Source organism: Streptomyces chlorus, assembly GCF_042655885.1.
Classification (GTDB): Bacteria; Actinomycetota; Actinomycetes; order Streptomycetales; family Streptomycetaceae; genus Streptomyces; species Streptomyces chlorus.
Window position 1 is genome coordinate 1 of record NZ_JBHSOA010000014.1, and the last position, 55,822, is coordinate 55,822.

Here is a 55,822-nt window from a genome sequence, read left to right on the forward strand (position 1 = left end):
ACCCACGACCCGCCGACAGAGCACCAGCGGACGACTCAACACCCGCTAACTGAACGGCATTGCCTCCGGAGCCGTGTGGCGCTCGCCCGGAGTCGATCCCTTCCCCTCGTCGGCGCCAACTCTGAAGAGTTCGTCCAGGGCGGCTGTGCTCGGTTTCGTTGAAAGGGCCTGCTGAGAGGAGGACTTGATGTACACCAGCACTTAGGTCAACAAAGGGGCTGGGGATAGAGATGCGCGGAAGGGAGCTGCCGTACCCGGACGGGTTCGGTCAGGAGGACGCGGCACAGTGGATGCAGGAGTGCTACGCCGATGAGGGAGTCGACCGCTCTGGTGAGCCCGCGGTGCTGGTGCGCGCAAGCGCTCCAGCCAGCCGCGAAGTGTTCCACGGCGACGAGCAGTGCGGGCTCATCGTGGGCGAAGGGCGGCAGCTAAATGACGCCAGCTGGATGCTGCTGGGCGACGCACAGGCGGTGGGGTATCGGCCGTGCGAGCGCTGCGGTTCTCCCGAGAGGTGAGGACACCGCCTGAAGCTCCGAGCTAGCCGCACGAGTCGCAGACACCCGTTGAAGGGAGCTGCACAAAGCATTTGTCACAGACTTGCGGGGGCTTCTCGGTACGTTGGCGGCGACGCTCAATGGCAGCCTGGTACCTGGGCGCAAGGGCAGGCACACCACCTCCAGCTGGCAGGGTCGCCCCGAAGTGGCGGTAGCAGTCCAGTCGGGCGCCGGCAGCGTGCTGTTCACGCTCCAGCACATCTTCTACCGGCGGTTCTCCAGCAACCTCCAAGACCTCCTTGTAGCCGTCGCCCACCATGCCGTCATCACTGCGAACGACCAGAGCGGTCAGCGGAGGATCTCCACGGCGATGCGCTTCCAGAACCACCCTGCCAAGGACGGAGCCGATCCAGTTGTGCAGGAGAGCCTTGGTGCGAATCCCGGTCCTCTGCTGGATCTCCTCCGCAAGCTCCTTGTAGGTGATGACGGCGTGGTAGCTGCGCGCCACGTCCGCGAGGACCATGTACGCCTCTCTTGCCCAGGCTTCACGAGCCTCTTTCGCCGTGGGCAAGGTGTTGTCGGGTCCTACGCTCAAACTCACGGTGTCCCTCATCTCCCCGGCCCGCGATGCGCTCTCCGCGGTGCCCCTAGCCCATCCTTCCCCAACCTGCTGTCGAAGCACCAGAAATCGCCGCCAAACCTCAACAATGTCCAGCAGTTAAATCAGGGCGTGCGTGCCACTTCCGTGCCAGATCGTGCGGGGAACCACGGGGAACAGCGGGGACTGGCCGCGGGTTCGACCAGGGCTCCAACCGCGCCTCGTCGCAGGTCAGCGCAGCGACTGCCGCCAGAAAACCCGAGCTCCCCAAGCTGAGGGCTCAGGCACCGTCGTTACGGGATGGCCGTCGCGGCTTGCTCCGGTCGACGGCAGCAGCAGCGTGGCTGAGGCTGGTGGGGGTGCGCGAGGCACACGCGCGCCTGGTCGGTCAACCGGGTCCGTCGTCGTGGCTGACTGTCGTCGGCTGAGGTTCAGACTGGGCTGCATCGAAGGCCGCCGGTCAGTGATGCCGCCGGCCGAGGTCCACCGAGCCCAAGGCTTCGACGCAATCGCGTGATGCCCGGTTTGTGATCTATTGAGGCAGGGTGAACCGGGCGATCTGGGCCGCGGTGCCCTGCTCGGCAGTCAGGCTAGTGACGGCGTAGATCGTCTTGAGTGTGGCCTTGCGGGCGGTGCAGCGGGACTGATCTAAACGCTAGTCGACGCTCTGCGACGAGTCAGACGGTAGCGTTGATCGACACGGCATCGAGCACGACGAGCAGGGGGCAACATGCCAAGTGGGAAAGATTTCATGCGCGATCTAATAGACAGCGCGGCAAGAGGCGCATATCGACCTATCGATGATGCATATGCCGATGGCTTCAACGAAGCGGCCCATATCTGCGTGAGTGCCCTATCGGAGAGCATCAACGAATTGTTGGCGCAGATCAAGTCCGGCAGTTACCTGTCTAATGAGGAACAGTTTCTTTTGTCACGATTGAGCCAACTGAAAACTGAAATGGAATTTGGTTTGCGGAATTTTTGGGCGTCGGAGTCAGTAGATAGAGACCCCGCCTAGCAGCGCACCGACGGGCAGGGAGGGCGTGTTTAACTGAGTGATAACGCCGAAGAACACTGGCGGACGAGCGCGAATGTCTGCGGCCCATCAGCGCAGGTAGGAAGCGCTCCAGCACAAGGCAGAGGACCCGCCCAAGTTGCTTCGGGACGAAGAGGTGGCCTCTCTCAGGCTGGCAGGGCACGCAAAACTGGGCCGTCACCGGGCCGTCCAAGGTCACCCAACGCCGACCGACAACGACAGAAGCCCACGGCATCTGATTGGCCAGAGCCGTGGGCTTCTTCAGGTCCGCTGGTCAGCGGAGCCGGTGATCAGTAGACCGGCTGTCCAGGCGGTGGCCCCGGCTGGTCGCCACGCGGAGCGTGTCCCTCAGGGCTCCGGTCAGGTTCTTCGCCAAAAGCCACATGTCGTCCGGGGCCGTGTCGGCGGCGAGCATGTCAACCGCCTGGTCCAGTAGTTCGGTTGCCGTGCCGAGTTGTACTGACTCGATGTTGTCGGCCAGGCGGGACATGTAGCCGCCCCTGTCATCGGTGCTGAGAAAGCACGGCTTGCCGTCGGGCCCCGTCCAGGGGAGGAGCCGCAGCTCGTTCGACGTCGTCATGTTTTCGTCGGCCTCTCATCAATCACGTAGTGAGTGGTGAACACCGCGTCGGCCCGGTCTCCCGGCAGCACCAGGAGGGCCGCCTCGACCACGCGTCCAGCGGTGTCGGCCGTCTGGCGTGTGACGGCGAGGACTGCCAGGGCAGAGCTGATCCGGAGGGTGGACGCCTCCTCCGGTGTCGGGAGGCGAACGCTGATCTCCTCCCGTACCTCGGCCGGCGGCGGGCGGAGTTCCGTCAGTCGCGTCACCACCGCCTCGTACGGGAGTGGCTCGCGGAGCACGGCGGCCGGCGCCAGGTCGCAAGGGACGTAGATGCGCGCCAGGCTGTGCGGTCTCTCGTCCTCATGGCCGAGACAGAGGATCTCGGTCAGAGGGCTGCCGGTCGGCGTCTTCAGCAGGGCCGCAAGATGCCCGCGGGCCCGCACCCTGGTGGTGTGGACGGTGACGCTCAGGGGTGCGAGATCCATGCTGTGCGCATTCGGGGTTCGCCTCCCGCCGACGTACGTGATCCTGTGGAGCGGACGGCGGACGAAGTTCCCCTTGCCGTGGGTCTTCTCGACGAGGCCTTCCGTCTGGAGTACGGCGAGGGCGTTCCGCAGTGTCGGTGTGCTGACCGTGTATTGCGCGGCCAGATGCGCTTCAGAAGGCAGGCGTTCGCCGGGCTTGAGCCGACCGGTGGCGATCCGGTTCCGGAGGTCATCGGCGATGGCGTCGCGTCGCGAGGGCACGGGCGGGATCACCGCCTCTCACTCGCACGAGCCGCAGGGCGACGAGCCGGGTCCCCGTGTGGATGGTCAGCAACTCGCCCGAGTCGAAAACGAGCCGTTTGGCTCCGCCGGGCAGTTGGAAGAGGTCGGTCACCCGGCACTGCCGGCCCCCGACCTGGATGACGTCGCCGAGCTGCACGCTGGCCGAGGTGATCTCGACAGGGCAGAGCACCGCGCCGCTGAGTGCCGGCCCCCTCACCGTGCCGCCTCTGTCGGTACGGGGCACTTGACGGTGGTGTGGCACGAGCAGTCGCAGGCCTCATAGATCACCGGCACGTCGACCGGTGCAGTGACCGGGGACGACTCCGCGCAGGCGTGGTGTGTGCCGATGCGGCAGGAGGTCGACCGGTAGGAGTCGGGACCGGGTTGGGTGCCGTGGGGTTGTTGGCGGGAAGGCATCAGCAGTCACCCGCCGAGGCGTACCAAGGACCGGCGAGGGGAGCGCAGCTCACGGCCGCCGAGCGGTGCCGTGCTCGCGCCTCACTGGCCAGTACGTACGGGCGGACGAGCGCCGTTTCCTCGCCCACGAGAACGCCCGTGTGCTCGCGGTGCCGACGCAGGAACAGCACTGCACCGTAAGCGACTTCCGGGGACACGGCCACCGGCCGCGCAGGCGTTTCGGAGCGGCGGTGCCGGCCCTTGGAGAGGTACCGCTCTCTGAAGCACGAGGCGGTACGGCGGATACGATTGAGCACGGTGTTCAGCCCCTATCGCTGATGACCCGGTCCCCCGACATCGCCCGTCGCGGGGACCGTTTGCGTACGACCGCCCAGAGGGTGCGGTCGTTCGAACTGGTGGCGAGGAGGCCGAAGCGGTCGGCATCGGCCACCGCTTCCAGGACCTCCCGCCATGACTCCGCGGAGAGTGGTTCCGGCACCTCCGCCTCGATGGCCGTGCAGTCGTCGTGCTCCTCCACGCGCGTGGCGAGCCCGACGGCCGATAACCGGGCTGCGATGGCCTCCGCGCGCACCTTGGAAGCAGGCACAGGGCAGCCCTCCGGTGAACGGCGATCACTTTGAGTGAAGCTAGTTAACTAGATTAGAGCTAGTGGACTAGATTTTCCACATGTCTGAGCAACCGCCCTATCTCCGCATCGCCGACGAGCTTCGGCGGCGGATCACGGAGCACGAGTGGGAGTCGGGGGACCGACTTCCCTCCCGCGCCCAGATCGGCCAGGAGTACGGCGTCGGCGACAACGTGGTACGCCGGGCACAGGAGTTGCTGATCTCCCAAGGTGTGCTCGAGGGCCGTGCCGGTTCCGGCACCTACGTCGCCGAGCCCCGGAAGCGCGTCCGAGTGGTCCGTTCGTCGGCGCGCGAGCAGCCCGACGGCTCCCCGTTTCGCGCGGACATGAAGGCCGTGGGCAGACAGGGGGACTGGGAGAGCCGGACCGACGCCAAGGTCCCGGCTCCGGTGGAGATCGCGGCACGTCTCGGTCTCGCCGAAGGCGAGCTGTGCGTGCGGACCGCGTACGAGTTCCTTGCCGACGGCCGGCCGGTGCAGTTGTCGACGAGCTGGGAGCCGTACGACCTCACCGGCGGCACGCTCGTCGTCCTCCCCGAAGGCGGGCCGCACGCCGGGACAGGCGTCGTGAACCGCATGGCCGAGATCGGCATCACCGTCAGCCACGCCGTGGAGCAACCCGAGCCACGGCAGGCGACCGCCGAGGAGGCGTCACTCCTGGGCATCCAGAAGGGCGCACTCGTCACGCACATCCGGCGGACGTACTACAGCGACCAGGGGCGGCCCGTGGAAACCGCGGACATCGTGGTCCCCGCCGCGCTCTGCGAGATCGTCTACGAGATCCCGATCAACCGATAGACAGGCCCGCTTAGGGTTCGTCGTATGGCCGACGACGCCCCGTCCTGTCCCGAGTGCAGCCAGCCCCTGAAGTCGGGCGGTCTCGTGCTGTCCAGGCGAAACGACGACGGCCGGAGGATCTGCCGCTCTCTGTGGCGGTGCGCCGATCGGCACACCTGGTGGAGGTGGGCGGACCGGCCGGAGGAACCGTTGGAGGTCTGCCCAGTCCCGGAGCTGTTTCGGTGACATCCAACGCTGACATCAACGAGGCCGGACGGCGGCACACAGCAGCACCCCTGAGCGACCGTCGGACCAGCCGATGACGGCGTCAGAGGCGGGCGGGGATCGAACTCCTAAAGCGGGTGTCGCAGGTTCGAATCCTGCCGGGGGCACAGAGAAAAGGGCCAGCTCAGGAGGGCTTTCCTCCCAGGCTGGCCCTTCGTCGTATCCGGGATCGTGCCACACGCGTGCCACTACGTCCACTCGGCAGCTCGTCGGAGCGGAAGGGATGCCCGCTACTCCGTGGCAAAGGGCGCGTATCCGTCCGGCACCTCACTGACCTGCAAGTCCGAGAAGAGCAGGGTGAGACGGTGCGCGTTGGTCTCGATGCGAACCTCATGGAAGTCGATCCCAACGGCTTGCGCCCAACGGCGGGTCGCTTCCGACTGAGGAGGACCTTCGCACCTGGGGACAAGGAGTGCCACTTCACACCCCAGACGTATCCGTCGAGGTCGACGCGGGCCGCGCCCTGGCTACGTCTATCGACTCGGACATCCTTCGCCGCAGGCCATGGCGCACGCCAGCCACGCTGAGTAGAGTGCCCTTCACCGACTTCAGGGGGCCGACGCTATGCCGAGACCGGTGGCGTCAAGGGCAAGGGGGCGACTGTGAGCCAGTGGTTCGTTGCTTACAACCTGCACGGCGGAGACCCAGTTGATCCGTCAAGCGTGGATGGTAAGAACAAGTACGACCGGGTACTTGATGCCCAGGAACGCACCCCTCGCAAGATGCGAAAGCGAGCACGAGCAGCTCGTGGCAAAAGTGGCGCTGATGCGGACCGTCGGCGTCAGGAGGAGCTCCGCCGAAACGGCCTGTTGTAAACGTGGAGCAAGCAGTGCGGTCGTACCCCTTGAGCCCCTCGGCGACCGGTGGATCTCGCGCGAGTTCTGACATCTACGACTGACATCAACGATGCCGAGCAGCCACTCCTAATGTCGAATGGATGGCCTTCGGACCAACCAATAATGGCGCCGAAGGCAGGTACGGTTCGAACTTTTGAAGGGGTGTCGCAGGTTCGAATCCTGCCGGGGCACCAGCCGAAAGACCCCGGACCGATCATGGTCCGGGGCCTTCGACGGCTCGGTTTCAGGCGGCGTGCGGGGTGAAGGTGACCCGGGAGTCGCCCGCGTCGATGGCCAGGTTCAGGGTGCCGTCCAGGGCCTTGGCCAGGCGTCGCAGCAGCGGAAACGCCGGCACGGTGTCGCCGCCCTCCATCCGGGACACCTGAGACTGCGTCATCCCGGCCCGCTCGGCCAGCTCGGCCTGGGACAGGCCGAGCTCGATCCGACGGTCGTAGACCGCCTGCCCGAGGTCGCCGGCCAGCCGCGCGTCGACGTACTCCTGGTCGTACTCCACCGTCTCACCCGCAAGCTGCCGGGCCCGGCGCGTCCTCCACGTGCTGTGAATCATCAACTCTCCTCGCGCCGATCGTAGGTGTGCTCGGCCCGGCCGTGCTCGGCCCCGCAGACCTTCTGGGCCTGGTGCGCACGCTCGACTTCCGCCGCCTCACGCATCCGCGTCTTACGGAACACCGTCAGCGGAACGACCCGCTGCCCAGGGGCGAGCCGGTACGGGAGGCGCACGGCCTCGGGCACCGGGCTCATTCGCCGCAATGACCGAGAACATCTGCCGCGGACGGCACAACTCGCGGCTCAACGCGCTCCGGTCGCACCGGACCAGCACTGATCAGCCCACGTCGCAGTGGCCCTCCTGCCCTCCGGAGAGCCACTTGCACCGTTTCCTCGTGCTGAGGCCGCAGATTCGGCAACCTTCGATGTCGGGTGCCGTCAGGGATCAACCCGCCGTACGGACCACGACTTCAAATCCGAGGTCGCTCAACAGCTTGGCAGCGTGGTCCTTGCCGCCGGAGAACTCGTCGCGTCCCAGAGGATCCCGTCCGGGCAGATAGCCGTGCGCCGCCCCCACGATGGCCTTTGAGTCGTACTCCTTGCCATCGATCTCGAGCAGGTAGCTACGCGACGGTCCGAATCCGTATCTCTCCAGGAACGCATCCCGACCGAGTCGGTCGTACTCCGCAACAGCCTGCAGGATCGCAGATCGAGTGATTTCGTTCAGCGTCATGACGGGAAGATAGACGAAGCCACCGACATACGGGGCCGCGTCGGCCAGGAAGAGCCCTCCGGCGGTCGTCCGACCATGGGCGCAGACTCCGCCGGTGACGACGCCAAACCGTTGTCAGCTGAGTATCGACGGGCGTTCCTGCCCCGTCGCGGTCGACGGCCAGGGCGTGGGCGAGTACGCGGCCGCTGTGGATGTTCACGCCGTGCCTCACGACCTGTCGCGGGTCGTGCCGCATCTGCGCCCGATCGGGACGTGGTCGGCCAAGCCGGAGTCCTCGCCCGGGTGGAGGGCGGCATCCCGTGCACCCCTGCTCTTCGGAGCCGGCTTCTTCGAGGAGTCAAGCCACGCCACCCAGAACCTGGCATACTTGAAGTATGGCAACTCGGAAGATCACCATCACCGTGCCGGAAGAACTGGTGGAATCGATCAAGGAGCGCGTCGACGCACGCGGAGTGTCCGGCTACATCGCGGCCGCCGCCGCTCATCAGGACGCGATGGACCGACTGCGCGAGTTGGCCGACCGTCTCGAGGAAGAGCACGGCGCCGTGACGGACGACGAGCAGCAGGCAGCGCTGGATCGCATCGCCGCCATCGACGGCTGGCATGACGAACAGCGGTCGGCTTCGGGCGAGGCCGCGTGAGCCGCACCGTCCGAGCGAAGTTGCCCCGGTCACGGCAGCGCGTCTTCGTGTTCGACTCCGAGGCTCTCTCCAAGACGGTCCAGGGCGATCGGGAGATGGCTGCGCTGCTCAAGACGGCCCCTCGGCTCGACATCCCGATCGTCACCTCGGCCCTCACCACCTTGGAGGCATGGGACCCGCGCGAAGCGTCGAGGCAGGCGCTGTGGAACTGGACGCTGTCCCGGATCCGCGTCGTACACACGGACGACCAGGTGATCGCCATGGCGCGCGACATGCTGAAGACAGCCGGCCTGCACGGGCACAAGTACGCCATCGACGCCGTTCTGGCGGCTGTGGCCGGGCGGGAAGCCGCACAGGGGGCCCAGGCAACCGTCTTCACCTCCGACACCGACGACATGAACCAACTCCTCGCGGGCCACTCCGTGCGAGTCGAGAAGGTCTGACGGGACGCCCGCACCTCACTCCGACCGCTCGCCGGGCCCCCAAGCAACCCATGGCCTTCGCCGGACAGCGTCCACCGGCACGTATTCAGCACACATGAGGACGGGAAGCACCGTGAACACGTGAGAACCGCTGAGGAGTCCTTCCCCTGGTCAGACACCCTGCGGCCCACGTCTCCGCAGGTCACAGCCTCACCCAGGGAAAACTCCTAAAGCGGGTGTCGCAGGTTCGAATCCTGCCGGGGGCACAACGCAATACGCCGCTGACCTGGGGTTTCTCCCCAGAGAGGCGCTCTGTTAGGCCTCGGACTTCTTGTCCGGGGCCGTTTGCGTGAGCGGTACGTGAGCGGACGGGGAGTTGATCTCCCGAATATCCCCCAACGGATCAGCATCATCCGGCACGGACTTCTCCGCGTCGCCGGGCTCGGATTCCGCTTCGGGGTGGTGTTCTCGGAGGTGGCGCGGGCGCGCGGAACGAGCCGGGCTGTGGTTTCGGCTATCGCCAGATCCGCTTCGCGCAGCAGGCGTGTGTAGGCGTCCGGGGGCTCGGTCCGGTCCGGTGGGAGGAGTAGCGCTCTGCTCGCGCTTGCGAGCCGTGCCGGGGGCAGCAGGCGGAACGCCTGCTGCCCCAAGGGCGCCCGCCGCCTGAATCCGGCGCCGTGCGGCGCTTGAATCAGACTGCCGAGCTCTCGGTGGTGTCGCTGGCGCCGTCAGCCGTACGGGTTCGGCGTACGGCGAAGATCGCGCCTGTGCCGGCGGCCAGTAGCAGGCCGGCGCCGACGAGAAGCCACGGGGTGACGTCTGCCCCCGTCTGGGGGAGCACGCCCTTCTGCTCGGTCGCGGTGGCACCTGACGCCGTCTCATCGGTTTCCGATGTACCGGAAGCGGCTCTGTCGGTCGTGCCCATCGTCCCGGAACCGGAAGTGGACGGGCCAGTCGTCGTGTCGGCCCCAGTGATCCGGAACGACGCCAGGATGTTCTTCTGGCCCGCGTCCATCGCGCATCGTGCGTCGATCTTGCCCGGGAACGTCACGTCGCCGCTCGCGTCCTTCGGGGTCAGGTGCGCCACGAGGTCTCCAACGGTGATCTTCGCGCTCCCCGGTTGTCTGAAGGTGAGCGCCGGCGCCGAGCCGGTCGCCTTGACGTGGAACGAGCCGGACGTCGGGACGTCGGCCTTCACCATGCCCGGGAAGTCCACGTCGACGTCTCCCTCCGGAGCGGCCACGCTCGCCTTCGCGTCCACCGTGCCCTCGACGGCCTTCACACCGATCTTGCCCAGCATCTTTGTGGCGTCCGCATTCACCGGCACCGCCGCGTTGACGACGAATTCCGGGGTGGGTCTGCCGACCGCGACCGACCTCGGGAAATCGGATTCGATTCGCACCGTGACAGGCAGATTCTCGATCAGCCGAGTTGAGCACGTGTACCGGAGTGTGAGCGACACCGGGTCCGCAGCAGCGGGTCCGGATCCTGGAATTCCCACGATTCCACCCGCAACCGCCAGAGCCGTCGCCATTTGGAAGGAGTTGCGCGCCGATTGACCGCCCAGGACGGTACGGGCCAATCCGCGCCGCTCAGGCAGGTTCTGGAATTTCTTGCCAGTTCTCATTCTTGCCCCTGTCAGGGTTTTTTGGTCTCTCGGAGGATGTATGCATCCGCACAGTATTGTTGTTTTCAAAAGACCCCTGCTGATCGCCTCATGTGACGGGTTCAGAATCGGCAGGGCGCTGGTCACGGCCCGCAAGGAAGACCTGGGTCAGGTGATCCTGGAGTTGAGCGTGACGGAATTGGTAGACCGCGCCCGTCTGGCGCAGCACATCCCGCTCGCACGCGTCATCCAGGAAAGCGATCAGCCGCCAGGGCAATTTCCCCGTGAGCGGCAGCCATATACGCGCGAGGGCCACCCACTGGCCCCAAGCGGTAAAACTGAGCCCGTACGCAAGCCCGCCTCCGAACGCGGCCTCGATCCCGAACGCGAGCCCGATCAGGAGCCCCCAAACAGGACCGGCCACCGGCCCTGTCCCAGTGAGCCCGTTGGCGAAACCGGCCCCCACCCCGAACACGACCGCCCACACCAGCAGATATAAGGCCACGTTCCTGCGGTCCTGACTCAGCACCTCGGAGGAACTGACGCCGGATCTGATGTCGAGGGGAACTTCCAGCCAGGCCATGAGTCCGAGTACCAGACCGACCCCGAGCCCGATCCCGGGCACGAACACGAGGGCCCCCGCGAGTCCGCCGTCGAGCCCGTCCGCGAGCCCCATCGACGCGACCACGACCCTGTCCAGGAACAGGATCACGAGCGCGGCCAGGACGCCGTACGTGAACCCGAGCCTGAATCTGGGGAGGAACCTCGACCGCATCCCCCTGGTTCTGCCGAAGAGCTGTACGCGTACGCGCGCCGGTTCTGCCGCACCCCGGGAGGCGGACCCGTACACGAACCCGAATAACAGTCCGTTCACGAGCCCGTGCAGGAGCCCGACCACGAGCCCTCGCACAAGTGCGAACTCGAGCCCGTGCGATGTCGCGACCAGGTCCGCGGGCACGTTTCCCACCGCGGTCGTCACCCCGAGGGCCAGTGCGGCCAGGAACCCGATCACGAGCATGCGCGAGGATCGGCGCATCATAGTGCCCAGTTGCCACCAGGCGAGGTCACGTGCCGGAACACCCGCTTGGGATCTGCCGAGTTGGTCCAGGTGTGCAGCAAGGTAGCCGAGCCAGTGCTGGGCGCGGCCGGGGTCCCAGCGTCGCCGGCGGCGACGGCCGGTGCCGCTGTCGGCCGGCGCGGGCTCGTAGGCGACGGGGGTGAACGCGGCCAGGAGATGCTTCTGCAGGGCTTCGGGGGTGGCGAACCTGGAGGTGTTCAGGAGCTCCTCTGGGTCGCGCCCGGAGGCGTCGCTGTAGATGGTGCGGGCCATGGCGACCATCAGCGGGGTGGTGAGCGCCGTGGCGACGTTCTCCGCGCCGGGGCCGCGCCGCTGTCTGTGCAGCTCGTCCAGGACGGGTTCCCACACGGTGCCGTGCAGGCCGCCGTCCGCGCCCGGACTGCTGGTGAGGGGCAGATAGACGGCGATGTCCTTCAAGGTGAGGTCGTCAAGCTCGACGATGGCGGCCTTGGGGAGCGGGCGCTGCTTCTGCACGGCCTCGGCGTACTCCTCGGGGCGGCTGGTGAGGAGCAGCGGGGTGGTGGTGCGGTCGAGCTCTTTGAGCGCTGCGCCCCGCAGGCCGCTCGCGATCTCGTCGAATCCGTCCAGAACAGGCAGGATCCAGCCCGTGTCGACCAGGGCAGCGGCGAGATTCCCTCCGTGCGCGGCCGGGGCGGCGAGGCCGTAGTCGCGCACCAGCTGGTGGCACATCCAGTCGCGCAGCGAGACGGCGGTCGGGTCCCACGATCCCAGGCTGAAGATCACCGGTACGGGGTCGGCGGGCGTACGGTCGCCCAGCCAGTCGAGGACGAAGCGCAGGGTCAGGATCGTCTTGCCCGACCCGGCCGCGCCGAGCACCACCAGCCGACGGGACGGGATGGACCGGTACACCGTCACGATCTGGTCGAGACTGCCGTCCAGGGCGAGCGGCCCCGGATCCGCCCCGGGTGAGGCATCGCGGATCTTGGCCCAGTGATCCACCAGGCGCGTGCCGGTGTTCCGGAAGCGCACGGGGAGCGGGAACGGGTCGTGCACATTCCGCCGCCGCTCCTCCTTCCGCCACTGTGCGGCCACGCGGGAGGCGAGTCGCCCGGCCGACTCCCGCAACTCAGGGGCGCCGTCGGAGAGCAGCGATGAGCGAGGAACCCGCTCGAGCTGGTCTCGATGCGTCGGCAGGCCGATCAGCGAGCTCAGTTCGTTGATCTCGTCCGGGGCCAGGTGTTCGTACCAGCCGTCCACCGGGCTTGCCGCGAGCGTGCCGAGCCCGTCGGAGCGATGATGCCGGGTGATGACCCCGATCACGTACCCGTCGCTCCACAGCGGCGCCCCCGACATGCCCTCCCAGGGAGAACGGCCCCGCTCCGGGTCGTACTCCGGTGAGGACTTCAGGGTGATCTCCAGAGTGCCCTCGCGATGGTTCGACAACGGGGTGGTGTCACCGCGCGCGTGGTGAGAATCCCGGTAGGTCGCATTCGCGCCGCGGTCCGGCGACGCGGCATCCACACGCAGCCTGAACCGTGGGAATCCCAGCGCTTCGCAGTCCATCGGCTGCTCGATACGGGCGAACCGCACCCGCGGGACCTCGGCGGCGGCCGGTCCGCCGGCGATCGAGTCGTCCGCGAGGCGGATCAAAGCGATGTCCGAGGCCGGGTTCGTCCAGACCGGCTTGCCGTACACCTCCCGTGTCCCGCGGCCGGCGGTGAGAAAGCGCACCTGAACCGTCGTCGCGGTGCACACCACATGCGCGGCCGTGAGCACCAGATTCCAGGTCACCTGGTAACCCGACCCGCGCCATCCCTCGTCCGCGCCACGCACCGCGATGACCTGGACCACCCGCCGCCGGTCAAGCCCGTACGGTTCACTCGCCGCGTCCACAGGTGCGTTCACCGCTCGTTCGCGTCAGCGCGGCCGGAGACGAACGGCGGCCTGTTCGCCCCCGCCAGGGTCGGCTGCAGAACCAGTGAGACGCGCTGGGTCGAGGTGGCGCTCAACGCCGCGTCCACACCCGACTCCACCACCCAGAACCGGACTTTCGCCCCTGCCTGCCCGGATCGGTCCAGGGCTACCGAGAGCTCCAACTCGATCGACCCCAGCTCGAAGCGCAGCGCCTCGCCCTCCGCCGCGATGATCGCCCGCTCCAGCTCGTCCCGCAGATCCCTGATCACGCTGGCCAACTCGATCACGCCACGCCGCCTTCGCCGATCGCGCTGGTCGACCAAGAACTCACGACGCCCAGGTCTCTGCGGGAGATTGGCAGGACAACCGCTCCGGACTGCCCGCCTCTACGTGCCCTCTCGGAAGAGGATCTCGCCGCGGTGAGTCCCGATCCGCTGTGCGCGTTGGTCAAGGCGTTCACCGACGCGCTCACGTCCACGGAGGCAGAAGCCCTGTGAGGGGCCGCGTACGGGTCGACGAGCCCGGCCGCCGTCCCCAGGGCGCACTCTGCGGCCGCCAACTCCACCTTTGTCATGTCGTACTCCCTGTCAATTGGGCAACGGCGGCGACGAAGACAGTCGCTTCGTAGCAGCCGCGAACTCCCCTTACCTTCTTGCGGCCACGACCTGACGCCCCTTGAGAAGGCCGGTGCCTGTCTCGGGACTTCTCAGTGGTTCTCGGTCGCATCTCTGCAACCATGACGGGACGCGCTGCAACTCCGATGAAATTTCGATGATGTGCGGAAGTGAGGGCTTCGAGATGGACAGCGAACCCCCCCAGCGGCTTCGGGTCGCGGTGCTCGGGCCGTTGCGCGCCTGGCGGGGCGGAGAGCCACTGGATCTGGGGCCTGTCAAGCGGCAGGCGGTGCTAGCCGCGTTGCTGCTCCGTCAGGGGGCTGTGGTGAGCCATGAGCAACTGCTCGACGGGGTGTGGGGATCGGAGCCGCCCGCATCCGGAAACAAAGTGCTGGCCAGTCACGTCAACCCGCTGCGCAGGACGCTCGACTCCGAAGGCACCCGGCATACGGAGTCGCTGATCCGTAGCGGCAAGGGCTGGTACCGCTTCGTCGTCGACGGTGTCCGGCTCGATCTGTCGGACCTGGCCGAACAGGGCGATGAGGCACTGCGCACGAGGGCGTCCGGCGATCTGGCCGCCGCGACGGAGCAGTTGTCCGTAGCGCTCGCCCTGTTCCAGGGCGAGCCCTTGGCCAACCTGCCGGGATCGTTCGCCCAGGCCGAGCGCGAGCGGCTGCTGGAACGTCGGCGAACGCTCCGGCTGGCCCGGCTCGAATGCCTGGTTCTGCTCGGCCGGTTCGGCGATGCCCTGGACGACCTGACCGCGCTGTCCGCGTCCGATCCGTATGACGAGTCGCTGCTGGCCTTGCGTATGCGGGCTCTGTACGGCTGCGAACGTCAGACCGAAGCACTGAACGCCTACCAGGACATGCGCTTACGCCTGCGTGACGAACTCGGAGTCGATCCCGGTGAGGAGCTCCGCCGGGTTCACAAGGCGGTGCTGCGCCAGGACGACGCCTGGCTCCTCGGTCCGGCTGCTCCTCCCGCGTCGACGCGACCAGGGTCACCGACGCGGGAGGAGCAGCCGGACCGTGCCGGCGCGCCGTCGGTGCCGGCCGAACTTCCCCACGACGCCGCGGGGTTCGCCGGCCGCACCGGTGAACTCGCCAGACTGCACGCGCTGCTTCCTCCCGAGGGGGGGCAGGGACCGACAAAGACCGTGGTCATCTCGGCCATCGGCGGCGCCGCGGGCATCGGCAAAACCGCTCTGGCGGTGCACTGGGCGCACCAGGTGCGTGACCGCTTCCCGGACGGTCAGTTGTATGTGAACCTGCACGGATTCGACCATGACCGGCCGCATCTCAAGCCCAACGAAGCACTTGAGCTGCTGCTGCGGAGCCTGGGGTTGCCGGCGTCGGAGATTCCCTCGCACGAGGAGGCCCAGGGCCGCGTGTACCGGACCCTGCTGGCAGACCGGCGCCTCCTCGTCCTGCTGGACAACGCGGCTTCCGCGGAGCAGGTCCGTCCGCTGCTCCCGGGCAGCCCGTCCTGCTGTGTCGTCGTCACCAGTCGCAACCGCCTCGCTGATCTCGTGGTACGCGACGGGGCACATGCCCTGCCGCTGAGCCTCCTCCTACCGACCGAGGCCCGCGCGCTGCTGAGCCGGACACTCGGCGAGGAGCGGCTCTCCGTCGACCCGCTCGCGGTCGACGGACTGATCCGGCTGTGCGGCGGCCTTCCGCTGGCGCTGCGCGTGGCCGCCGCCAGGCTGGCGGGCGACCCGGGTCTGCACCCGGCCGACCTGGTAACCGAGATGTCCGAGGGCAACCGGCTGCAGGCGCTGGAGCCGGACGGCGATGAGAACTCCCCCTTGCGGGCGGCCTTTTCCGTGTCGTACGGGGTGCTGGTGCCTGCGGCGCGCCGGCTGTTCCGGTTGCTCGGCCTGTTCCCCGGACCGGAGTTCACCGCCAAGGTCGCGGCGGCCCTCCTGGGCGCGCCGCCGTCGCAGGCCCGGCGTCTGCTCGGTGCGTTGGCCGCCGCCCACCTGATCGAGCCGGTGACGGTGGGCCGTTATCGGTTCCACGATCTCCTTCGCGAGTACGCGCGGGAGTGTGCGCAGGTGGAGGAGAGCGCGGAGGACCGTGACGCCGCGTTGGAACGTGTCCTGCTCTGGTACACACACGCCACTCGCGCCGCCGCGGGGACCTGGTTCTTCCCGGAGCTGCCCAGCGGCCTCGTCCCCGGTGACCAACCGGGCATGCCGTCCGCTGCCGAAGCCAAACAATGGCTGGAGGCGGAGCAAGCGAACCTGCTCGCCGCCGTCAGCCACGCGGGCCGCCACGGTCCCCGCCCCGTCGCCTGGCATCTGACCTCCGCGCTGTTCGGCTACTTCTGGCTTCATCTGCCGCGGGCGACGTGGTGGACTACCGCGCAGACGTCGCTGGACGCGGCCGTGGCCGAAGGCGACCTGTTCGGCCAGGCAGCCATGCACACCAGCCTCGCCGTGACCCAGTGGGATTGGGGCCATGCCAGGGAGGCGACGGATCACAACACACGCGTACTGGACATAAGCCGGGAGCTCGACTGGCCGACAGGGGAGGCCGCGGCTCTCGGTGTCGGGGGCATCATGGAATGGAGCATGGCGCGCCTCGACAGTGCATACGAGCGCCTCACCGCCGGCCTGCGGCTCACCCGTGAAACCAGGAACCGTTCCTTTGAGGCGTTCGGGCTGCTCGGACTCGGTATGGTCTCCCGGGATCTGGGCCGACTGCGGGAGGCCGCGGACCACCTCGAACTGGTCATCAGGCGCAATGTGGAGATCGGCTGGTGGGACGACAGCCTGGCGCTGCAGTTTCTGGGCTGGGTCTACTGGGAACTCGGCCGTCTCGCCGACGGCCTTGACCTCCTAGGTCCCAAGGTGGCCGCTGACGGGACGGGCGGATACCGCAACGGCCGCGCGATGATGTTCGACGCCGTCGCGAAGATCAATATCGAGCTCGGCCGCCACGACGAGGCGCTGGCGCAAGCCGAGCGTGCCTTCGCCATGGTCAAGGCCCCGGGACGTCCCTGGATTCAGTCCGGCATCCTCAACACGGTCGCAGCTGCCCACCGAAGCCTGGCCCACTTCGACCGATCCCTTGAGGCCGACACACAAGCCCTCGCCCTGGCCCGAAAAGCGAGATTGAAACGGGCCGAGGCGGACAGCATCCTGGGGCTTTCCCTCACGCACCGCCGGCTGGGCCGGCACCACGAGGCCCGCCACAGTGCCGAGGAGGCGCTCCGCCTGGCCCGTGCGTACGGCTTCCGAGTGGTGGTAGGGCAGGCCCTGACCGTCCTGTGCGGCACCGCGGAGTCCGAATCGGAGTACGCCACAGCCGTCACCCTCGGCCATGAGGCACTGACCACACACCGTGAGACCGGCCACCGACTCGGCGAAGCCCGCACCCTCGTGGCACTCGCCCGCGCCCTCCGGAAGACCGACGGCGCTGCCGCTGAACTCATGAGGCAGCAGGCGTTGAACATCTTCTCGGAGGTGGGTATGCCGGAGGAGGGGTACAAAGACCTCGACTGGTGATGTTTGCAGACCGGAAAAACGCTGCCGGGGCCGTGGGGGGAGCCGCCCACACACGCCGCGCGGGCACTGGCCCCGCACATGGAGCAAAGTTAATCGCGTCAGGGCGCTCGGAGGCCACGGAACGGATTCAGCACACATGAGGCCGGGAAACCCCGTGAACACGCGAGAACCACGGAGGAGTGTTTTCCCAAGCCAGACACCCTATGACTGACGTTTCCGCAGGTCACAGCCTAGCTCAGGGAAAACTCCTAAAGCGGGTGTCGCAGGTTCGAATCCTGCCGGGGGCACCAGCGAAGCGCCCCGGGCCGATCATGGTCCGGGGCGCTTGGCATCGTCCTTGACCAGCGCGGGCGACAGTTGTCGTCGGCTGGTGTCCGTGAGCCGGTACCGCCGTCCTGATACCCAAGGGCAGAACGAACCCGGGAGGAGCCATCAAGGACGGCCACCCCGCAAAAGAGCGCCCGATGGCCTGCGCCAACCCCCAGCACGACGCCGGAGTGGTTCCCGACCCGCACTCAGCTGCCCCGGATGACGTGACGCTGTGCACCTTGCGAGGCGCAGATGTTTCATCGTATGCGGTGAGTGCTGCATTTTCCCCTGGCTGGACTCATGGCGTCACACCTTGAACATGTCCGAAATGACAGTTGCGAGGGCTTTCGTTACGTTCATCGCAAGTCGGTCGCCCGGCCGACGTCCGTGAGACAGAGAGAAGTGACATGCCCACGCGCACCTTTGCTGTGGCCGCTGTCGGCGTAGGCGCGGCGGCCCTTGCAGCCACCGGTATCACCTACGCCGCGACCTCCGCATCCGCCCCGGCGTCCCCGTCCGTCCACCAGCCGGCCGCAGCTGCCCAACGGGCGGCCCAGCCTGAACAACGAGTCGCCCCTGCCGCGGCTCCCGCTAGCGGCGGCAGCGCAAACGGAGAGAAGGACGAGGGCCGCGACCGCGAGGGCGGCGGACGCAACTACGGCCATGAGAAAAAAGAGGGGAGGATCTACTTCAACGAACGTGTGTACTCCGCCTCCACTGAGGGCTGCGTCACTGCGGCCAGCGGACTGGGCTCCAGCAGCTTCAATGTTTTCAATGACAGCCGGAAGACCATCGCGGTCTTCCGCGGCTTTACCTGTGACAACGGCGCTCCGGTCGCCACCGTGGGTCCCCACGGCGCCACCAATGGCGTTGTGACCCGTACCGTCCACGAGGGCGTGTTCGGTGACGATGGCGTCGTGGGCAGCTTCCTGGTGATCGGCGGCCACGACGAGTGGTGACAGCGCCGCCCGGAGTGCAGGAAAGGTCCCGGCCCGCCGTAATCGGGCCGACGTTCCCGGCGTCGTGGATGTACGCGGGCTGCGGCGGGCACCTGCTGACGGGCGCTCAGGCCGTTTTCTGTCCCGCCGAGTGTCTGACTGCGTGACAACGCCGACGCACAACCGTGGGCAAGCACGCACACCTGCGGATCATCACACCAGGTGAGGGGTACTCGGGCCCGAGGTCGAGCGCCCAGCCGAGTTGCTTCGGGACGAAGAGGTCGTGGGTTCAAACCCCGCCACCCCGACGCGATTTTCAGCTGGCGATGACCTGCCCGACGACGGAGAGGCGCTGCTCGCACTCCGGGCAGGTCGCCTCACCGAAGGCATAAGTCAGGGCGCGCGCGACTTCCTCATGACCGTCGGCCAGGGCAAGATCGTAGAGGCGGCGGCCGAGACCTTCCAGGGCGCGGGGGTCGGCTGGATGGAGAGGGAAGGTTTCGATGTCGTCGGAGAGGGCGTAGTCTTCCGCCGCGCTGAAGAAGCCCCGCTCTCCGATGATCCCCCACAGCGACGCGCACCCATCGGGATCGGGGCACTCGAGTTCGTATTCCTCGCTGACGACGCCCCAGACCAAGCCCTCAGCCCAGTGGATGTCGCCCTCCAGGTTCAGGACGGCCTCAAGCAGGTGGCAGTAGTCGTTCCGGTCGGCGGTGACCTGCCGCCACCGGTTTGCGGCGCCCAATAGACGTGCGACTTCCGACGCGTACTGGTGCCGCAGGTTCCGGGTCTCGTACCGCTGGTCGGCCTGGACGAGAAGGGCGCCGGCCAGGTGGAGGGCCGAAGCTGCCATGTCGGCTTTGTTGACCTCCGCCAGGTCGGCCAGCGTGTGCAGCACCAGCGGATCGGCGACATCCAGAGAGCCGTTGTGGTAGAGCTCCGTCCAGAGGTCGCTCCAGGCCTGACTGTCCGGGCCCGTGGCAGCCCGTTCCAGCAGGGCCCTCAGGCGGTCGGAATCGGCGTCGTCTGCGCGAGGAACAGGAGAACTCGTCGTCATCTCCGGCATCCAAGCAGACTGCCGCAAGCGCGCTTTCGCCGACCTGTCGATTGCTGTGGATGCATGCCGGTCGGCATGTCCGGTGGCGCTGGGCCGACCGGCCGGGCGAGCTGTTGCAAGTCTGCCCGGTGCCGGAGCTGTTCCGCTGACATCCAACATTGACATCAACGACCACGGACAGCGGTGGCGACCGGCAACCATATGCGGTGCCCGTGCGCATAGGGGGCCGCAATCACATCGGGCCCTGATCGAACTCCTAAAGCGGGTGTCGCAGGTTCGAATCCTGCCGGGGGCACAGAAGAAAGGACCAACTCAGGACGGAGTACAGCGACCACCGCAACCGTAGTCGACTGTCAGAAGCCGTCGATGGCTGACTGACCAGCCCACCAGTCCTGAATGACTGCTCAGCCGAGAGTTCGGGACGAAGAGGTCGTGAGTTCACATCCCGCCACCTCGACGCTGGACAGGGTGCCGATCGCATGATCGCGGCTGGCACCCTGCCGTGCTCGGGGACCAAAAGCGAACGAAGTTGATCAGGCCCGCGTCACCCTCTTCTCGGTCTTCGGCGCCCTTCCCCTGCTCTTCGGTGTGGAAGCTGAGGAGCGTGGTGGGCAGGGAGCGGGGCGGGTACCGGCGGACGAGTCGGCCCCGTGACTGGACCGGCACCACATTGACGCGGTCTCACGCCGTGGTGCGCGGCGAAGTCCCACGGCCGGCACACACGAGCTGATCCACCGGCTGCGCCTGACGGTCGAGGCTTGCGGACGGGCATCCGCAGACCAGAACGCGAGAGGACCAGTGAGCGACGAGGCGTGGCCGGTCAGCCGCGTGCGAATTCGAGGAGGTCGGCGTTGAACCGTTCCGCGAACTCGGGAACCATCGACAGGCCGTGCGGAGCACCCGGGTAGACCTTGAAGGTCACGTCCTTGACGAGCTTCGACGATTTATTCGCGGATGCCACGATGGGAACGATCTGGTCGTCGTCGCCGTGAATGATCAGCGTGGGGATGTCGAACTTTCTGAGGTCCTCAGTGAGGTCGGTCTCGGAGAACGCCTTGATGCAGTCGTGGGCACCCTTGATGCCCACCGTCATGCTCCAGAGCCAGAACTCGTCGCGGATCCCCTGCGAGACGGTCGATCCTTCGCGGTTGGCGCCGTAGAAGGGAGTACTGAGGTCCTTGTAGAACTGGGAACGGTCCGTCAGCACGCCTTTTCGGAGCTCGTCGAAGACGTCGATCGGCAGCCCCTCCGGGTTCGCTTCCGTCTTGAGCATCAACGGGGGGATCGCGCCGAGTAGAACCGCCTTGGTGACGCGACTCGAGCCGTGTCGGCCGATGTAGCGTGTGACCTCTCCCCCACCGGTCGAGTGACCGACCAGGATGACGTTACGAAGGTCGAGGGCCTCGATGACCGAGGCCAGATCTTCAGCGTACGTGTCGAGGTCGTTCCCCTCCCAGGGCTGGCCCGAGCGTCCACCCCCGCGCCGGTCGTGGGCCACAACCCGGAAGCCGTTGTCCGCCATCAGCTTCAGCTGCGGATCCCACGCGTCCGCGATCAGTGGCCAGCCGTGGGAAAAGACCACCGGTGGGCCCGACCCCCAGTCCTTGAAGTGGATCTGTGTGCCGTCCTTGGCAGTGGCAAAGGCCATGATTGCCTCTCTAGCACTTGTCCGGAACTCCGCACTTCATGGGAATTCAGTGCCCGAGCCGCACTTGGAATGTCACACCACAACCAGCAGCGGACGCACATGGGGGCGACGGAGAGGCCGGCAGCGGAAGGCGGCTGATGAGCACGTAGTGCTTCCGACCCTACTCGGGAAGCTCCACTTCAGCGCATCGGGCAGGCCACAGCGATCACCCCGCCCGTAGTTCGCATCGAGAGGGCCCCGTGCAGGATCTCGGGGCGTGCCATTCGTGCGCCAGAACGGGCGAAGACTCACGGGGAGCCTTGGTACGCACGGGTACGGCCAACGGATACAGCCAAAAGCAGGAAACCCGCAGGTCGTGCCAACGGCTCCCCAACCTCGCTCCCAAAGCAGGTGTCGCAGGTTCGAATCCTGCCGAGGGCACAGAGAAAAAGCAGGTCGGAGGTCCTGCCGCCCGAGTAGGCGGCAGGACCTCCGGTCTCGCACCACACGTATGTGAGGGGCCCCTCAACTACAGTTGCTGCTCCCACGGATTGACGACCAGAGCCCCGGTTCGGGCCATGTGTTTGATGTTGCTTGTGGCGACCGTCCACCCGTTGGCCAGGGCGGTGGCGGCGATCAGTGCGTCCGGTGGGTCGATGCCGGCCGCTTCTGAGTCGACGGCCGGTTGCCGGAGGGCTTCGAGGAAGGCCCGGGTGGTCTCGCGCGCGTCGGCGACGGCGGTCGCGGAGCGGATGGTCGTGGCGTCGACGCACGTCGTGTCCATCAGGTCCACCCTGGCCTCTGGCTCGTCAATGTCCGGTCCTGCCTAACCATCCCTCCTGCCCCGCCCAGCACCCCCTTAACCCGGCAGGGCCCGATTACCTCACCGGCGAACACGCAAAAACCTATGTCGGCCAGAGTAGACATTGGGTGGTGGTGTGGTTATGGTTTCTCTCGTAGCCGAGATCAGCAAGGCCCGGCAGAGACGAACTGCCGGGCAGCAGTACCCGCAGTTGCAGTGCGCAGGACGGTGCGGTGGTGGAGTTCCGAAGCCAGAGCGGTTGCAGGACGGCGACGGGACTGACGACCGGACCGGGTGGCCCGCAGTGATCAGGGGCCGCCGTGAGCAGTACCCAGCAGTGAAGTCAGTGAGCAGCACCTCGGTGAAGGCGTCGGCTGCGGACGCGCGCACCGGGAAGTTCGGCAGTGGGGTTCCAAGCCAGAGCAGACGCAGGACGGGCGACGGGGCTGGCTGCCGAAGAGTGGCGCTGTCACAGGCCACGGAGCAGTTCGCATCACCAGCAGTACGCAGGAAAGCAGCACCAGCAGTACCAGCAGTAGGAAAGTGATTGATCCCAGAGGGAAGAAACGGAGGAGCCAGGCGCCATCAGGATCGCCCGGGTCGAAATCTTGAGCCCGGGTACCGCAGGACATCGATAGTGAGGTGGTCTCCGGTCAAGCAACCGCGATCCCCGCACCCCCGACAGCGAAGTTCCCGTCGGGTCTGCGGACACAGAAGGCCGGCGCAGCACTAGGGCCGGCAGATGGTATAGCAGTTCCTTCGGGGCCCTGGTGCCATTGGCACCAGGGCCCCTCCACGCGCTCCACAGAGAGGTGCAAGTGACAGCAGACGACTCGTTCGGCCGTCTCGACGACGACGACTACCCCGCCTACACCATGGGCCGGGCCGCCGAGATACTCGGCACCACCCAGGGCTTCCTGCGCGCCATCGGCGAAGCCCGCCTGATCACCCCGCTCCGCTCCAAGGGCGGCCACCGCCGCTACTCCCGTTACCAGTTGCGCATCGCGGCCCGCGCCCGGGAACTCGTCGACCACGGCACCCCCATCGAGGCCGCCTGCCGCATCGTCATCCTCGAAGACCAACTCGAAGAAGCCCAGCGCACCAACTCCGCATACCGCCGCGCCGCCGAAGCGTCCGACCCGTCTGCGGCCCGAAGCAGCGCGTGGTCATTGCCTCTGGTGACAGGGCGTGTGGGCATGTAGCGTCTGCGTCAGCTGTCATGGTTCGGAAGTTCCCCTTCGCCCACGTCTTCGGCGTGGGCATTCTGCTGTGCTGTGCTGCAGGAACCCGAGCGATCACCTCTGCCTTCCGCACTTTGCGGTAGGCGTACATCGGCTGGGAAGGCATGAGACATGGCTACGGGAACTGTGAAGTGGTTCAACGCGGAGAAGGGCTTCGGCTTCATCGCCCAGGACGGGGGCGGCCCGGATGTCTTCGCCCACTACTCCGCGATCAACTCCTCAGGCTTCCGTGAGCTCCAGGAGGGCCAGATGGTGACGTTCGACGTCACCCAAGGCCAGAAGGGCCCGCAGGCCGAGAACATCAACCTGGCCTGACCTGGCAGCCCTGCCCGAGGGATCGCGCACACCACGTCCGGTAGCTGCCGTCGTCCGTGCGGGCGGTGCTGTCAGCCGGGCAGTGGGATCCCCCTCTCGCGGGCGGCGAAAGATCCTGTCATGCACAGGATCGGGGTGCATCTGGGGACGGCGCGACATCGGCCGAGAGTTCCTGAACTCGGTCGCTTCAAGCGTTGTCCCGGGCTCGTTCGCCTCACCGTACGCGTAGCCGTTGAGCCGGGGGCCACGACACTACGGTCCTGGTCGCCGGCGACCAGGGTGTTACTCGGAAGCGACAGGAGCACCGGGCCCGATGAGTACGGATACGAGGCCGGGGCTGCGCGCCGCGTGGCGGCTGGGGCGCCGCACACCCTGTGCGGTTGTCGTGCCGTTGGAGGAGTAGACGTTCAGACGCTCGTCCAGGCTTCGAGGAAGGCTTTCCGTCCAGCGGGATCGTCCGACCTGCGGTCGGCGTGCAGGACGCGCCAGGCGGTGAGTTCGAGATCTCGGAGCCATAGTTCTCCGATGACCTGTGTCTTGAGGTCGGGCAAATGGTCGGACTCGGCGAGGGCTTGGCCGATCACCTCCCCGGCTGCGACGCGTTGGGGCGGGGTCATCTCATCGACGGCCGAGAGGATCTGTCGGGCCAGGGCGGTTCCTTCGCCTGCCAGGGATTGCAGCACGTGAGCCTTGATGTTGACGGGTAGCAGGTAGGCGGTGCCCGAGGACCTCCACAGGTTGGACCAGAAGCGTTCGCCTGCCTCGGTGGGGGCAGGGAGCGCGGCCAGCAGTCCGAGGAGATGGCCGATGGCCGCGTAGCCACTGGAGTGGGCGGCTGCGACAACTGCGATGCCGGCGACGCGCTCCACATCGAGATGGCTGGCTTCGAGGTCTGAAGCCAGGGCCAATTGGTGTTCCAACTGGTCTGTGAGGGGGGCGGACACGTGGGGGCGGACCTGAGGAAGCATCGGCGATCCTTGCGGGTAGGCGAGCGGAGATGCCCGTTCGGAGGCCCTGATCGTTCCCACAACCGGCCGCTCTACTCGGCTTCGGGCGGCCCGATTGGCGGCGAGACCAAAGGCCGGAGTCCACACGGTGGCGAGAGAGCCCACGCCCGGCTGACGTGCGCTTGGTTTTCGGACCAACCTCTCGAAAGGCTGGCCTGTGAGGTCTCCTAGCATGAGCGCATGATTCCCAGTGACGCCCAGGAGCCCGAGGGAGGACGGGAAGCCATGTCCCGTGACGCCGCTGAGGTCGAATGTGTCCACGTCGCCTCAGAGTGTGGAGAACACCGCGAAGTCGGGCTGCCCCGCGGACCACAAGGTGACGGTGCAGGAGAAAGCGCCCGCTCGGTTGCCGCTCTGGTGGAGCAGGCGGCCGACCTGGCCGAATCGATCAAGCCGAGGTTGCGTGGCTGGCTCCATGCCGGAATGGTCCCCGCCGCACTGATCGCAGGCATCGTACTCATCTGCCTGGCTCACACCCCACAGGCAGCCCGGGCCTGCGCCGTGTACTCGGTCACCGCCTGGCTGCTGTTCGCAACAAGCGCCATTTACCACCGCGGTACCTGGGGGCCGCTCGGCGAGGCTCTCCTACGACGTCTCGACCACGCCAACATCTTCCTGATCATCGCCGGCACCTGTACCCCCCTGGCCGTGCTCCTCCTGCCGCCGGACCAGAGGTCCGTGCTGTTGTGGATCGTGTGGTTGGGCGCGTTGGCCGGCATCTCGTTCCGGGTCCTGTGGGTCGGAGCCCCGCGCTGGCTGTACACCCCGTGCTACCTGGCCCTGGGGTGGGCACCGGTGCGCTACCTGCCCGACTTCCTGCACACCGGCGGAGCGGCCGTACTCGCCCTGATCGTGGCGGGCGGTCTCCTCTACAGCGCGGGCGCGGTCGTCTACGCCCTCCAGCGCCCCAACCCCTCACCCCGCTGGTTCGGCTTCCACGAGGTGTTCCACGCCCTGACCGTGGCAGCCTTCACCGCGCACTATGTCGCCATCTCCCTGGCCACCTACTGACCCCGCGACAGTGTTCCGGCCCGCGCCGCTCATCACCCACGTTGCACGCTGACGGGTGCGTACACGACGCCGCCAATCGTCGGAGTCGGCGGGGCATGCGCCGGATGACGTTCTCGTGGACCTGCCGGTCGGCAGTCGTAATTCCGATGAGGCCGAGTCAGCCGACGGGCCCGTCCGCGATCGACGCAAGGCCGACCACTTCCTCGCCTTCACGAGCATCGCCTGCACCCTCATCTGCTACCGCAGACTCACCAAATGAGATGACCTCTCAAGCGGGTATCGCAGGTTCGAATCCTGCCGGGGGAACAGAGAAACACCTGGTCAGAGGCCCTTTCGTCCAGCGGACGGGAGGGCTCCTGCGCTTGCAGCACACATATGGCAGTGGGTGAGCTCAAGGACGCGTCCGGCGTGCCCTGCCGTGGCCGGCGAAGAGTTCGGGCAGGCGGGCGTCGAATGCCGTCGACGCTGTCAGTAGGCCTCTGCCAGTGATGCGGCGGCGTCGGGGAAGCCTGCCCCGGTCAGGCCGTGAAGGGCGAGCGCGGTGTCGTACGGCCGTGACGGTTCGGCGGCGGTGCAGGGCGAGGGCCGGGTCCACCGCCACCTCGTCGAGGCCCCGCAGGAGCGACCGGAATTCCGCCCGGTTCGCTCCCCTCAACCCGCCGTCGACCGGAGCGAGGGTGATGCCTTCGGATGCGACGGTCAGCTGGGCCGACGCCCTGCGGTCACCGTGGTAGAAACCGGCGGCACCCCCGTCGAGCTGCCCGTCCGCACGGGAGATCGCCAGACTCGGCGCGCACAGGGTGAGGACCGCGTCGTGCAGGAACGGCAGCAGGCCCTCGCTCGCAGAGGCGGCCGCCGGGGCGTTGGCGGTGGGGTGGTCCACAACAGCAGTACCTCTCGGGAACTCGGGAAGCGGCTCAGCCCTTGACGGCTGAGCTGGCGACACCCTGGACGAACCAACGCTGGAAGAAGGCGAAGACGATCAGGACGGGCAGGACGAGCAGGACGCCGAAGGCGAGGATCTGGCCCCAGTCCGGGGGCAGCTGGGCCTGGAAGACGCTCATCTCCAGCGGCAGCGGGCGTACCGAGGGGTCGGAGACCATCAGGACCGGCCAGAGGAAGGAGCCCCACTGAATGAGGAAGGTCAGGATCGCCACGGACGCGAAGGCCGGCTTCGACATCGGGACGATGATCGCGAAGAAGGTGCGCCAGGGGCCCGCGCCGTCGAGACGGGCGGCTTCCTCGATGCTCGGCGGGATCGAGCGGAAGAACGTGTGGAACTGGTAGACCGAGAAGGCGTTGGCGATGAACGGGATCGCCTGGATGAACAACGTGTTGCGCTGGTCGTTGAACATGTAGAAGAGCGGGACGGCCACCGACTCGAACGGGACCAGCATCAGCAGCAGGACGAGGGTGAAGACGGCGTTCCGGCCACGCCACTTCAGCCGTGACAGGCCGTACGCCGCCATCGAGTTGACGAACAGGCCGCCCGTCACCACGACGAACGACAGCAGCAGCGAGATGCCCATGAAGCGCCAGAAGTAGCCGGTGCTGTCGGAGTTGAGGTTGTCGAGGACGGCCGTGTAGTTGTCGAAGGACAGGTGGGTCGGGAGGAAGCCGGACAGGCCGTTCAGGACTTCGTCGGACGGCTTGAGGCTGCCCATGAACAGGTAGATCACCGGCAGCGCGAAGATGAAGGCCAGCACGCTCAGGACGGCGTAGTCGAGGAAGCGGCGCAGGGGTGTGCGGGTGAGGCCCGTGTGGATGCTCATGGTCAGTCCTCAGTCCTCGTTGTCGGGCCGGACGACGCGGCGCTGGATGAGGGTCAGGACGACGACGATCAAGAAGAAGACGACGGTGATCGCAGACGCCTGGCCGACGTTGCTCTGGTCGAAGGCGGTGGTGACGGCCTGGTACATCACTGTGCGGGCGGCGTCCTCGTTGAGGCCGCCGCCCTTGACGAGGACGTACACCTGGTCGAAGACCCGGAAGGAGAGCACCGAGGTGAGCATGGCGACGAAGACGAGGGTTCCGCGGATGCCGGGCAGGGTGACGTGGCGGAACTGCTGCCAGCGGCTCGCGCGGTCGAGTTCGGCGGCTTCGTAGAGCTCGCCCGGGATCTGCTGGAGGCCGGCGAGCAGGATGACCATCTGGAAGCCGACTCCCTGCCAGACGGACAGCACGATGATCGAGGCCATCGCGGTGGCGGAGTCGCCGAGCCAGTCGAAGGCGCCCCAGTTGCCGAAACTCACCGCGTGCAGCGCGGAGTTGAGCATGCCCTGGTCGCTGCGGGCGAGGATGAGCCGCCAGATCACGGCGACCAGCGCCATCGGGAAGACGACCGGCATGAAGAAGAGGGACCGGAACAGGCCGATCGCCTTGAGCTTGCGGTTGAGCAGGATCGCCAGCCCGAGTGCCAGCGCCGTCTGCACGGGGACGACGACCACGGCGAAGGTCAGGTTGTTCAGCAGGGCCCGCAGGAACGGGCCGGACAGGTCCGGGTCGGTGAACAGTCGGCGGTACTGCTCCAGGCCGAAGAAGGCCGGCGCGAGCGGGGAGCCGAGGCGGACGTTGTAGAAGGAGAGGACGACGGCGTAGCCGAACGGGACGCCGACGAAGGCGACGAGTCCGGCGACGGCAGGCGTGGACATGAGCAGTCCGTGCAGCCAGTCGCGGTTCTTGCGCACGGAGCGCGCCGGGCGCGCCGGACGCGCGGGCTTGTCGGCGGTCACGGGTGGGGCCTTCTCCCGGGCGTGGGGCGCGGCGTGTGCCGGTTCGGCGGATGTCACGGATGGGTCCTGTTCCCGGCGGGGGCGGGCACGGCGTGCGCGGGCCCGCCCCCGGCCGATGGTCCTACGGGATCTCGTAGCCGGCGTTGTCGGAGAAGTCCTGGTCGATGGCGCGGGCGGCCTTGGACAGGGCGCTCTTCGGGTCGGCGCCTCCGTAGACCGAGTTGAGGGCCTCGCTGAACTTGGCGGTGATGGTGGGGTATCCGGCGGTCACCGGGCGCGTGACGGCGACGCAGGACTCGGTGATGTCGCTGTCGCCGCAAGGCTTGGCGAGCTGGTCGGCGAAGAGCTGGAGCGGGCCGCTCTGCTTGTACAGGGGGGACGCGGCGAGCGCTGTCTTGGTGGCGGGCGGGGCGCCGTTGGCTGTCGTCATCGCGGTGACGTTGGTGTCGTTGAGGAGGTAGTCCATGAAGGCGCCGGCGGCCTTGGCGTTCTTGGTGTCGGCGCCGATGCCCCAGGCCCAGGATCCCTGGCCGGTCTTGGGGCCGTTGCCGAAGTCGGGCAGCGGTAGGACGACGAGGTCGTCACCGAGGGCCTTGCTGTAGGTGGGGTACATCCAGTGGCCGACCCAGCTCAGGGCGACGCGGCCCTTGGCGAAGGCGTTGCCGTCGGTGTTGGGGTCAACGTACGTCTTCCAGGACTGGACGGTCTTCAGCGCCGAGACCGCCGCCGGAGTGTCGAGGGCGCCCTCCGCCTTGCCGTCCTTGAGCAGCGAGCCTCCGGCCGACCAGACGACGGGGGCGAAGCCGTAGGCGCCCCACTCGGTGGCGAGACCGTTGTTCTCCTGGATGTCGAGGGTCTTGCCGTCGGAGTCCTTGGCCTTCAGCGTCTTGAGCGCGTCCGTGAACTGCTCCGCGGTCCAGCCGTCGGACAGGCTGGTCGGGTACTTCACGCCGGCCGCGTCCAGCAGCTTCTTGTTGCCGTAGATCCCGAGGCCGGAGTCGTACATGCCCAGGCCGTAGTGCTTGCCGCCGATCTCGCCCTGGGACTTGCTCGCGTCGGTGGCGTTGGCCATCGTCTTGGCGGAGACATAGTCGTCGATGGGGGCGAGCTTCTTGTTGTAGACGAAGTTCGCCATGGTCGGGCCGTCGAACTCCATCACGTCCGGCAGTTCGGAGGCGCTGGTGGCGGTGATCGTCTTGGTGTAGTCGTTGCCGGGTATCAGCTTCAGCTCGACCTTGATGTCGCTCTGCGAGGAGTTGAAGGACTTCACCGCGGCCTGCACGGCGGCGTCCTCGCTCTTCTGGCTCTGGTGGGCCCAGACACTGATGGTGCCCTTGCCGCTGCCGCCCTCCGCGGACGCGTCGGTGCCGCCGCCCCCGCCGCAGGCGGCCAGTGCCGCCAGGGGCAGGGTGAGAGCCAGGCCCGTACAGGCTGTGCGGCGGTACCTTCTGCTGGTCGAACTCATGGTGTGTGCCTCCGTGCTGTGGCGAGGGTTCGAGGTGCGGGAGTGCTTTCGAGGCGTGGGGGTGTGGGGCTCGAGGGTGTCAGTGAGGTCCGCGCGGACGGGGCGGGGCAGTGGTCTCGCGCAGGACGAGGCGGATGGGCATCCGGACGTGCCCTGCGGGTTCGGTGTCGGGTTCGTCGAGCTGGCGCAGCAGTAGCCGCGCGGCCTCGGCGCCCTGCTCGGCGACCGGCTGGGCAACGGTGGTCAGGCCGACCACGTCGGCGAGTTCGTGGTCGTCGAAGCCGACGACGGACACGTCGTCCGGGACCTTCAGCCGGTGGCGGCGCAGGGCGCGCAGCGCGCCCATCGCCATCTCGTCGGACTGCGCGAACACAGCGGTCGGCGGGCGGGAGGCGGCCAGCAGTTCGGTCATGGCCCGCTCGCCGCCATCGACGGTGTAGTCACCGTCCGCCTCCAGGGCCGCATCGTGCTCGATCCCGGCGTCGGCCAGGACGTCCAGGTAGGCGTTGCGGCGCTCGATGGGGGTGGTCCAGTGCAGCGGCCCGCTGGACCCGCTGATCATGCCGATGCGGCGGTGGCCGAGGTTCACCAGATGCCGTACGGCGCTCTCGGTGCCGGCCCGGTCGTCTATCCCGACGACGGTGAAACCGGGCCGGGTTCCGCCGACCGTGGTGGCCAACGGCACCCCCAGTGAGCGCAGCGCGGCCGACTCCTCATCGTCAGGAATGAGGAGGGACAGCACCGCGTCCACTCGCTTGCGGACCGGCAGCCTCGTGAAGAAACGCTTGCGCGTTTCCGGCGAGCCCAGGTTGTACAGCAGCACGTCGTACCCGGCGGCGCTGAACACCTTCTCGGCCGCGTCCAGCACGGTGCCGAAGAACCAGCGGCCCACGTAGGGGACCAGCACCCCGATGGTGTAGGTGCGGCCGCTGGCCAGGCTGGAAGCGGAACGGGACGCGGTGTAGCCGAGCTGAGCGGCGACGGCCGCGATCCGGTCCCGCACCTCGTCGGACACGCCCTGCCGGCCGCGCAGGGCGCGGGACACGGTGGACGCGGAGACGCCGACCGCCTGAGCGACGTCGTTGATGCTGGCCGTCACGGCGCAGTTCCTCCCGTTGGTTTCACGTCGGTGTGAGCTGTGGGGTGACGTGACCGTAAACCCGCCCATCTTGTTGCGCAAGCGTTTGCGTTCATATTTACTTGGGATGATTCTAAAGAGAGTCCGTTTTGATCGATGGTCAGCGCACGCGTTTGAGCGCTGTGAGCCGACAGGAACCGCGCATGCGATACGCCCCGCCCGGCCTCTGCGTGAACGACTTCGCCCTGCTGCGGGACGAGGACGGCACGTACACGGTGCTGCACCTGCAGGGGCCCTGGACAGCCGAGTTCGACCACCTACGGATGGAGACCTCCTACGGCCGGGCCACCTCCACCGACCTGGTCGACTGGCAGCCGCAGGGCACCGCCTTCGGGGTCGGCCTGCCCGGCCGCTTCGACCAGCAGGCGGTGTGGACCATGCACCCCGTCCGGCACGGCGACGGAATGGCGATGTTCTACACGGGCGTGAGCGGACTGACGGCAGGCGGCTGGCCGTTGCAGTCGGTCGGGCTGGCGTACTCCGACCGCACCGACGGCACCGGCTGGCAACGCCACGGCACCGCACCGGTCGTCGAGGCGGACTCGCGCTGGTACCGCACCGGCGAACAAATGGCCTGGCGCGACCCCTTCGTTGTACGCGACGACGAGTCGGACGGCTGGGTGATGGTCGTCTGCGCCAGCGACGCCTCCCTCCCGGTCGAGGCCGGCGGATGCGTCGCCTGGGCCACCTCCGAGGACCTGGAGCACTGGACCGTCCACCCGCCGCTCATCTCACCCGGCGACGTCGACGAACTGGAGTGCCCGGTCCTGGAACGCCTCGACGACGGCAGCTGGCTCCTGCTCGGCTCCATCGGCGCGACCCGCGGCTTCGAGTCGTGGACCGCTCCCAGCCTGCGGGGCCCCTGGACCCGGCGCGGCCCACTCGGTCCGACCGGTTCCTACGCCCCCCGGATCATCTCCGCCCCCGACGGCTCCCGCGTCGTGCTGCACACCACGCCCCGTCAGGTCGGCCTCACCGACACCGGTGACCGCTGTCGCGGCATGCTGGCCCAGCCGAAGCGCCTGGTCGTTCCCGCGGACGGAGCACCGCGCCTGGAGTGGTGGCCCGGTCTGGACGCGTGGCTCGGCAAGGAGACCGACGTGCCCGTCCTGCACGCGGTCGGCGGCCTCGGTATATCCGGGCCCGTCGAGATCACCCTGCGCACCCACACCGACGAAGGCGGACAGCCAGCCCTCACCGTCGGCTGTGACGGCAAGAACCTGTGGATGACCGGCCCGGGCGGCGCTCGGCTCGGCGAGACTGTCCTGACCGAGCCCGCCGCGAGCCTGCGGATCCTCGCCATCGGGGAGTACGTCGAGGTCTACGCCGACGGCGTTTTCGCCCTGACCACCCTGTGCTATTCAGGCTGCCCCGCCACGTGGACAGCCGTCGCTGAAGGACGTACCCGCACGATCCCCGTCCGCCCGATCCGCCTTCCCGCCCCCGACCGCGACGACGCCTCGGCCGTCTGGCCCGGTCCGTCGCCCCGCTGAGCGGCGGCAACTGCCCCTGCGTCACGGCGTGGTCACCAGGCCCTTCGGCGGAACGGATTCAGCACACATGAGGTCGGGAAACCCCGTGAACACGTGAGAACCACGGAGGAATTGTTTCCCGGCCGGCCACCCTGCGGCCAACATCTCCGCAGGTTGCAGCCTCGCCCGGGGAAAACTCCTGAAGCGGGTGTCGCAGGTTCGAATCCTGCCGGGGCACCACGCGTTACCGTTCCGACCTGGGGTTTCGCCCTCCCCCAAGAAGGCGCTTCAACCGGCCTCGGACTCCTCGTCCGGGGCCATTTGCGTGAGCGGGCAGGGAGCTGATCTCCCGAATATCTCCCAAAGGATCAGCATCATCCGGCACGGACTCCAAGCCGGGCTTCTCCGTGCTGTGGGGCTCGGGCTCCGCTTTGGGAGCGGTGCTCCAGCTCGAACGCCGCTCCACTGGCTGCGCGATAGGCTCACCGTCCGTATAGGCAGGCCTCAGAGTGCGGTAAGTGATGTTTCCTGCCGTTTCACACCGATGTGATGACATGCCATAACGGGGTGATTCCGGCGGTCGAATGATCAACATCGCCGCCCTGGCCGAGCGCACGGCTCCGGCTCCCCGGTTTGGCTCGACAGCCGAGGTCAGGGGCCTGCTACCCACTGGGACGAAGTGGTGCGAAATTAGCTAGACCATCACTTACCGCACTCTCAGAGCAGCAAGGGGGCGGAGCCGTGCAGCTCAGCGTGCACTGGTGGGACCTATGGGTGCCTGTTTCGATGATCGTCCTAAGCGTCATCCTCAGCCGGGCGACTCGTCGGCTGCACAAGCGGCAAACAGCAGTGAGGTGGGGCTCACGGACTCACTGGGAATGGCTGCCGTTCATGTTCGGGCTGACCGTAGCGATCGGAGAGCTCTCGCTCCTTCTTGGCGTACCCGATTCTTGGACCACGATCTCTGACGTGACTACCCGCGCGCTCGCCCTCACAACCGTGTTCATGGCCATCCGGGCAGTGTTCATCCTCTTCGTTCGCGGCACCCGACACTTGTTCCGACGCCGAGGAGCAGACACCAGTAGCTGACAGCAACCGCAGCAGATGCCGGAGGATCGGGCCACTCGGGCCCGTCAAGTGACATCAGCGGCTGATACCGACAGCGGTGGACGAACGCGTATAGAGGCGGCCTCCAGTGACCACCCCAGACACCGCTCGCTTGCCAACTTCCAGCGCCGGCGATCCGCGATGATCGACCTGGCAAAGATGAGGCTCGAACCTGTCCCAAGCGGGACACCGCCCTCAACCAATGGGCGGCGCAAGTTGGTTGCTCGTGCGCCAGACGCTGTCCCAGGGCGCAAGTGTCGCCTGTGAAGTCGCGGCCGACCCGTGAACCCGCAAGTTTCTCAGCATGATCGTGATTCGCATGACCTGCTGGAACGTGGACCCCGCATGGGGCTTCCGGAGCGGTGCGGGCAGATTGATCCCGCCGGAGCGCTTCCAGTGTGACTGCCCTCGGCAGCGCGCTCGGTCGGCTCAGGTGTTGGGACGCTTGCCGTGGTTGGCCTTCTTCTTCTTACGACCGCGTCGTTTGTTGGCTCGCTTGGCCATGGCGCACCTCTCCCTGATCGGGACTCTTCCTGCCTTCGCCAGTCTAGATTCGGCCCGGAGTGTCCGCATCAGTGGTGCTGCGGCCCTTGGGCTTGATCCGCTTTGGCAAGCATCCGAGATCAGATGTTGAGTTCCCGGAAGGATGCCCACCATGGAGAGCACGGGAAGAAGAAACCGCGTCCTCGCCGCTCGTTCACGCCGGAGTAGCTGTGTCCGACGAGGAGACATCGCGCAGCTCGAGTCGTTCCACCTCGTGGACGATGTCCTGGACATGGGTCTGCTGCCCGGCCGGTAGGGCGCGCTTCCCCGCGAGGCCGGACAGCGTCAAGGGATGGACCTCGTGCCCGGCCGCGCGCAGTTCGGCCGCCGCCTTGTCCCACGCCCAGAGCCAGGCACCGGCGACCAGTACGAGACGGGTCATGCCCCGCGCGGTAACGCGCGCCACTGACAACGCCGTTCACTCACCGTCGGCGGTGGGCTCGTCCTCCTCCCGTTCGCCGTCCGGTCCCTGGGCCCGCACCCGCTGGACGTGCTCCAGGGACTCACGCAGTTCGGTGAGCCAGTCGTCGGTGTGCTGCTGGACCAGGCGCACGCACCAGGCCAGCGCCTCGCTGCGGCTGCGGGCAACCCCGCCGGCGATCAGCGTGTCGAGGACCAGGCGCTCCGACTGGCGCAGTCGGGTCATGACGGGCGCGGCAACATGGGTGAACAGGGCGCGCCCCCCGTCGCACTCCACCCCCCAGGAGACCTTCCGGCCGAAGCGGTGCTCCGCGTCCCGGGCGACCGCGATCCGGGCGTCCCGGGTGCGTTCCCGGAACTCCTGGATCCGGCCCTCGATCGCCGCTTCCCTCTCGGCCGGAGAGGCGTCCTCGACCGGCCGGGGTCCGGGAATGCGTCCGATCACCGTGATCTCCTCGCGGTCGACCGTGACCTCGGCCAGTTCCTCGAAGAGATCGTCGGGGATCCGGCCGATGAACCAACCTCTCAGTTGCTCTTGCTTCTGTGCCGTAATCATGTAATGACGATTACTCGGCATCTTCATGAACGCAAGGGGTCGCGAAATGGTCTGCCGTCAGCAGAATCGGAACGCCTCAGGTCTATTACCGACCTTGAATGCGTGATGTCGTCAGAGAGCTTGCGCCGGCCCCGGGGGGACGCCGGCAGGGTGGCTCGTGCTCTGCAGTACCGCTTACAGCTTCTCCTCCCATGGATTGACGACCAGGGCCCCGGTTCGGGCCATGTGTTTGATGTTGCGTGTGGCGACCGTCCACCCGTTGGCCAGGGCCGTGGCGGCGATCAGGGCGTCCGGTGGGTCGATGCCGGCGCCTACGGCCTTGAGCGCCTTGTGAACGGTCAGGTAGGCAGCCGCTTCCGATTCGCCGATCAGCGCGATGCGGTCGCGGTATTCATGCCGTACCGCAGCGAGAGCTCGGGCGTAGCGTGCCTGTCGTACGGGATCCGGGCGGCGACCACGCCGGCCTCGATCTCGGCCACAGTGATCACACTCAGGAAGCGTTGGGCCGGGCTGTGGACCGGAACCAGGCCAGGACGCGCGGGTCAGGCGTGGCCCGAGTCGTGAGTTCGGCGACAACATTGGTGTCGAACAGGTAGATCACTCGGCGTCCGTCTGCTCGTCGTAGGAGCGCGCGCCGAACTCCAGCCCCTCGAACGGCCGGGAGAGCAGGAACTCCTCAAAACCGTCGTTGCTCAATGCCACCCAACGGTGAAGCATCCTGGGCAGCGCCTCGATCTCCGTGTCGGCGAGCTCCGCATCGAAATGCCTACGCTGGTCCTCCGGCAGGGACTCCCGGATGTCACGGATGGTGCGCAGCGGATGCGACGACGAGGCCGGCGGGTGAGGCACACCGCCAGGAGCTGTGGTCATCGGCATCCCCTCCACTTGATCAGAACCGTGTGCTGCCAGTGGTCCCAGGCTACGGGTTCCCGCCCACCCGCTCACAGCTTTGTCACCGAAGCCGGCATCCGCCCGGATCCAGAACCTCACCCTCAGCTCGTGGACCGACCAGAACAGATTCAGCACACATGGGGCCGGGAAACCCTGCGAACACGTGAGAACTACGAAGGAGTGTTTCCCCTGCTCAGACACATCGCGGCCCGCATCTTCGCAGCTCACAGCCCCGCCCAGGGAAAACTCCTCAAGCGGGTGCCGCAGGTTCGCATCCTGCCGGGGGCACTGCGGGCAGGGCCGGTTCGATGGGATTGTTCCCCCGAACCGGCCCTGCTGCGTGATCGCGTCCGTGTCGCGCTCGCACCACGAAGTCCGTTGCGCTCTCACCGACCCGATGCCCTGGCGTCAGCCCTCGTGGGGCACCTTCGGGCGGGTGACCGGTACGACGGTGAGCAGGTCGTCCAACCCTTTGAAGTCGTCGGGGTTGGTGGTGAAGAGGGGAAGGTCCTCGGCCACGGCGATGGCGGCGATCATCAGGTCGGCCACCCGGCGGCGCGGCTTGCGGCCCGCGCTGATCACCGCGGCACAGATGCGGCCGTAGATGCGGGCCGCGTCGGCGTCGAAGGGGATGGGGTCGAACTCGTGCTCGGCGCGTTGCAGGACGTCGAGCCTGCGGGCGCGTTCGGCGTGTTCGTCGTAGCCGCTCTGTTCGTCGTTGCGACGGACCTCGTGCGGGCCGGCGGACAGCTCGGCCAGGGTGATGGCGGTGACCGCCATTTCGTCCGGCAGTTCCTCGGGGGCCACCCACCGGCGCAGAATCATGATGTTGGTGTCGAGGAGTCCCTGCTGATACGTCGAGCGGTCAGCGGGCATAGGGATCGTCCGGGTAGGTGTCGGCCGTGGCGTCCTGGTCGGCGCGGAACGTGTCGAGGTCGATGTCGGGGGCGGTCCTGGACATCGCGGCGAACTCCTGACGGGAGACGAACCGACGGCGTCGCCGCAGAGGGACGAGCTGACCGATCGGGTGTCCGTCACGGGTGACGGTGAACGACTGGCCGCCCTGTATGGCGTCCATGATCTCTCGGGACCGGCTGCGCAGATCCCGCTGGGTGATTTCGGGCTGCACGCTCATACCCACCACGGTAGCACCCAGTGCTACCGGGTAGCACTTCACGGCCGAAGGCTCGCGCCGACAAGTCTTCGACCGTGAACGCAGCGAGCGACCAGGGCAGGCCGGCAGTCATCACGGGCGGCCCCCGCTGGAACAGATTCGGCACACATGAGGCCGGGAAACCCCGCGAACACACGAGAACCACGGAGGGGTACTTTCCCTGGCCAGACACCCTGCAGCCTGCATCTCCGCAGGTCACAGCCCCGCCCAGGGAAAACTCCTCAAGCGGGTGTCGCAGGTTCGCATCCTGCCGGGGGCACCACTCAATATGCCGTTGACCTGGGGTTCCTCCCCCAGGGAGGTGCTCTGTTCGGCCTCGGACTCCTCGTCTGGGGCCGTCTGCGTGAGCGGTGCGTGAGCAGACGGGGAGCTGCTCTCCCGAATATCGCCCAATGGATCAGCATCATCCGGCACGGGCTCCGAACCGGGCTTCTTCGCGCCGTCGGGCTCCGCTTCGGGAGCGATGTTCCCGGAGGTGGCACAGGCCCGCGGTACAAGCCAGGCTGCGGCCTCAGCAATCGCCAGATCCGCCTCGGGCAGCAGGCTCGTGTACGTGTCGGCCGTGATGGTGATCGAGGAGTGGCCGGGCATCTCCTGGATGTCCTTCAGGTCGGCCCCGGCCGCCGGTGAGCTGGTCGGCGGTGTGCCGGACAAGGGTGACGGCTTCGGTGGCGTGCTTTTCGCGAACCAGGACGTGGGCCTGGACACGGACGCTGGAGGCGGGGACCACCGGGTCGAGCGGATCTGCGCGACGGAGGTCGTCGGGAATAGCCTGAAGAAGAGCGGCACCGGAAGGGGCGGACCCTCCTGGTGTATTCCCTTCGCCGGAGGGGACGCGAAACAGGGAGGAAGAGTCATGCCCTGGAACCTGAACGGCACGTACCTGGAGAGCTGCAACTGCGACGTGGTGTGTCCCTGCACCACCTCGGGTTTCGCCGCACCGGCCGACCACGAGCGTTGCCAGGTGACCTTCGCGTTCCACATGGACAGTGGGAACGTGGACGGCGTGGACGTCTCCGACCGCAGCGTCGCCGTCTTCATCGACGGGCCCCGGGTGATGGCCGAGGGCGGCTGGCAGGTGGCGTTGTACGTCGACGCTTCGGCCGACGACGGTCAGGCGGAGGCGCTGGGGAAGGTCTTCTCCGGCCAGGCAGGCGGGCCGATGGCGGCGCTCACTCCGCTCATCGGCGAGGTCCTCGGCGTGGAGCGCGTCCCCATCGACTACCGCGACGAGGGCCGCCGCCACGCCGCGCGGGTGGGCGATGCCATCGACATCGAGATCGAGGACCAGGTCGCCCCGCAGTTCGGCGAGGACGGTCCGGTAATGGGCCTGACCGGCATGTTCCACCCGGCGAACAGCACGCTGACGATCGCCCGGTCCACCCGGGCGACGGGCGACGGCGTGTACGGCCGGTCCTGGGACTTCACCGGCGGCAACGGACACTCGGCGCCCTTCACGTGGTCCGCGTGACCGGTGGGCCGGTCACCGGCCGCCGCAGGGCGGGCCCCGCCGGGCTGCTGCTGGTCGCGGCGGCCGCCGCCTGGGTCTGGGAGGTGACGCGCTGGGGCGGCATGCAGGCGATGCCCGGCACCATGGGCCTGGGCCTGTCCGCTTTCCTGGCCGTGTGGACGCTGATGATGGCCGCGATGATGCTGCCCGCCACGGCGCCCGTCGCCGCGCTGTACGCACGCACCATGACCATGCATCGGGCGCCGCGCATGGTCGTTTTCACGGTCGCCTACTTACTCGTCTGGGCCGCGGCCGGGCTGCCGGCGTACGCGCTGGCCGTCGGCCTGGGCCGGGCGGCGAGCCTCCCCGCCGCTACGGGGACCGCAGTGGCCGCGGCCGTGTTCGCGGTCAACGGCGTCTACCAGCTCACGCCCCTCAAAGACCGCTGCCTGGCGAGATGCCGCTCGCCGATCGGGCTGATGCTGCGCTACGCCTCGTACCCGGGGCTCTCTCGCGATCTGCGTGCCGGAGCCCACCACGGGGCCTTCTGTCTGGGCTGCTGCTGGTCGCTCATGGTGCTGCTGGCGGCGTTCGGTCTGATGAACCTGTGGGCCATGGTGGTCCTGGCCGCCGTGATCACCGCCGAGAAGCTCGCTCCGGCCGGCCGCCTGGTGGCCCGTACCGTGGGTATCGCCTCGATCGCCCTGGCCGTCGCCGTCTTCTGGGTCCCGACGCTGGCTCCGGGCCTCACCGGTGGCGGTATGGCCGGGATGTGAGGACGGGCCGTCCCTCGGCTCCATCCCGCAGTAGACGTGGTGGTCCTGCTTTGCAGGTGGCGGCGGACCACCATGTCACAAGCGCCCGTCCGGCCGCGTGCGTGGTGACGCCCGGCGGGCCGACAAATCGCAAACAGGACAGTCGAGACGTCAGTCAGTCGGAGGGTCAGACCCACCAGCGGCGTCACCACGAACATCATCACTGTCAGTCGGACACGTACGCAGAACGGATTCGGCACACATGCGGCCGGGAAGCCGCGCGAACACGTGAGAACCACGGAGGGTTGATTTCCCGGGTCAGACGCCCTGCGACCTATGTCTCCGCAGGTCACAGCCCGCCCAGGGAAAACCCCTCAAGCGGGTGTCGCAGGTTCGCATCCTGCCGGGGGCACAGACAGAAGGGCCGGCTCAGGAGGGGTTTCCTCCCGGGCCGGCCCTTCGCCATGTTCTGAGCCGTGCCACACGTGTGCCACTGGAGTCCGCGCGAAGTCCGCGTCCCCTAGGCGGGGGCGTCTCCTCCACCGTCGCGGATCACGGCCCGCCGGCTGCCCGCCCTGGCGGAACGGGGCGTCAGGTCAGCGGTAGTACTCGAGGCTCTCCCCGCTGCTTTCGCAGGTTCCCGGGTCGGTCGTCGTCGGCGGCCGTTCCTCGAGGATCTGCCGGGCGCGAACCTCTCCCCAACTGATCTCGTACCAGGACGCCGTTGCCGGACCGAGCCCCTGCGCCAGGGGACCGAGGACGCAGGACCGCATGGGCTCTCTCAGCCTGTCCAGAGCCGGGACCGCGTCCGCCGAGAGACCACGCACGTACTCCAGGTCGAACTTGTGGGTCTTCTCGTACCGCCGCACGTTGTTCTCGGCGATCAGCCCGTCGGGAGAGGCCAGGCCGAAAGCGAGGGCCCCGACAGCGGCCGACGCGGCGACGGCGCGGGGCAGCCGGCGTGCGCCCCAGACCCCGGCGGCCATGATCAGCAGGATGACCAGGCCGAGCCACAACTCCACGGTCACGACGGAGATCCGCAGCCGCGTCAACCCGTACGCCTCGACGTACATGTCCATGCGCCGTACCGCCGAAGCGACCACGACCAGGGTGAGTGCGCAGAGGGTGCCTAGAACCCCCCGCACCAGGTTCCGGTCACCTGGCCCGCCGCGCGGGGCCCAGCACAGCGCGAGGACGATGACCAGGAGGGTGAGGAGCGTGGCGAGCAGGAGTTGCCAGAAGCCCTGCCGCGCGTACTCGGAGTAGGTCTGACCGGTCTTGTCCAGGACGGCCTTGTATCCGCCGAAGAGGACGGCGAGCTGGATGGCGTTGAAGACGGCGAACAGCACGCACAGCACGAGCAGGGGAAGCGCCCACTCACCCCGGCCGCGGGCGCGGCCCGGGCTTGTCTCGAAGCTGTCCCACCGCAGAGGGGCGGCGGCGGTGTGTGCCGCCGCGAGGGCGCCGAAAAGCCCGAGGGTGAACAGCACCAGGCGCCAGGGGCCGTCGCCGACGGACATGTCCGGGACCAGCCTGCTCAGCAGGTCGGCGAAAGCCGCGTCGGCCCCGGCGAACAGTGCGCCGAAGACGAGGAGGAGCACGGCCGTCACGGCAAGGGCGCGCAGCGCGGAGCCCACGTTGCCAGAGGCGTTGCCGGCTCGGGTGCGCACTCCTCGCCAGCCCCAGAGTGCGCCCTTGGGCAGCGAATCGACCAGCCCGAAGGGGCTGAGGACGACGCCGGGCCACGTCCGCGAGCCGTGGAGGGCGAGCGATGCGAGACCGATGGCGGTGGCCACGGCGAGGAGGGAAGGCCACTGAGCGGCGCGGACCGCCGGAACCAGCAGGAGGGCGAGTCCTCCGATGCCCCAGGCGAGCGTCCAGGGACGGGCCTGTACCCGGCCTGCCTGGCGCGCGGCGAAGTACGCGGTGACCGCGGCCGGCAGGGCGACGAGTAACAGATTGACGCCCACACCGTTGCTGAGCAGCACCATGCTGAGCACGCCGGTGGCGAGCGCCGCCCAGAGGACGGCGGTGTTCACGGTGGAGGGCGGCTCGCGGCGCAGGGCGGGGAACGAGGGTTTGTAGGGGTAGGCGCCCGCGTACAGAGGGCTGGGAGGAGTGAACGGAAGGTGCGGCGGGCGCCCGGCACTGACGGCTTCGCCGGGCCGCGTGTCCGTCGTCGCGCGCGACCTGCCCTCCGGTGGTGTTCCCGCCCGCTGTGCTCCTCCCGTGTCCGCGGCCTCTCCCTCAGGTATTCGCCCCGACTGCCGGGACCGCTCAGGCGGTTCGACGGGCACAGGTGGTTTCTCTGTCATGGGGACCCCCTCCCAACCGGCCCCGGAACGCACATACTCGGGTACGTCGATCGGGTACCGGTGTCGCTTGCGAAGCCGGCCACCATGATCGGCGGGGCGGCGTGCCCGCAAGGGTAGCGGGGACGGCGCGGACGTCTGCGCTCGCACAGCCACCGAACGCACGGCGGATCCGGCGGTCCGCCGTTCACCTTCGGGGCCGTCGCATGTCAGGCGCCGGGAGAGGGCCATGCCGGGATCACCCACAAGCGCACACGGCCCTACCGGCCGCAAACCAACGGCAAGGTCGAACGCCTCAATCGCACCCTGCTGGACGAGTGGCCCCCCGCCCCTACCGGTCAGAAGCCGAACGACGTGAGGCATTCTCCAACTGGCCGCACACCTACAATCACCACCGCGGACACACCGCGCTCGCGGACACACCACCCGCCGGCCGCGTCCCCAACCTCTCGGGGCAGGACACCTGGCCGCCCTTCGCGACTCCGCGCGGTTCCGCTCACCGGCGCCAGCGCGCGGCCCCACGCCCGGAACGGTGACGGCTCCCCGCCGAGGACGGCGGGGAGCCTGGAACGCCGTGCGGCCGTCCGCGGCGGCTACCGGGGCGCGACCGCGTCCTCGGTGTTTTTCGGGCGCATCCGCTCCCGGACCAACGAGACCGCGATCACCAGCACGGCCACGAGCACGGAGAGCAGCACCTGGCTCCGTCCGCCGCCCTCCCTGTCGTCGGTGAGCATGTAGACGAGCACGAACGAGATCATCGCGATCGTCGCCCACGTCAGATAGGGGAACAGCCACATCCGGACGACGAGCTTCTCCGGGTTCTCGCGCAGAATGATTCCCCGCATCCGCAGTTGCGAGAAGCAGATGACCAGCCACACGAAGAGCGCGACCGCGCCCGAGGAGTTCAGCAGGAACCGGAACACCGTGTCCGGCCACAGGTAGTTGAAGGCGACCGCCACGAAGCCGAAGGCCACGGAGGCCAGGATCGCGGCCTGCGGGACACCCTGCGCGTTCGTCCGTACGAAGGACTGCGGGGCGTCGCCGCGTTGGCCCAGGGAGAAGGCCATCCGGGAGGCGGTGTAGAGGCCGGAGTTGAGACAGGACAGCACGGCGGTCAGCACGATGAAGTTCATGATCTCGCCGGCGTGCGGGATGCCGATCGAGTCCAGGGCCGCGACGTACGATCCCTTCTCCTCGATCGCGGGGTCGTTCCACGGCAGCAGGGAGACCACGACGAGGATCGAGCCGACGTAGAAGAGGCCGACCCGCCAGATCACGCTCCTGGTGGCCTTCGCGACCGCCCGCTGCGCGTCCGGGGACTCGGCGGCGGCGAGGGTGACGATCTCGCTGCCCATGAAGGAGAAGACGACCAGCAGGATGCCGGTGAGGATCGCTCCGGGCCCGTTCGGCAGGAAGCCGCCGTGTTCGGTGAGGTTGCCGAAGCCCGTCACGGCGTTGTCGGAGCCGGGCAGCACACCGAAGATCGCCAGGCCACCGAGGACGATGAAGCCCGCGATGGCGACGACCTTGATGCCCGCGAACCAGAACTCGAACTCGCCGAAGGAACCGACCGAGACCAGGTTCGTGGCGGTGAGGACCACCATCACGATCAGTGCCCAGGCCCACTGCGGTACGGCCGGCACCCACCCTTCCAGGATCACGGCAGCCGCGGTCGCCTCCACGGCGAGCACGACGACCCAGAAGAACCAGTACAGCCAGCCGATCGAGAACCCGGCCCAGCGGCCCAGCGCCCGGTCCGCGTAGGCGGAGAAGGAGCCGGAGGTCGGATAGGCCGCGGCCATCTCGCCGAGCATCCGCATCACCAGGACGACCAGGGCTCCGACCAGCGCATACGACAGCAGGATGCCGGGCCCGGCGGCGGTGATGCCGGAGGCCGAGCCCACGAAGAGGCCGGCGCCGATCACACCACCGATGGCGATCATGGACAGATGGCGGTTCTTGAGACCGGCCTTCAGACCTGGCTGCTCCGGGGGCTGACCGTCGGCGGGTGGAGCGGTGGCAGTGGCCAGGGAGTCAGGGGCGCGTGCAGTCATGTCGACATCCGTCCAAAGTGGGGTTGGGGAGTCATGCGGGGGGAGTGGCTGTCGTGTTCACCGGGTCGCTGGTTCACCGATCACCGGATCTCCGGATCGCCTCGGCGGCGGGGACGAGCAGGCCGGTCCGGCAGGGGGTCGGCCATGGCCCTGAAGATTCTCGAAAGCGTTCACGATGCGGGGCGCGGTATTCGGATGCCGTGCAGGTGATGGGGTCGTCACCGCACGTCGGTGTTGCGCTCCGTCTCCTCGTGAGAGGCGGCCCGCATCACTTGCGGAGATGGATTTGCGCAAGCGTATGAGGATCATGAAGCGATGTGTTTGTGCAGCACGACAAATCCGCCTCCGATGGCTGTACGACAGGCCAATGCGGAAGGAAGCGGGATCAGGTGGTGGGCGGCGGCAGCCGCAGCTGGAGCATGGCGAGCAGACGCTGGTCGGGACGGCTCAGTTCGAGACCGGTCAGCTCCTCGGCCCGGCGAATGCGGTAGCGCAGCGTGTTGGGGTGCACATACAGCTGGGCGGCGGCGGCCCGTACGTCACCGAAGGAATTCAGGTAGGTCAGGAGGGTCTCCGCCAGGCGGCCCTGGTGCCGGCTGTCGTGCGCGACGAGGGCGGTCAGCCGTGGATCCCGCATCTCGGGACGGGCGGAAAGCAGCGTCAGCACTTCACTGACCAGTACTTCCGCCTGGATGTCCGGCAGCGCGGCGACCGCGGTGGGTACGTCGGCCCCCAGCATGGCGTCGAGGATGCGGTCGGTCTCCCGGCGTGACTCCGGGACGTCCCCGAGCCCGGACACCACGCACCCGACCGAGCCACGCAGCGGCAGGCCCAGGTGGCGGCGTGCGGCGTCGGTGATCTCCTGACCCCAGCCGCGCAGCGTGTCTATGTCGATGCTGCGTGGCAGCTGTGGCAGGAGCACGTAAATGCGGGGATCGACCTGCGTGACCAGCGCGCTGCGATGCCGGGCGGCTATGTGCACGGAGACCAGGTTGGTGACTTCGGCATGGGTCAGCTCCGGTGCGGCCACGGCATCCGCGGTTCCGTACGAGAAGCCCAGGACAGCGGCCGGACGGGTCGCGTCGAATCCCAGGTGGGTGGCCAGCGGCTGTGGCCCGGTGTTCCCCTCCAGAAGTCCGGCCAGCAGGGTCCGGGTGAACGTCAGTCCCTCCGAGAGCTCCCGGCGACGGCGCACCAGGTGGAGCGCGGCGACCCGGGCGGCACCCAGCAGTGCCCGGTCCGAGCGTTCGGACAGCGGAGTCGAGCCCTCCTGCACCCAGATGGTGCCCAGTTGCCGGTCCCCGGACCGGATGGCCACCGCGAGCCGGCGGCGGATCCCCAGCTCGGGATGGCCGTCGATACCGATCACCTCGTCGCTGGAGCGCAGGTGCTGGAACACGCCCCACTCGCGTAGCTTCGCCAGATACGCCTCCGGTCCCTGCCAGCCGAGGATGGAGCGCCGCCGCAGGTCGTCGATCTCGTCGGAGTCGGTGGAGCGGGAGTACGCCAGCACCCGGTTGGCGGCGTCCTCGATGCTGACGGTGCCGCTGGTGAGGATGGCGGTGGTCTGGGCGAGCGAGAACAGGTCGCCCTCCGCGGCCCCTTCGCCCGGGCGGCCCGGCGGCGCGTCGTCGAGGGCTGCGCGGGCCAGCGCGTTCACCTGTTCCCAGCGCGCTTCGCTGCGCAACGAGAACAGGGCGACCCCGGCCTCGGCGGCAATCCCGCTGAGGTCCGCGGCCTGGCCGGGACCATCCAGTTTGACCACGACGCCGGCGGCTCCGTCCCGCCCGGCGGCCCGCAGTGCGGGATAAGCGGCTCGGCCACGGGCACCGATGACGAGAACCAGCTCGCCCGGCCGAGTGGTCGACGGGTCCTCGGGGTCGAGCAGGGCAACGCCGCGGATCTCGACGTCCAATCCGGCGGGAGCGGCCTGCACCTCCACCAGCGAATCACCCAGTGCCATCAGCAACTCGCGCAGGCTGATGCTCGCTGTGAGCGGAGGTACCGCGGCCGAATCCATGATCGTCGCCTCTACTGGGAGCCACGCCGGAGCCGTGATGCTATCCATCCGGCGACAGGGACCGCGCTCGGGCATTTGTGGACCGCGGCACGGGCGACGGCACGATACCTTTCGAACTGGGGTATGAACACGGGGCTCGTAGGGCTTGGCCGGGCCGCTCACCACATCCGCCCGAGCGTGAGCAATGCGTGCGCGGATGGCCCAGCGGCAGCCGTCACGAGCCGGATCAAGAATCATGCCGGGCGCCTCTGACCTGTAAGGACAGCAACACCCGACATGAACGAACACCACCCGGCAAGGATTCGATCCCACTCCTCAAGCGGGTGTCGCAGGTTCGAATCCTGCCGGGGCACCAGGCAAAAGGCCCCGGACCGATCATGGTCCGGGGCCTTTGACATCCACTTCTGGCATCAGCGGGGGCGGTCACGCCCGACCGGGGCGCCTCTTCCTGAGCAGCCGGTCCATGTGGCTCATGGCTTCCCGTTGCGTGTCCTGGACGACATGGGTGCAGACGTCCATGGTGATGCTGATCGGAGAGTGCCCAAGGATCTCCATCACGACGCGGGGCGCGACTCCGGCCGCCGCGAGGAGGGTGGTCGTGCCGTGCCGGGCGTCGTGCATCCGGATCACACGAAGGCCGGCGGACTGGGCGACGCGGGGGAAGGAACGGTAGACGTTCCGCGGCTCGACCTGGCGACCGGTGCGGGTGGTGAAGACGTAGCCGGACTCCTGCCACTGCGCCCCCGCGCCTTGGCCCGAGCCGCAGCCTGCCGCATCCGGTGCCGGCGCAGGAGCGCGATACAGAGGGCGGGCAGCGGGACGGCCCGGCGACGGCGGCTCTTGGGATCGTCGTCGTAGAGGACGCCCCGGCGGCGCTGGGTCTGCTGCCGGACGTAGAGAACGCGGCTGACTCGACGAAACCTCAGAAGCCGGCGTAGCCCGCGAGGTCCTGGAGGAGACAGGCATCCACGTCGAGGTGGACGAACTCACCGGCGTCTACAAGAACACGACCCGCGGCATCGTCGCCCTGGTCTTCCGCTGCAAGCCCTCCGGCGGCACCGAGCGCACCTCTGACGAGTCGACAGCCGTCCCCTGGCTCACACCCGACGAGGTCAGCGAGCGCATGTCAGCGGTCTACGCGATCAGACTCCTGGACACCCTGGACGGCAACGGCCCCCACGTACGAAGCCACGACGGCAAGCAACTGACCCCAGCGGGATAAGACTTTCCCTACTTCATCAAGACACCCGGCTGCGCTGCCGCTCCGCCGGGCGCGCTTCCCAACTCCGCTCCGCGCGACGCTCCTTCCTTCGGCCCGCTCCGCCCGCGCTGCGCCGACGCGCGCCCACGTGTGGACAGGGTTCCGAGGCCACGAGTCGAACACCACAGAATGCGGCCCCGGTCAGAACGTGCCTCCGGCGAGGGCGCTCAGGCTCCGAGATGGAGGGGCGCCGTTCGCGAGTGCCGACCGGTGAGTGGTGGGAGTCGGAGCGGATAGCTCCTGGCGCGTTCGAAGGAAATGGCAGGTCAGGGCAGTAGATGCACCTCACGCATTGCGGATTTTGTTTACAGCGCGCGATGAGAACTTTTTTCCGTCGCCCCGCGCGTCAGGTTCAACTCCTTAAGGAGAGTTGGCCCTTTGTTGCGTTACGACCCCTCCCTCCAAGAGGAGTTCAGGCCTCCCGATCCGTGGGGGCGGACGCAGGTCATCGCCGTTTTCCAAAGGCAGTTGAGGCGTCAATCGCGCACGTCAGTCCTCAAGTGGACACGTTGCACGCCACTCGCTATCGTCGAATTAGAGGCGCCACAAGTGCAGAAATAGTCCGCACGCAGGGAATTTGGCGTCGTAAGCCGGAATCCACCGGCCCTCATGGTGCCCAGCGCATCGCAGTGTAGATACCACTCCCTGGACCGCAACCGCACACGGGATGTGTCCTGGCCAGGTCGAGGCACCATGTGCGCGTACCGTCCCGCCGTCTCGAAGAAAGAGGTTAGCTATGCGCACGAAGCGATTCATCGCGGTCGTGGCGGGCCCCCTCGCCGCAGCAGCACTGACGTTCTCGCCGGCGCTGATGACGCAGGCGGTAGCCGACACCACCCAAGCCACGACAGTGACAGACCCGCGGGCAGCGGGCGGTACGGAGGGGCGACACGACGGGAAAACGGACGGCAAGGATTGCCGCTACGAGCGCCCGAGCTTCGATAACAGCCAGACCAAGTTCACAAAGTTGAAGGACATCGGCAATTACGAGTCCGCCTACGAGGGCTCGTACAACAAAGCCTTCGACACGTACTGCGACGAGGGCGACTAGCGGTCATTGATCGCAAGGGTAGGGCCTCATCGGGCGACCGGTGCGGCCCTACCCTTGCGGAGACCGCCAAGGCGGGCGCCACGCTCAACCCCCTCTCTGTCAGCCTTGAGTGAGACGGTGCCGCGCCAACGCTGGGAAGCGCTGGCGCGGCATTGCTTCAACCTGTGCAGCCGGGTACCGTGCCCGCGCAATTCGTTGGCACGTTACCGCGGACGCGACTGCTGACCAGGGTGACCGTTCCGCCGGTCCTGAGAATGCCGCCAGCGCCTACTCCGTCTGTAGCCACGTTGCTATTGACGTTGGTGCGGCTCAGATTGGCGGTGCCGCCGAGATTGACGATCCCGCCGCCATCGCCCGCCAGGTTAGCGTTGATGTTGCTGTTTCGGACCGTCAACTGGCCTTGGTTGGCGATTCCACCACCCTGATTTCCGGCTCTGTTTCCGATGATTCGGCTGTTGGTGATGGTCCCGATGCCGTCAGCGATGAAACCACCGCCCCTCTGTGTCACCTGATTGCCCGTAATAGTGGTGCGATCGACGGTGATCGTCGTGTTTGAAAGACCGCCGATCCCGCCCGAGAAGTCAGCCCTGTTATGGATGATGTTGCTCCGTTCCACGACAAGAGAGCCCGAGTTGATCACGGCGATGCCCCCGCCGAAGTTCGCACTCTCACCGGCGGCGTTCCCGTTGGAGATGGTCGCGTTTTTCAGCGTGAGCTGACCGGATACCGTGAAAATGCGGAACGCAGGTGCCGCGCTGTCACGGGTGATGAGGTCGCCATTCGCATTGATCGTGATGTTCCCGGTCACATCCGGTAGCCGCATGGTGAGGTCGTACACGCAGCCCGGTGCGAGTGAGAGCGTGGCAGACGATGCGGCGTTGGCGTTTGTGATGGCCGTTGACAAGGCGCCCTCGTTGCAAGCAACGAACGTTTTCGCCTGTGCGACCGCTGGGAAGGCAGACGCACCGATGGCCATGGCGCCGCACATGCCGGCGACCTGAACAGCGCGTGTGATCGACGTGCGAGCAGACATGATGTCCCTTCAGCTCATAGGGGTTGGTCCCTGTGCCTATGGGCGCGAAGGTACGACACCGGCGGAAGGGTCAGGCCCGTATACACAAGCGGCCTGACTGTATTTCACTTAATTGGCTTAGCATGAGTACTGTGAAGCCGGACGATTACATGACCGCTTTATGCATCGCGCGCTTCAGGTGGCAAGTGCCCGAATGCTGAGATCGACGGTGGCGCCGTGATCACGGGCGCGACAACCCGGCACCCCATCCGTGCGACGTAGCCGACCCCTACGACACCGCTTCCTGGGCCGGTGAGTGTCTACAGTGACGGCTCGGCCCGATTGCCGGCCGGGTAATTGATCGGCTGTCGGTTGCCCGCCAGCTGTATCCAGGGCCCGATCTTGGAGGTGGTCGTGGGGTGTCGTCGGGGAACGTTCGTCCGGCCGATGAGCATGGGGGAGGGCAGGCGGCCGCAACGGATCAGCCGGGCCTCGAAGAACCCGGTCCCGGCTGCGGCGGGCGATCATGGTGACGATGTCCGCACAAGGCCGGCCCCAGCACTCCGATAGCGGAACATCTGCCAGGGCGTGGATTCCCGTGCAGCGTGAGAAGGCAGCACCAACGGGTGACGCTGGGCGGCCCACACAGACGGCCGAGGGCCCCGGCCCCTGACGGGGGCGGAGCCTTTGTCGCCCCCAAGGGGTCCGCGGTGCTCACCGCTTCGGCGACTGCAGTTGGTCTCGGCCGACTCCCCCACCCTCGTTTCCACGGGCTCATGGGGACCCTCATGGGAACGTCATGGGAGCGGAAGGCCGTGTAAAGGCGGGGAACGATCAGACAGGGACGGAAGACTGCACCTCGCTGAGCAGCAGGAACGGTGAACCTAGGGGAAGATCATCGCAGCCAGGGACGGCCATAGCGTCTCCCCTGAAGCGGGTGTCGCAGGTTCGAATCCTGCCGGGGGCACAGAGAAACATTTGGTTACAGGCCCTTCCGTCCAACGGACGGGAAGGTCTTCGTACCAGGGCCAGAAGGTCACCGACCGGGCGAACCGGTCGGCCGTCGACGAGATGCGGGGCCCGCCAGGACCGTCGGCGGGCCCCGCATCCGGTCCGGAAGCCAGAGCGGTCCTGCCGTGGAACAGTGGAAGAGGGGAGGCAGGGCGGTGTGTCGCCCGTGGAGGTGCAGGCCGGGCGAAGGAGGACACGATGAGTCACCCTGTGCTGGCGGGCGTCGACGGGTCCGAACGCAGTGCGACGGCAGCCGACTGGGCGGCGCGGGAGGCCGCGCTGCGCGACGTTCCCCTGCGCCTGTTCCATGCCCTTCCATCGTTTCCGGATGCCGTCGTGCCCCGCCCGGCCCTGGATAGGCTGCGTCACACGGGTGCGCGCATGCTTGAGCGAATGGTCGCCGACCTGGTCGGCCGTTACCCGGATGTCGAGGTGCGGGGCGAGCAGGCCGATGGCGCCCCGGCCCCGGCTCTCCTCGCCGCGGCCCGCGCTGCCGGGCTCCTCGTCGTCGGCACACGGGGGACGGGCGGTTTCGACGGTCTCGCGGTCGGCTCGGTGGCCCTGCGGATGGCGGCAGCAGCCCCATGCCCTGTCGTGTTGGTTACCCAGCGGCCCAGCGCCTTCGGGGAGGGGATGGGCACGGAAGGCGGCGCTGCCCAGGTGGTGGTGGGGTTCGACGCGCATCGCCCGGTCAGGGAGGCGGCGGACTTCGCGTTCTCTGCCGCTGAGGCACGTGGGGCACGTCTGCGGGTGGTCCAGGCATGGGCGTTTCCTGCCGAGGCGGTCTCTCCGCAGACGCTGGTGGTGACCGAGGAGGACCGCGCCACGTGGGAGGACCAGGAGGTTCTGCGGCTCTCGGACGCGCTGCGCGTCTGGCAGGAGAATTACCCCCGTGTGACGGTCCGCACCGATGTCATGTTGCTCCAGCCCGCGGAAGCGCTCTTGAACGCGTCCCGGGAAGCGGCCCTGCTCATCGTGGGCCGCCGCACCGGTCCCCAGGCGGCCGAAGGCCGACTGGGCCCGGTCACGCACGCCGTACTGCACCACTCCCGCTGCCCGGTGGCGGTCGTACCGCACGCCGGATGACGGCCGTCCAGAGGTCTGTCGGCGGACCGGCGGACCGGGAACGATCCGGTGGGCGGCGGACCGGTCAGCCGAAGAACACCTCGAACTCGTCGTACAGCGACGGATCGACGAGCTTGGTCTTCGCCGTGGCATCGGCGAGGGGGACGCGGACGATCCGGGTGCCCTTCAGGGCGACCATGACGCCGAAGTCACCGTCCTTGACCGCGTCGATGGCGTGCAACCCGAAGCGCGTGGCCAGCCACCGGTCGAAGGCGCTCGGGGTGCCGCCACGCTGGACGTGCCCCAGCACCGTGGTGCGGGCATCCTTGCCCGTGCGCTCCGAGATCTCCCGAGCCAGCCACTCGCCGACGCCGGACAGCCGCACATGGCCGAACTCGTCCAGCGACTCATCCTTGAGGACCACCTGCCCCTCTTTCGGGACGGCCCCCTCGGCCACCACGACGATCGGCGCGTAGTTGATCTTGAATCTGCTCTTCACCTGCTCACAGACCTGATCGATGTCAAAGGGCCGCTCCGGGATGAGGATCACGTTGCCGCCGCCCGCGACGCCGGCGTGCAGCGCGATCCACCCGGAGTGCCGCCCCATGACCTCCACCACCAGGGCGCGCATGTGCGACTCGGCGGTGGTGTGGAGGCGGTCGATGGCCTCGGTCGCGATGCCGACCGCGGTGTCGAAGCCGAAGGTGTAGTCGGTGCCGGAGACGTCGTTGTCGATGGTCTTCGGCACGCCGACCAGAGGGATTCCCTGACGGCTCAGTTCGGTGGCCACGCCGAGCGTGTCCTCGCCGCCGATCACGACGAGCGCATCCACGTCGTGCGTGGCAAGGGTGTCCTGTACCCGTCGCAGCCCGTCCTCGTGTGTGAACGGGTTGGTGCGAGAGGAGCCGAGAATGGTTCCGCCGCGGGGGAGGATCCCCCGCACGCTCGCGATGTCCAGTGGCCTGACATCGTCCTGGAGCAAGCCCAGCCAGCCGTCCCGCAAGCCGACGAAGTCGAAGGCGTATTCGTCGACACCTTTGCGGACGACACTGCGGATGACGGCGTTGAGGCCGGGGCAGTCACCGCCGCCGGTCAGTACTCCGACCTTCATGGGTTTTCTCCCATCCGCTGGACGGCCCGCGCAGTCGCGGCCGGCGATCAAGACCGCTGCCGGGAACATGGTTCGTCTGCTTCCAGCCTCCCCCCGTTCGGTCCGCAGTGGCCACTCGACGGACGCCGGGTCCGAACGGCTCGCTCGTGAGGAGTGCTGTCCGGCTTTTCGGGCGGTCCGGAGCCCGCTGAACAAGTGCGGGCCGCGTCGATCGGTTTGCCCGGTCGACTCTGCGCGGTGCTCAGAGGCGGGAGTGATCCGTCTCGCTGCGTCCGGTCCTGCCGATGGCGGCGAAGGCGTTGATCCTGGAAGGGGACGCCCACCTGCGGTCCACGCTTCCTGGCACGCCGGGAACGGCCTCGCCCGAGGTTCGTCCTTCATCAAAGTCGGCCGACGGTACGGCGGGCGACGGGCGGCGGGCGGCAGGCGGCGGGCGGCAGGCGGCGGTGAGACGGAGCGGTGGCCGGAGGGGACGGCTGTCTTTCGGGTGACGGCTCGAGCAAGGGAGAGCGCTATGAGGGCGACGTTCGTTCTGGGACGGATCGCAGGAGTCCGGGTCGGCGTGCACTGGAGCGTGCTGCTCATCTTCGGCATCATCGCGTTCGGCCTGTCGCAGGGCCGCCTCCCGGAGACGTATCCGGGGCGTGCCTGGGCGGTGTACTGGGCGGCCGGCCTCTGTACCGCCGTGGTCTTCTTCGCCTCCCTGCTCGCCCATGAGCTGGCGCACGCCGTCGTGGCCCGGCGCAACGGCGTCGAAGTGGACGACATCGTGCTGTGGCTGCTGGGCGGAGCGGCCCGGCTCAGGACCGAGGCGTCCAGCCCCGGCGCGGAGCTGAGGATCGCCGGCGTCGGCCCCCTCGTCAGCCTCCTGCTGGGCGGGCTCTTCGCACTCGGTGCCTGGCTGCTCGACCTGGTGTCCGCGTCCGGGATCGTGGTGGAGATGGTGGCGTGGCTGGCAGGCATCAACGTGCTGCTCGCGATCTTCAACTCGCTGCCCGCCGCCCCGCTCGACGGCGGCAGGCTGCTGCGCGCGTTCCTGTGGTGGCGCACGGGGGACCGGCTGCGGGCGACAGCCGGCGCGACCGCGGCGGGGAGGGTCCTCGGGTGGCTGCTGGTGGTCCTCGGGCTGATCGCGTTCATGCGGACCGGCGCGTTCGGCGGTCTGTGGCTGACGCTGATCGGCTGGTTCCTCATCGCGGCCGCCACCGCCGAGGGACGGCAGGCCCAGCTGCGCGGGGTGCTCGCCGGTGTCCCCGTCCGGGACGCCATGACGCCCGAACCTCTCACGGTTCCCGCGGACACCACGGTCGCGGGCTTCCTCACCAGCGCGCGCTACCGCTACCGGCACTCGGCGTTCCCGGTGATCGACGACGGGGTCCCGGTCGGGCTGGTGACTCTCGACAGCGCCAGAAAGGTGCCGCAGGCCGAGGACCGCGCCGTGACGGTGAGGGAGGTGATGATGCCACTGTCGCAGACCACCGTGGTCGGGCCGGACAGCCCGCTGGCGGATCTGCTGCCACGCATGGAGCCGGGCGCCGAGCACCGGGTCCTGGTCGTGGATGACGGCGGGCTCGCCGGAATCGTCTCGCTCTCGGACGTCAGCCGAACGGTGACCTGGCTGATGCGTACCGCCCCTGGGCGGCGCGATGGTCCGTGACCGCGGGCCGGCACCTGGGCGGGCCGTGTCACAAGGCGCCGTATCGCTCGCTCATGCGGCGCACTGCGACGATTCGCGACTGCTCGTCGGTCGGGGCGTGGCAAGTCGGAAGCCGCCGGTCCCGAACGGGGCCGGCAGGACAACCGCGTCCGCGGGCTACGCGGATCTACGAGACGGGCTGCGTCGTGCACCGGCACGCAGCGAGGAGGCGTTCGCGCGAGGTCGGCTTCGCTCCCCGGGCCAGTTCACCAGCCGTCCTCCTCGGGGCGCCGTCGGTGGCCGGACCGGGGCGGGTCGCGTGGCGATGCGCATCTGTTCGCTGCGCGGGCGAGGATGGAGGTATGGGGCGGGTGTCGCCCGCCGTGTTCCTCCGGGACGAGGAGGTCGGGTCGTGTTCTTCAGGGATCGTCGTGATGCCGGTCGGCAACTGGCCGCCCGGCTGGGGCATCTGAAGGGGACCGAGGCGGTGGTGCTGGGGCTGCCCCGTGGAGGGGTGCCGGTTGCCGCGGAGGTCGCGGGGGCGCTCGGCGCGCCGCTCGATGTCTGCCTGGTGCGCAAGCTGGGCGTGCCGTTCCAGCCGGAGCTGGGGATGGGCGCGATCGGTGAGGGCGGCGTGCGTGTGATCAACGATGCCGTGGTGCGCACCGCGCGTATCACCCCGGATGATCTGGCCCAGGTCGAGGCCCGTGAGCGGGAAGTGCTGGAGAGCCGCGCCCGGCGCTACCGAGCGGGGCGGGAACCGGTTGGCACGGAGGGCCGCACGGTGTTGGTGGTCGACGACGGGGTGGCCACGGGGTCGACGGCGCGTGCGGCCTGCCGGATCGCCCGTGCCAGGGGAGCGGCACGGATCGTGCTCGCCGTCCCTGTGGCACCGCACGACTGGGCCGCACGGCTCGGCGAGGACGCCGACGAACTGGTATGCCTGCACACCCCGCGGGACTTCTATGCGGTCGGGCAGTTCTACGCCGACTTCGCCCAGACCGACGACGATGAGGTCGTCGCCTGTCTGGAAGAAGCCGTGGCCCGTCCGGTGAGCACCCGCCGGACTGAGCCGCCTCACGCGGTGCCGGAGGACCCGGAGGTGGATGTGCAGGCCGGTGGGACGGTGCTGCGCGGGCAGCTGACGTTGCCCGAGAGCGCGGCCGGGGTGGTGCTGTTCGCGCACGGCAGCGGCAGCAGCCGGCACAGCCCGCGCAACCGGTTCGTCGCGCTCGGGCTGAACCGGGCCGGGCTCGGCACTCTCCTGTTCGACCTGCTCACCGAGGAGGAAGAGACAGACAGGGCCAACGTGTTCGACTCAGGTCTGCTGGCCCGGCGGCTGGCGGACGCCACCGGCTGGTTGCGCGGTCGGCCGGAGACCCAGGGGCTGGCTGTCGGCTACTTCGGTGCGAGCACCGGCGCGGCCGCCGCGTTGTGGGCGGCCGCCGAGCCCGGCGCGCGGATCGCCGCGGTCGTCTCCAGGGGCGGCAGGCCCGACCTGGCCGGGCCACGGCTGCCGGCGGTGAACGCGCCCACGCTGCTGATCGTCGGGGGCCACGACGAGTTGGTGCTCGACCTCAACCGCGAGGCACAGGCCCGGCTGCGCTGCGAGAGCCGGCTCGAGGTCGTCCCCGGCGCGACCCACCTCTTCGAGGAACCCGGTGCCCTGGAGAAGGTCACCGATCTGGCCCGTGACTGGTTCACCGACCACATGGCCCCGGTCCCGCATGCGGCGCGCTGAATCCGGAACGTGTGCTCCGGCTCCGGTACGACCACCACGGGGCAGGGCGCGTGGGCGATGAGCGGCAGGGCGACGGCGGCAGAGGTGAACAGTTCCTGGAGAGCACTCGGATACCAGGAGCCGAGCACGACCTCCGTGGCGTGTTGCGCCTG

Annotated in this window: 47 protein-coding genes and 9 pseudogenes (1 of these 56 cut by a window edge); 19 read left to right on the forward strand and 37 right to left on the reverse strand. The window is 68.0% G+C overall.

Annotated elements, in window-relative coordinates:
• Window positions 1-230 precede the first annotated feature (230 nt).
• Window positions 231-515, forward strand: a complete 285-nt coding sequence (locus tag ACFPZI_RS07805; protein WP_381360044.1) for a hypothetical protein — start codon at window positions 231-233, stop codon at window positions 513-515.
• 22 nt (window positions 516-537) lie between these two features.
• On the opposite strand, the gene ACFPZI_RS07810 is transcribed toward ACFPZI_RS07805, so the two are convergent.
• A complete protein-coding gene (locus ACFPZI_RS07810) occupies window positions 538-1,095 on the reverse strand; it encodes a hypothetical protein (protein WP_381360047.1) in 558 nt (185 codons plus the stop codon).
• 727 nt (window positions 1,096-1,822) lie between these two features.
• Between ACFPZI_RS07810 and ACFPZI_RS07815 the strand changes: the two genes are divergently transcribed.
• Window positions 1,823-2,110: a hypothetical protein gene (locus ACFPZI_RS07815; RefSeq protein WP_381360049.1), complete on the forward strand. Its 288-nt coding sequence runs from the start codon at window positions 1,823-1,825 to the stop codon at window positions 2,108-2,110.
• 292 nt (window positions 2,111-2,402) lie between these two features.
• Here ACFPZI_RS07815 and ACFPZI_RS07820 read toward each other — a convergent pair whose 3' ends face one another.
• The 4 genes and pseudogenes from ACFPZI_RS07820 to ACFPZI_RS07835 form a co-directional block, all read right to left on the reverse strand.
• The gene (locus ACFPZI_RS07820; RefSeq protein ID WP_381360052.1) at window positions 2,403-2,708 is read right to left on the reverse strand and encodes a hypothetical protein; all 306 of its coding nucleotides are present in this window, start codon (window positions 2,706-2,708) and stop codon (window positions 2,403-2,405) included.
• Window positions 2,705-3,436 (reverse strand): GntR family transcriptional regulator, encoded by a 732-nt coding sequence (locus ACFPZI_RS07825; RefSeq protein ID WP_381360055.1) that lies wholly within the window; start codon window positions 3,434-3,436, stop codon window positions 2,705-2,707. The genes ACFPZI_RS07820 and ACFPZI_RS07825 overlap by 4 nt, the downstream gene beginning before the upstream one ends.
• Window positions 3,405-3,701: a hypothetical protein gene (locus ACFPZI_RS07830; protein WP_381360057.1), complete on the reverse strand. Its 297-nt coding sequence runs from the start codon at window positions 3,699-3,701 to the stop codon at window positions 3,405-3,407. The genes ACFPZI_RS07825 and ACFPZI_RS07830 overlap by 32 nt, the downstream gene beginning before the upstream one ends.
• A gap of 481 nt (window positions 3,702-4,182) precedes the next feature.
• Window positions 4,183-4,460: pseudogene (locus tag ACFPZI_RS07835) on the reverse strand (hypothetical protein).
• Between the two features lie 80 nt (window positions 4,461-4,540).
• Here ACFPZI_RS07835 and ACFPZI_RS07840 point away from each other — a divergent pair.
• Window positions 4,541-5,296: a GntR family transcriptional regulator gene (locus ACFPZI_RS07840; RefSeq protein WP_381360060.1), complete on the forward strand. Its 756-nt coding sequence runs from the start codon at window positions 4,541-4,543 to the stop codon at window positions 5,294-5,296.
• Between the two features lie 494 nt (window positions 5,297-5,790).
• Here the strand turns inward: ACFPZI_RS07840 and ACFPZI_RS37285 are convergent.
• The 4 genes and pseudogenes from ACFPZI_RS37285 to ACFPZI_RS07855 all read right to left on the reverse strand — a co-directional run.
• Window positions 5,791-6,065: pseudogene (locus ACFPZI_RS37285) on the reverse strand (YxiG-like protein); the annotation flags it as partial.
• A gap of 575 nt (window positions 6,066-6,640) precedes the next feature.
• Window positions 6,641-6,964 carry a helix-turn-helix domain-containing protein gene (locus ACFPZI_RS07845; RefSeq protein WP_381360063.1) on the reverse strand — a complete coding sequence of 108 codons (324 nt, stop codon included), beginning with the start codon at window positions 6,962-6,964 and terminating at the stop codon, window positions 6,641-6,643.
• Window positions 6,964-7,143: pseudogene (locus tag ACFPZI_RS07850) on the reverse strand (type II toxin-antitoxin system RelE/ParE family toxin); the annotation flags it as partial. The gene ACFPZI_RS07845 and the pseudogene ACFPZI_RS07850, both read right to left, overlap by 1 nt.
• Before the next feature lie 205 nt (window positions 7,144-7,348).
• Window positions 7,349-7,636, reverse strand: coding sequence for a ScoMcrA-related endonuclease (locus tag ACFPZI_RS07855; RefSeq protein ID WP_381360066.1), 288 nt, complete (start codon window positions 7,634-7,636; stop codon window positions 7,349-7,351).
• A 374-nt stretch (window positions 7,637-8,010) separates the two neighbouring features.
• Between ACFPZI_RS07855 and ACFPZI_RS07860 the strand changes: the two genes are divergently transcribed.
• Window positions 8,011-8,277, forward strand: a complete 267-nt coding sequence (locus ACFPZI_RS07860; protein WP_381360068.1) for a hypothetical protein — start codon at window positions 8,011-8,013, stop codon at window positions 8,275-8,277.
• On the forward strand, window positions 8,274-8,720 hold the full coding sequence (locus tag ACFPZI_RS07865; RefSeq protein ID WP_381360071.1) for a hypothetical protein: 447 nt from the start codon (window positions 8,274-8,276) through the stop codon (window positions 8,718-8,720). The genes ACFPZI_RS07860 and ACFPZI_RS07865 overlap by 4 nt, the downstream gene beginning before the upstream one ends.
• Window positions 8,721-9,390: 670 nt before the next feature.
• On the opposite strand, the gene ACFPZI_RS07870 is transcribed toward ACFPZI_RS07865, so the two are convergent.
• The 3 genes from ACFPZI_RS07870 to ACFPZI_RS07880 all read right to left on the reverse strand — a co-directional run bounded on the left by ACFPZI_RS07870 (window position 9,391) and on the right by ACFPZI_RS07880 (window position 13,545).
• Window positions 9,391-10,326 (reverse strand): DUF6801 domain-containing protein, encoded by a 936-nt coding sequence (locus tag ACFPZI_RS07870; protein ID WP_381360073.1) that lies wholly within the window; start codon window positions 10,324-10,326, stop codon window positions 9,391-9,393.
• Between the two features lie 88 nt (window positions 10,327-10,414).
• Entirely contained in the window at window positions 10,415-13,249 is a 2,835-nt protein-coding gene (locus tag ACFPZI_RS07875) for an NACHT domain-containing protein (RefSeq protein ID WP_381360075.1), read from the reverse strand.
• Window positions 13,246-13,545, reverse strand: a complete 300-nt coding sequence (locus ACFPZI_RS07880; protein ID WP_381360078.1) for a trypco2 family protein — start codon at window positions 13,543-13,545, stop codon at window positions 13,246-13,248. The genes ACFPZI_RS07875 and ACFPZI_RS07880 overlap by 4 nt, the downstream gene beginning before the upstream one ends.
• Window positions 13,546-14,056: 511 nt before the next feature.
• Between ACFPZI_RS07880 and ACFPZI_RS07885 the strand changes: the two genes are divergently transcribed.
• Window positions 14,057-17,386 (forward strand): AfsR/SARP family transcriptional regulator, encoded by a 3,330-nt coding sequence (locus ACFPZI_RS07885; RefSeq protein WP_381360081.1) that lies wholly within the window; start codon window positions 14,057-14,059, stop codon window positions 17,384-17,386.
• A 716-nt stretch (window positions 17,387-18,102) separates the two neighbouring features.
• On the forward strand, window positions 18,103-18,654 hold the full coding sequence (locus ACFPZI_RS07890; RefSeq protein WP_381360084.1) for a hypothetical protein: 552 nt from the start codon (window positions 18,103-18,105) through the stop codon (window positions 18,652-18,654).
• A 295-nt stretch (window positions 18,655-18,949) separates the two neighbouring features.
• Here the strand turns inward: ACFPZI_RS07890 and ACFPZI_RS07895 are convergent, their stop codons facing one another.
• The 3 genes from ACFPZI_RS07895 to ACFPZI_RS07905 form a co-directional block, all read right to left on the reverse strand.
• A complete protein-coding gene (locus ACFPZI_RS07895) occupies window positions 18,950-19,699 on the reverse strand; it encodes a hypothetical protein (protein ID WP_381360087.1) in 750 nt (249 codons plus the stop codon).
• Window positions 19,700-20,510: 811 nt separating this feature from the next.
• Window positions 20,511-21,338 (reverse strand): alpha/beta fold hydrolase, encoded by an 828-nt coding sequence (locus ACFPZI_RS07900; protein ID WP_381360090.1) that lies wholly within the window; start codon window positions 21,336-21,338, stop codon window positions 20,511-20,513.
• A gap of 508 nt (window positions 21,339-21,846) precedes the next feature.
• On the reverse strand, window positions 21,847-22,101 hold the full coding sequence (locus ACFPZI_RS07905) for a PIN domain-containing protein (RefSeq protein ID WP_381360093.1): 255 nt from the start codon (window positions 22,099-22,101) through the stop codon (window positions 21,847-21,849).
• Window positions 22,102-22,937: 836 nt separating this feature from the next.
• Between ACFPZI_RS07905 and ACFPZI_RS07910 the strand changes: the two genes are divergently transcribed.
• Both ACFPZI_RS07910 and ACFPZI_RS07915 read left to right on the forward strand, forming a co-directional pair.
• Window positions 22,938-23,321, forward strand: a complete 384-nt coding sequence (locus tag ACFPZI_RS07910) for a MerR family transcriptional regulator (RefSeq protein WP_381360096.1) — start codon at window positions 22,938-22,940, stop codon at window positions 23,319-23,321.
• Between the two features lie 150 nt (window positions 23,322-23,471).
• Window positions 23,472-23,675, forward strand: coding sequence for a cold-shock protein (locus ACFPZI_RS07915; RefSeq protein WP_109381995.1), 204 nt, complete (start codon window positions 23,472-23,474; stop codon window positions 23,673-23,675).
• Window positions 23,676-24,082: 407 nt separating this feature from the next.
• On the opposite strand, the gene ACFPZI_RS07920 is transcribed toward ACFPZI_RS07915, so the two are convergent.
• Window positions 24,083-24,643 (reverse strand): hypothetical protein, encoded by a 561-nt coding sequence (locus ACFPZI_RS07920; RefSeq protein ID WP_381360099.1) that lies wholly within the window; start codon window positions 24,641-24,643, stop codon window positions 24,083-24,085.
• Between the two features lie 396 nt (window positions 24,644-25,039).
• Here ACFPZI_RS07920 and trhA point away from each other — a divergent pair, with 396 nt between their 5' ends.
• Window positions 25,040-25,693: a PAQR family membrane homeostasis protein TrhA gene (gene trhA / locus ACFPZI_RS07925; protein WP_381360102.1), complete on the forward strand. Its 654-nt coding sequence runs from the start codon at window positions 25,040-25,042 to the stop codon at window positions 25,691-25,693.
• 391 nt (window positions 25,694-26,084) lie between these two features.
• Here the strand turns inward: trhA and ACFPZI_RS07930 are convergent, their stop codons facing one another.
• From ACFPZI_RS07930 to ACFPZI_RS07950, 5 genes are all read right to left on the reverse strand, one after another.
• Window positions 26,085-26,576 (reverse strand): glycogen debranching N-terminal domain-containing protein, encoded by a 492-nt coding sequence (locus ACFPZI_RS07930; RefSeq protein ID WP_381360105.1) that lies wholly within the window; start codon window positions 26,574-26,576, stop codon window positions 26,085-26,087.
• A gap of 34 nt (window positions 26,577-26,610) precedes the next feature.
• On the reverse strand, window positions 26,611-27,465 hold the full coding sequence (locus tag ACFPZI_RS07935) for a carbohydrate ABC transporter permease (RefSeq protein ID WP_360036284.1): 855 nt from the start codon (window positions 27,463-27,465) through the stop codon (window positions 26,611-26,613).
• Between the two features lie 9 nt (window positions 27,466-27,474).
• Window positions 27,475-28,482: a carbohydrate ABC transporter permease gene (locus tag ACFPZI_RS07940; RefSeq protein WP_381360108.1), complete on the reverse strand. Its 1,008-nt coding sequence runs from the start codon at window positions 28,480-28,482 to the stop codon at window positions 27,475-27,477.
• Between the two features lie 64 nt (window positions 28,483-28,546).
• Window positions 28,547-29,890, reverse strand: coding sequence for an ABC transporter substrate-binding protein (locus ACFPZI_RS07945; RefSeq protein ID WP_381360111.1), 1,344 nt, complete (start codon window positions 29,888-29,890; stop codon window positions 28,547-28,549).
• Window positions 29,891-29,969: 79 nt separating this feature from the next.
• A complete protein-coding gene (locus ACFPZI_RS07950) occupies window positions 29,970-30,989 on the reverse strand; it encodes a LacI family DNA-binding transcriptional regulator (protein ID WP_381360113.1) in 1,020 nt (339 codons plus the stop codon).
• A gap of 182 nt (window positions 30,990-31,171) precedes the next feature.
• Here ACFPZI_RS07950 and ACFPZI_RS07955 point away from each other — a divergent pair, with 182 nt between their 5' ends.
• The gene (locus ACFPZI_RS07955; protein ID WP_381360116.1) at window positions 31,172-32,521 is read left to right on the forward strand and encodes a glycoside hydrolase family protein; all 1,350 of its coding nucleotides are present in this window, start codon (window positions 31,172-31,174) and stop codon (window positions 32,519-32,521) included.
• A 1,515-nt stretch (window positions 32,522-34,036) separates the two neighbouring features.
• Here ACFPZI_RS07955 and ACFPZI_RS07960 read toward each other — a convergent pair.
• From ACFPZI_RS07960 to ACFPZI_RS08000, 9 genes and pseudogenes are all read right to left on the reverse strand, one after another.
• Window positions 34,037-34,111 carry a 50S ribosomal protein bL37 gene (locus tag ACFPZI_RS07960; protein WP_381207549.1) on the reverse strand — a complete coding sequence of 25 codons (75 nt, stop codon included), beginning with the start codon at window positions 34,109-34,111 and terminating at the stop codon, window positions 34,037-34,039.
• A gap of 194 nt (window positions 34,112-34,305) precedes the next feature.
• Window positions 34,306-34,532 (reverse strand): annotated as a pseudogene (locus ACFPZI_RS07965) (alpha/beta fold hydrolase); the annotation flags it as partial.
• A gap of 36 nt (window positions 34,533-34,568) precedes the next feature.
• Window positions 34,569-35,126: a hypothetical protein gene (locus ACFPZI_RS07970; RefSeq protein WP_381360119.1), complete on the reverse strand. Its 558-nt coding sequence runs from the start codon at window positions 35,124-35,126 to the stop codon at window positions 34,569-34,571.
• Between the two features lie 174 nt (window positions 35,127-35,300).
• Entirely contained in the window at window positions 35,301-35,504 is a 204-nt protein-coding gene (locus tag ACFPZI_RS07975) for a PIN domain-containing protein (RefSeq protein WP_381360608.1), read from the reverse strand.
• A 219-nt stretch (window positions 35,505-35,723) separates the two neighbouring features.
• A complete protein-coding gene (locus ACFPZI_RS07980; protein WP_381360122.1) occupies window positions 35,724-35,996 on the reverse strand; it encodes a hypothetical protein in 273 nt (90 codons plus the stop codon).
• Between the two features lie 429 nt (window positions 35,997-36,425).
• Window positions 36,426-36,893, reverse strand: a complete 468-nt coding sequence (locus ACFPZI_RS07985) for a type II toxin-antitoxin system VapC family toxin (protein ID WP_381360125.1) — start codon at window positions 36,891-36,893, stop codon at window positions 36,426-36,428.
• Complete coding sequence (locus tag ACFPZI_RS07990) at window positions 36,883-37,152, reverse strand: type II toxin-antitoxin system Phd/YefM family antitoxin (RefSeq protein ID WP_381360128.1); 270 nt, start codon at window positions 37,150-37,152, stop codon at window positions 36,883-36,885. Before ACFPZI_RS07990 ends, ACFPZI_RS07985 begins: the two co-directional genes overlap by 11 nt.
• A gap of 234 nt (window positions 37,153-37,386) precedes the next feature.
• The gene (locus tag ACFPZI_RS07995) at window positions 37,387-37,845 is read right to left on the reverse strand and encodes a hypothetical protein (protein WP_381360651.1); all 459 of its coding nucleotides are present in this window, start codon (window positions 37,843-37,845) and stop codon (window positions 37,387-37,389) included.
• A pseudogene (locus tag ACFPZI_RS08000) lies at window positions 37,802-37,927 on the reverse strand (heavy metal transporter CzcB); the annotation flags it as partial. The pseudogene ACFPZI_RS08000 and the gene ACFPZI_RS07995, both read right to left, overlap by 44 nt.
• 120 nt (window positions 37,928-38,047) lie before the next feature.
• Here ACFPZI_RS08000 and ACFPZI_RS08005 point away from each other — a divergent pair.
• Together ACFPZI_RS08005 and ACFPZI_RS08010 are read left to right on the forward strand one after the other, a co-directional pair.
• Entirely contained in the window at window positions 38,048-38,662 is a 615-nt protein-coding gene (locus ACFPZI_RS08005; RefSeq protein ID WP_381360130.1) for a DUF1326 domain-containing protein, read from the forward strand.
• Window positions 38,659-39,417: a DUF2182 domain-containing protein gene (locus tag ACFPZI_RS08010; RefSeq protein ID WP_381360133.1), complete on the forward strand. Its 759-nt coding sequence runs from the start codon at window positions 38,659-38,661 to the stop codon at window positions 39,415-39,417. Before ACFPZI_RS08005 ends, ACFPZI_RS08010 begins: the two co-directional genes overlap by 4 nt.
• 575 nt (window positions 39,418-39,992) lie before the next feature.
• Here ACFPZI_RS08010 and ACFPZI_RS08015 read toward each other — a convergent pair.
• Window positions 39,993-41,711, reverse strand: a complete 1,719-nt coding sequence (locus ACFPZI_RS08015) for a DUF4153 domain-containing protein (RefSeq protein WP_417801253.1) — start codon at window positions 41,709-41,711, stop codon at window positions 39,993-39,995.
• 234 nt (window positions 41,712-41,945) lie between these two features.
• Here ACFPZI_RS08015 and ACFPZI_RS08020 point away from each other — a divergent pair.
• Window positions 41,946-42,166: pseudogene (locus tag ACFPZI_RS08020) on the forward strand (integrase core domain-containing protein); the annotation flags it as partial.
• Between the two features lie 135 nt (window positions 42,167-42,301).
• Here ACFPZI_RS08020 and ACFPZI_RS08025 read toward each other — a convergent pair.
• The 3 genes and pseudogenes from ACFPZI_RS08025 to ACFPZI_RS08035 all read right to left on the reverse strand — a co-directional run.
• A complete protein-coding gene (locus tag ACFPZI_RS08025; protein ID WP_381360137.1) occupies window positions 42,302-43,762 on the reverse strand; it encodes an amino acid permease in 1,461 nt (486 codons plus the stop codon).
• A gap of 385 nt (window positions 43,763-44,147) precedes the next feature.
• Window positions 44,148-45,782, reverse strand: a complete 1,635-nt coding sequence (locus tag ACFPZI_RS08030) for a helix-turn-helix domain-containing protein (protein WP_381360138.1) — start codon at window positions 45,780-45,782, stop codon at window positions 44,148-44,150.
• Between the two features lie 423 nt (window positions 45,783-46,205).
• Window positions 46,206-46,690, reverse strand: a pseudogene (locus ACFPZI_RS08035) (tyrosine-type recombinase/integrase); the annotation flags it as partial.
• A 2-nt stretch (window positions 46,691-46,692) separates the two neighbouring features.
• On the opposite strand from ACFPZI_RS08035, the pseudogene ACFPZI_RS08040 reads away from it, so the two are divergent.
• Both ACFPZI_RS08040 and ACFPZI_RS08045 read left to right on the forward strand, forming a co-directional pair.
• Window positions 46,693-47,004, forward strand: a pseudogene (locus ACFPZI_RS08040) (NUDIX hydrolase); the annotation flags it as partial.
• 775 nt (window positions 47,005-47,779) lie between these two features.
• Complete coding sequence (locus ACFPZI_RS08045; protein WP_381360141.1) at window positions 47,780-48,094, forward strand: hypothetical protein; 315 nt, start codon at window positions 47,780-47,782, stop codon at window positions 48,092-48,094.
• A gap of 157 nt (window positions 48,095-48,251) precedes the next feature.
• Here ACFPZI_RS08045 and ACFPZI_RS08050 read toward each other — a convergent pair whose 3' ends face one another.
• Entirely contained in the window at window positions 48,252-49,127 is an 876-nt protein-coding gene (locus ACFPZI_RS08050; protein WP_381360143.1) for a hypothetical protein, read from the reverse strand.
• A 1,188-nt stretch (window positions 49,128-50,315) separates the two neighbouring features.
• Between ACFPZI_RS08050 and ACFPZI_RS08055 the strand changes: the two genes are divergently transcribed.
• The gene (locus tag ACFPZI_RS08055) at window positions 50,316-51,203 is read left to right on the forward strand and encodes a universal stress protein (RefSeq protein ID WP_381360145.1); all 888 of its coding nucleotides are present in this window, start codon (window positions 50,316-50,318) and stop codon (window positions 51,201-51,203) included.
• A 64-nt stretch (window positions 51,204-51,267) separates the two neighbouring features.
• Here ACFPZI_RS08055 and ACFPZI_RS08060 read toward each other — a convergent pair whose 3' ends face one another.
• Window positions 51,268-52,293 (reverse strand): 6-phosphofructokinase, encoded by a 1,026-nt coding sequence (locus ACFPZI_RS08060; protein WP_381360148.1) that lies wholly within the window; start codon window positions 52,291-52,293, stop codon window positions 51,268-51,270.
• Window positions 52,294-52,807: 514 nt separating this feature from the next.
• Here ACFPZI_RS08060 and ACFPZI_RS08065 point away from each other — a divergent pair.
• Both ACFPZI_RS08065 and ACFPZI_RS08070 read left to right on the forward strand, forming a co-directional pair.
• Window positions 52,808-53,950: a site-2 protease family protein gene (locus ACFPZI_RS08065; protein ID WP_381360149.1), complete on the forward strand. Its 1,143-nt coding sequence runs from the start codon at window positions 52,808-52,810 to the stop codon at window positions 53,948-53,950.
• A 391-nt stretch (window positions 53,951-54,341) separates the two neighbouring features.
• Complete coding sequence (locus ACFPZI_RS08070; RefSeq protein ID WP_381360152.1) at window positions 54,342-55,670, forward strand: phosphoribosyltransferase family protein; 1,329 nt, start codon at window positions 54,342-54,344, stop codon at window positions 55,668-55,670.
• Window positions 55,671-55,705: 35 nt separating this feature from the next.
• On the opposite strand, the pseudogene ACFPZI_RS08075 reads toward ACFPZI_RS08070, so the two are convergent.
• Window positions 55,706-55,822 (reverse strand): annotated as a pseudogene (locus ACFPZI_RS08075) (universal stress protein); its annotated part runs 384 nt beyond the window's last position; the annotation flags it as partial.

What these genes read in the sequence shown, in the direction of transcription:
- ACFPZI_RS07970 (WP_381360119.1), bottom strand. Translation starts at nt 35,126, where the DNA reads ATGATTACGGCACAGAAGCAAGAGCAACTGAGAGGTTGGTTCATCGGC.
- ACFPZI_RS07905 (WP_381360093.1), bottom strand. Translation starts at nt 22,101, where the DNA reads ATGGACACGACGTGCGTCGACGCCACGACCATCCGCTCCGCGACCGCC.
- ACFPZI_RS08025 (WP_381360137.1), bottom strand. Translation starts at nt 43,762, where the DNA reads ATGACTGCACGCGCCCCTGACTCCCTGGCCACTGCCACCGCTCCACCC.
- ACFPZI_RS07990 (WP_381360128.1), bottom strand. Translation starts at nt 37,152, where the DNA reads ATGAGCGTGCAGCCCGAAATCACCCAGCGGGATCTGCGCAGCCGGTCC.
- ACFPZI_RS07820 (WP_381360052.1), bottom strand. Translation starts at nt 2,708, where the DNA reads ATGACGACGTCGAACGAGCTGCGGCTCCTCCCCTGGACGGGGCCCGAC.
- ACFPZI_RS07840 (WP_381360060.1), top strand. Translation starts at nt 4,541, where the DNA reads ATGTCTGAGCAACCGCCCTATCTCCGCATCGCCGACGAGCTTCGGCGG.
- ACFPZI_RS07815 (WP_381360049.1), top strand. Translation starts at nt 1,823, where the DNA reads ATGCCAAGTGGGAAAGATTTCATGCGCGATCTAATAGACAGCGCGGCA.
- ACFPZI_RS07945 (WP_381360111.1), bottom strand. Translation starts at nt 29,890, where the DNA reads ATGAGTTCGACCAGCAGAAGGTACCGCCGCACAGCCTGTACGGGCCTG.
- ACFPZI_RS07955 (WP_381360116.1), top strand. Translation starts at nt 31,172, where the DNA reads ATGCGATACGCCCCGCCCGGCCTCTGCGTGAACGACTTCGCCCTGCTG.
- ACFPZI_RS08005 (WP_381360130.1), top strand. Translation starts at nt 38,048, where the DNA reads ATGCCCTGGAACCTGAACGGCACGTACCTGGAGAGCTGCAACTGCGAC.
- ACFPZI_RS08045 (WP_381360141.1), top strand. Translation starts at nt 47,780, where the DNA reads ATGCGCACGAAGCGATTCATCGCGGTCGTGGCGGGCCCCCTCGCCGCA.
- ACFPZI_RS08065 (WP_381360149.1), top strand. Translation starts at nt 52,808, where the DNA reads ATGAGGGCGACGTTCGTTCTGGGACGGATCGCAGGAGTCCGGGTCGGC.
- ACFPZI_RS07980 (WP_381360122.1), bottom strand. Translation starts at nt 35,996, where the DNA reads ATGACCACAGCTCCTGGCGGTGTGCCTCACCCGCCGGCCTCGTCGTCG.
- ACFPZI_RS07845 (WP_381360063.1), bottom strand. Translation starts at nt 6,964, where the DNA reads ATGATTCACAGCACGTGGAGGACGCGCCGGGCCCGGCAGCTTGCGGGT.
- ACFPZI_RS07985 (WP_381360125.1), bottom strand. Translation starts at nt 36,893, where the DNA reads ATGCCCGCTGACCGCTCGACGTATCAGCAGGGACTCCTCGACACCAAC.
- ACFPZI_RS07915 (WP_109381995.1), top strand. Translation starts at nt 23,472, where the DNA reads ATGGCTACGGGAACTGTGAAGTGGTTCAACGCGGAGAAGGGCTTCGGC.
- ACFPZI_RS07870 (WP_381360073.1), bottom strand. Translation starts at nt 10,326, where the DNA reads ATGAGAACTGGCAAGAAATTCCAGAACCTGCCTGAGCGGCGCGGATTG.
- ACFPZI_RS08030 (WP_381360138.1), bottom strand. Translation starts at nt 45,782, where the DNA reads ATGGATTCGGCCGCGGTACCTCCGCTCACAGCGAGCATCAGCCTGCGC.
- ACFPZI_RS08055 (WP_381360145.1), top strand. Translation starts at nt 50,316, where the DNA reads ATGAGTCACCCTGTGCTGGCGGGCGTCGACGGGTCCGAACGCAGTGCG.
- ACFPZI_RS07805 (WP_381360044.1), top strand. Translation starts at nt 231, where the DNA reads ATGCGCGGAAGGGAGCTGCCGTACCCGGACGGGTTCGGTCAGGAGGAC.
- ACFPZI_RS07935 (WP_360036284.1), bottom strand. Translation starts at nt 27,465, where the DNA reads ATGAGCATCCACACGGGCCTCACCCGCACACCCCTGCGCCGCTTCCTC.
- ACFPZI_RS08015 (WP_417801253.1), bottom strand. Translation starts at nt 41,711, where the DNA reads ATGACAGAGAAACCACCTGTGCCCGTCGAACCGCCTGAGCGGTCCCGG.
- ACFPZI_RS08060 (WP_381360148.1), bottom strand. Translation starts at nt 52,293, where the DNA reads ATGAAGGTCGGAGTACTGACCGGCGGCGGTGACTGCCCCGGCCTCAAC.
- ACFPZI_RS08050 (WP_381360143.1), bottom strand. Translation starts at nt 49,127, where the DNA reads ATGTCTGCTCGCACGTCGATCACACGCGCTGTTCAGGTCGCCGGCATG.
- ACFPZI_RS07885 (WP_381360081.1), top strand. Translation starts at nt 14,057, where the DNA reads ATGGACAGCGAACCCCCCCAGCGGCTTCGGGTCGCGGTGCTCGGGCCG.
- ACFPZI_RS07900 (WP_381360090.1), bottom strand. Translation starts at nt 21,338, where the DNA reads ATGGCCTTTGCCACTGCCAAGGACGGCACACAGATCCACTTCAAGGAC.
- ACFPZI_RS07895 (WP_381360087.1), bottom strand. Translation starts at nt 19,699, where the DNA reads ATGCCGGAGATGACGACGAGTTCTCCTGTTCCTCGCGCAGACGACGCC.
- ACFPZI_RS07920 (WP_381360099.1), bottom strand. Translation starts at nt 24,643, where the DNA reads ATGCTTCCTCAGGTCCGCCCCCACGTGTCCGCCCCCCTCACAGACCAG.
- ACFPZI_RS07890 (WP_381360084.1), top strand. Translation starts at nt 18,103, where the DNA reads ATGCCCACGCGCACCTTTGCTGTGGCCGCTGTCGGCGTAGGCGCGGCG.
- ACFPZI_RS07860 (WP_381360068.1), top strand. Translation starts at nt 8,011, where the DNA reads ATGGCAACTCGGAAGATCACCATCACCGTGCCGGAAGAACTGGTGGAA.
- ACFPZI_RS07855 (WP_381360066.1), bottom strand. Translation starts at nt 7,636, where the DNA reads ATGACGCTGAACGAAATCACTCGATCTGCGATCCTGCAGGCTGTTGCG.